Origin of the sequence: Stenotrophomonas sp. BR163 (assembly GCF_047520985.2) — a bacterium.
Taxonomy (GTDB): domain Bacteria; phylum Pseudomonadota; class Gammaproteobacteria; order Xanthomonadales; family Xanthomonadaceae; genus Stenotrophomonas; species Stenotrophomonas sepilia.
In genome coordinates this window covers 303,806-346,343 of the sequence record NZ_JAXBRE020000003.1, presented here as the reverse complement: position 1 = coordinate 346,343, position 42,538 = coordinate 303,806, and the positions used below count along the sequence as shown (strand labels likewise).

43 protein-coding genes, 2 tRNA genes and 1 pseudogene (1 of these 46 only partly in view) are annotated in these 42,538 nt (G+C 66.5%); 29 read left to right on the top strand and 17 right to left on the bottom strand.

The features are described 5' to 3' along the window. On the bottom strand, positions 1-272 hold a 272-nt coding region (locus ACM0PY_RS04100), incomplete at its 3' end, for a GNAT family N-acetyltransferase (protein ID WP_495493242.1). A 127-nt stretch (positions 273-399) separates the two neighbouring features. Here ACM0PY_RS04100 and ACM0PY_RS04095 point away from each other — a divergent pair. Beyond that, positions 400-810 (top strand): DUF3592 domain-containing protein, encoded by a 411-nt coding sequence (locus ACM0PY_RS04095; RefSeq protein ID WP_269777698.1) that lies wholly within the window; start codon positions 400-402, stop codon positions 808-810. 139 nt (positions 811-949) lie between these two features. On the opposite strand, the gene ACM0PY_RS04090 is transcribed toward ACM0PY_RS04095, so the two are convergent. Next, positions 950-1,042, bottom strand: a tRNA-Ser gene (locus ACM0PY_RS04090). Positions 1,043-1,185: 143 nt separating this feature from the next. Here ACM0PY_RS04090 and dnaX point away from each other — a divergent pair. The 4 genes from dnaX to ACM0PY_RS04070 all read left to right on the top strand — a co-directional run bounded on the left by dnaX (position 1,186) and on the right by ACM0PY_RS04070 (position 4,670). Further along, positions 1,186-3,234, top strand: coding sequence for a DNA polymerase III subunit gamma/tau (gene dnaX / locus ACM0PY_RS04085; RefSeq protein ID WP_065197188.1), 2,049 nt, complete (start codon positions 1,186-1,188; stop codon positions 3,232-3,234). Positions 3,235-3,240: 6 nt separating this feature from the next. After that, positions 3,241-3,561: a YbaB/EbfC family nucleoid-associated protein gene (locus ACM0PY_RS04080; protein ID WP_019659509.1), complete on the top strand. Its 321-nt coding sequence runs from the start codon at positions 3,241-3,243 to the stop codon at positions 3,559-3,561. Between the two features lie 82 nt (positions 3,562-3,643). Beyond that, on the top strand, positions 3,644-4,243 hold the full coding sequence (gene recR / locus ACM0PY_RS04075; RefSeq protein ID WP_005415496.1) for a recombination mediator RecR: 600 nt from the start codon (positions 3,644-3,646) through the stop codon (positions 4,241-4,243). Positions 4,244-4,310: 67 nt separating this feature from the next. Then, entirely contained in the window at positions 4,311-4,670 is a 360-nt protein-coding gene (locus tag ACM0PY_RS04070; RefSeq protein WP_005415497.1) for a histidine triad nucleotide-binding protein, read from the top strand. 76 nt (positions 4,671-4,746) lie between these two features. On the opposite strand, the gene ACM0PY_RS04065 is transcribed toward ACM0PY_RS04070, so the two are convergent. From ACM0PY_RS04065 to ACM0PY_RS04050, 4 genes are read right to left on the bottom strand one after another with little or no spacing between them, the layout of a single operon-like run. Then, entirely contained in the window at positions 4,747-5,274 is a 528-nt protein-coding gene (locus ACM0PY_RS04065; RefSeq protein ID WP_088497816.1) for a Slp family lipoprotein, read from the bottom strand. Beyond that, on the bottom strand, positions 5,271-7,220 hold the full coding sequence (locus ACM0PY_RS04060; protein ID WP_180886056.1) for a transglutaminase TgpA family protein: 1,950 nt from the start codon (positions 7,218-7,220) through the stop codon (positions 5,271-5,273). The genes ACM0PY_RS04065 and ACM0PY_RS04060 overlap by 4 nt, the downstream gene beginning before the upstream one ends. Continuing rightward, positions 7,213-8,136 (bottom strand): DUF58 domain-containing protein, encoded by a 924-nt coding sequence (locus tag ACM0PY_RS04055; RefSeq protein WP_180886072.1) that lies wholly within the window; start codon positions 8,134-8,136, stop codon positions 7,213-7,215. Before ACM0PY_RS04055 ends, ACM0PY_RS04060 begins: the two co-directional genes overlap by 8 nt. 23 nt (positions 8,137-8,159) lie before the next feature. Further along, a complete protein-coding gene (locus tag ACM0PY_RS04050) occupies positions 8,160-9,113 on the bottom strand; it encodes an AAA family ATPase (protein WP_049417066.1) in 954 nt (317 codons plus the stop codon). Positions 9,114-9,155: 42 nt separating this feature from the next. Here ACM0PY_RS04050 and ACM0PY_RS04045 point away from each other — a divergent pair, with 42 nt between their 5' ends. Further along, on the top strand, positions 9,156-10,991 hold the full coding sequence (locus ACM0PY_RS04045; protein WP_180886058.1) for a glycosyltransferase family 39 protein: 1,836 nt from the start codon (positions 9,156-9,158) through the stop codon (positions 10,989-10,991). A 102-nt stretch (positions 10,992-11,093) separates the two neighbouring features. Here ACM0PY_RS04045 and ACM0PY_RS04040 read toward each other — a convergent pair whose 3' ends face one another. Continuing rightward, positions 11,094-11,663 (bottom strand): Maf family protein, encoded by a 570-nt coding sequence (locus ACM0PY_RS04040; RefSeq protein ID WP_005415503.1) that lies wholly within the window; start codon positions 11,661-11,663, stop codon positions 11,094-11,096. A gap of 113 nt (positions 11,664-11,776) precedes the next feature. Here ACM0PY_RS04040 and ACM0PY_RS04035 point away from each other — a divergent pair, with 113 nt between their 5' ends. From ACM0PY_RS04035 to ACM0PY_RS03970, 14 genes are all read left to right on the top strand, one after another. Next, positions 11,777-12,286 carry a YceD family protein gene (locus tag ACM0PY_RS04035; protein ID WP_049404889.1) on the top strand — a complete coding sequence of 170 codons (510 nt, stop codon included), beginning with the start codon at positions 11,777-11,779 and terminating at the stop codon, positions 12,284-12,286. A gap of 107 nt (positions 12,287-12,393) precedes the next feature. Beyond that, on the top strand, positions 12,394-12,588 hold the full coding sequence (rpmF, locus tag ACM0PY_RS04030; protein WP_005408308.1) for a 50S ribosomal protein L32: 195 nt from the start codon (positions 12,394-12,396) through the stop codon (positions 12,586-12,588). A 91-nt stretch (positions 12,589-12,679) separates the two neighbouring features. Next, a complete protein-coding gene (locus tag ACM0PY_RS04025) occupies positions 12,680-13,657 on the top strand; it encodes a beta-ketoacyl-ACP synthase III (protein WP_005415505.1) in 978 nt (325 codons plus the stop codon). A 76-nt stretch (positions 13,658-13,733) separates the two neighbouring features. Next, positions 13,734-14,516, top strand: coding sequence for a BUD32 family EKC/KEOPS complex subunit (locus ACM0PY_RS04020; protein ID WP_072168233.1), 783 nt, complete (start codon positions 13,734-13,736; stop codon positions 14,514-14,516). A gap of 160 nt (positions 14,517-14,676) precedes the next feature. Next, positions 14,677-15,621, top strand: coding sequence for an ACP S-malonyltransferase (fabD, locus tag ACM0PY_RS04015; protein ID WP_180886062.1), 945 nt, complete (start codon positions 14,677-14,679; stop codon positions 15,619-15,621). A gap of 82 nt (positions 15,622-15,703) precedes the next feature. Then, positions 15,704-16,447 carry a 3-oxoacyl-ACP reductase FabG gene (gene fabG / locus ACM0PY_RS04010; protein ID WP_180886064.1) on the top strand — a complete coding sequence of 248 codons (744 nt, stop codon included), beginning with the start codon at positions 15,704-15,706 and terminating at the stop codon, positions 16,445-16,447. Between the two features lie 152 nt (positions 16,448-16,599). Continuing rightward, positions 16,600-16,839 carry an acyl carrier protein gene (gene acpP / locus ACM0PY_RS04005; protein WP_061480516.1) on the top strand — a complete coding sequence of 80 codons (240 nt, stop codon included), beginning with the start codon at positions 16,600-16,602 and terminating at the stop codon, positions 16,837-16,839. 140 nt (positions 16,840-16,979) lie between these two features. Then, positions 16,980-18,242 (top strand): beta-ketoacyl-ACP synthase II, encoded by a 1,263-nt coding sequence (gene fabF / locus ACM0PY_RS04000; RefSeq protein ID WP_180886066.1) that lies wholly within the window; start codon positions 16,980-16,982, stop codon positions 18,240-18,242. 101 nt (positions 18,243-18,343) lie between these two features. Next, entirely contained in the window at positions 18,344-19,708 is a 1,365-nt protein-coding gene (locus ACM0PY_RS03995) for an aminodeoxychorismate synthase component I (protein ID WP_072168231.1), read from the top strand. A gap of 232 nt (positions 19,709-19,940) precedes the next feature. Continuing rightward, the gene (gene mltG / locus ACM0PY_RS03990; protein WP_134972304.1) at positions 19,941-21,002 is read left to right on the top strand and encodes an endolytic transglycosylase MltG; all 1,062 of its coding nucleotides are present in this window, start codon (positions 19,941-19,943) and stop codon (positions 21,000-21,002) included. Continuing rightward, positions 20,999-21,664 (top strand): dTMP kinase, encoded by a 666-nt coding sequence (gene tmk, locus ACM0PY_RS03985; RefSeq protein WP_134972303.1) that lies wholly within the window; start codon positions 20,999-21,001, stop codon positions 21,662-21,664. The genes mltG and tmk overlap by 4 nt, the downstream gene beginning before the upstream one ends. After that, on the top strand, positions 21,661-22,617 hold the full coding sequence (locus ACM0PY_RS03980; RefSeq protein ID WP_072168228.1) for a DNA polymerase III subunit delta': 957 nt from the start codon (positions 21,661-21,663) through the stop codon (positions 22,615-22,617). The genes tmk and ACM0PY_RS03980 overlap by 4 nt, the downstream gene beginning before the upstream one ends. Continuing rightward, positions 22,614-22,967, top strand: a complete 354-nt coding sequence (locus ACM0PY_RS03975; protein WP_005412452.1) for a PilZ domain-containing protein — start codon at positions 22,614-22,616, stop codon at positions 22,965-22,967. Before ACM0PY_RS03980 ends, ACM0PY_RS03975 begins: the two co-directional genes overlap by 4 nt. 172 nt (positions 22,968-23,139) lie before the next feature. Further along, positions 23,140-23,214, top strand: a tRNA-Val gene (locus tag ACM0PY_RS03970). 151 nt (positions 23,215-23,365) lie between these two features. On the opposite strand, the gene ACM0PY_RS03965 is transcribed toward ACM0PY_RS03970, so the two are convergent. The 3 genes from ACM0PY_RS03965 to ACM0PY_RS03955 all read right to left on the bottom strand — a co-directional run bounded on the left by ACM0PY_RS03965 (position 23,366) and on the right by ACM0PY_RS03955 (position 26,239). Next, positions 23,366-24,967 carry an AAA family ATPase gene (locus ACM0PY_RS03965; protein ID WP_180895467.1) on the bottom strand — a complete coding sequence of 534 codons (1,602 nt, stop codon included), beginning with the start codon at positions 24,965-24,967 and terminating at the stop codon, positions 23,366-23,368. A 248-nt stretch (positions 24,968-25,215) separates the two neighbouring features. Beyond that, complete coding sequence (locus tag ACM0PY_RS03960) at positions 25,216-25,779, bottom strand: PDDEXK family nuclease (RefSeq protein ID WP_197653888.1); 564 nt, start codon at positions 25,777-25,779, stop codon at positions 25,216-25,218. A gap of 52 nt (positions 25,780-25,831) precedes the next feature. Continuing rightward, positions 25,832-26,239 (bottom strand): hypothetical protein, encoded by a 408-nt coding sequence (locus tag ACM0PY_RS03955; protein ID WP_071306263.1) that lies wholly within the window; start codon positions 26,237-26,239, stop codon positions 25,832-25,834. A gap of 564 nt (positions 26,240-26,803) precedes the next feature. On the opposite strand from ACM0PY_RS03955, the gene ACM0PY_RS03950 reads away from it, so the two are divergent. Further along, complete coding sequence (locus tag ACM0PY_RS03950; protein WP_005415517.1) at positions 26,804-27,184, top strand: tautomerase family protein; 381 nt, start codon at positions 26,804-26,806, stop codon at positions 27,182-27,184. A 46-nt stretch (positions 27,185-27,230) separates the two neighbouring features. Here the strand turns inward: ACM0PY_RS03950 and ACM0PY_RS03945 are convergent, their stop codons facing one another. Next, positions 27,231-27,806: a hypothetical protein gene (locus ACM0PY_RS03945; protein ID WP_180885584.1), complete on the bottom strand. Its 576-nt coding sequence runs from the start codon at positions 27,804-27,806 to the stop codon at positions 27,231-27,233. A 241-nt stretch (positions 27,807-28,047) separates the two neighbouring features. On the opposite strand from ACM0PY_RS03945, the gene ACM0PY_RS03940 reads away from it, so the two are divergent. The 3 genes from ACM0PY_RS03940 (at position 28,048) to ACM0PY_RS03930 (ending at position 32,228) form a co-directional block, all read left to right on the top strand. Beyond that, the gene (locus tag ACM0PY_RS03940; protein WP_180885582.1) at positions 28,048-28,443 is read left to right on the top strand and encodes a DUF2946 family protein; all 396 of its coding nucleotides are present in this window, start codon (positions 28,048-28,050) and stop codon (positions 28,441-28,443) included. A gap of 129 nt (positions 28,444-28,572) precedes the next feature. Next, entirely contained in the window at positions 28,573-30,711 is a 2,139-nt protein-coding gene (locus ACM0PY_RS03935; RefSeq protein WP_235646803.1) for a TonB-dependent receptor, read from the top strand. An 11-nt stretch (positions 30,712-30,722) separates the two neighbouring features. Further along, the gene (locus ACM0PY_RS03930; RefSeq protein WP_414609382.1) at positions 30,723-32,228 is read left to right on the top strand and encodes a PepSY domain-containing protein; all 1,506 of its coding nucleotides are present in this window, start codon (positions 30,723-30,725) and stop codon (positions 32,226-32,228) included. A gap of 9 nt (positions 32,229-32,237) precedes the next feature. On the opposite strand, the gene ACM0PY_RS03925 is transcribed toward ACM0PY_RS03930, so the two are convergent. Continuing rightward, on the bottom strand, positions 32,238-33,371 hold the full coding sequence (locus ACM0PY_RS03925) for an MFS transporter (protein ID WP_180885576.1): 1,134 nt from the start codon (positions 33,369-33,371) through the stop codon (positions 32,238-32,240). Between the two features lie 11 nt (positions 33,372-33,382). Continuing rightward, positions 33,383-34,159 (bottom strand): DeoR/GlpR family DNA-binding transcription regulator, encoded by a 777-nt coding sequence (locus tag ACM0PY_RS03920; RefSeq protein WP_235646805.1) that lies wholly within the window; start codon positions 34,157-34,159, stop codon positions 33,383-33,385. A 158-nt stretch (positions 34,160-34,317) separates the two neighbouring features. Between ACM0PY_RS03920 and smqnr the strand changes: the two genes are divergently transcribed. Further along, positions 34,318-34,965: a SmQnr family pentapeptide repeat protein gene (gene smqnr, locus ACM0PY_RS03915; protein WP_180885572.1), complete on the top strand. Its 648-nt coding sequence runs from the start codon at positions 34,318-34,320 to the stop codon at positions 34,963-34,965. 3 nt (positions 34,966-34,968) lie between these two features. Here the strand turns inward: smqnr and ACM0PY_RS03910 are convergent, their stop codons facing one another. Together ACM0PY_RS03910 and ACM0PY_RS03905 are read right to left on the bottom strand one after the other, a co-directional pair. After that, entirely contained in the window at positions 34,969-35,643 is a 675-nt protein-coding gene (locus ACM0PY_RS03910; protein ID WP_134970589.1) for a class I SAM-dependent methyltransferase, read from the bottom strand. Between the two features lie 87 nt (positions 35,644-35,730). Continuing rightward, the gene (locus tag ACM0PY_RS03905; RefSeq protein ID WP_134970591.1) at positions 35,731-36,429 is read right to left on the bottom strand and encodes a glutathione S-transferase family protein; all 699 of its coding nucleotides are present in this window, start codon (positions 36,427-36,429) and stop codon (positions 35,731-35,733) included. A gap of 115 nt (positions 36,430-36,544) precedes the next feature. Between ACM0PY_RS03905 and ACM0PY_RS03900 the strand changes: the two genes are divergently transcribed. Continuing rightward, entirely contained in the window at positions 36,545-37,474 is a 930-nt protein-coding gene (locus tag ACM0PY_RS03900) for a LysR substrate-binding domain-containing protein (protein ID WP_180885570.1), read from the top strand. 28 nt (positions 37,475-37,502) lie between these two features. Here ACM0PY_RS03900 and ACM0PY_RS03895 read toward each other — a convergent pair. Then, a pseudogene (locus ACM0PY_RS03895) lies at positions 37,503-38,424 on the bottom strand (LysR family transcriptional regulator). Between the two features lie 107 nt (positions 38,425-38,531). Between ACM0PY_RS03895 and ACM0PY_RS03890 the strand changes: the two are divergent. Then, positions 38,532-40,049 carry an MFS transporter gene (locus tag ACM0PY_RS03890; RefSeq protein ID WP_180885567.1) on the top strand — a complete coding sequence of 506 codons (1,518 nt, stop codon included), beginning with the start codon at positions 38,532-38,534 and terminating at the stop codon, positions 40,047-40,049. Between the two features lie 278 nt (positions 40,050-40,327). On the opposite strand, the gene ACM0PY_RS03885 is transcribed toward ACM0PY_RS03890, so the two are convergent. Then, complete coding sequence (locus ACM0PY_RS03885; protein WP_180885565.1) at positions 40,328-40,732, bottom strand: GFA family protein; 405 nt, start codon at positions 40,730-40,732, stop codon at positions 40,328-40,330. Between the two features lie 171 nt (positions 40,733-40,903). On the opposite strand from ACM0PY_RS03885, the gene ACM0PY_RS03880 reads away from it, so the two are divergent. Both ACM0PY_RS03880 and ACM0PY_RS03875 read left to right on the top strand, forming a co-directional pair. After that, a complete protein-coding gene (locus ACM0PY_RS03880) occupies positions 40,904-41,878 on the top strand; it encodes an Lnb N-terminal periplasmic domain-containing protein (protein ID WP_180885594.1) in 975 nt (324 codons plus the stop codon). Beyond that, positions 41,878-42,538, top strand: partial view of an esterase/lipase family protein gene (locus ACM0PY_RS03875; protein ID WP_180885563.1) — the beginning only. The gene runs 1,361 nt beyond the window's last position; the window shows 661 of its 2,022 coding nt (coding positions 1-661); its start codon is at positions 41,878-41,880; the stop codon falls past the right edge of the window. Before ACM0PY_RS03880 ends, ACM0PY_RS03875 begins: the two co-directional genes overlap by 1 nt.

Here is a 42,538-nt window from a genome sequence, read left to right as displayed (position 1 = left end):
GCCTGTGGGCGGCCCCCCCCGTGGCGGTGCCGCGCGCGCTGCACCATGCCCCAGCAGAAGCCGGCGCTGCCGTCGCCACGGCGCGAGAGGCCACCACAGGCGACGACGTTTCCATCGCGCTCGATCACCTGGAATGCACAGCCCGTGGCCTGCTCGCGCAGGAAGCGTTCGAAGTCGCTGCGCTCTTCGGGCGCGAAGTAAGTGGGTACGTTGCTGTCGAAGATCGACAGGCAGGCGCGTGCGTCGGCGGGTTGGTAGACACGAAGGCTCATGCAGCCACCATAGCGTGCGGATGGGGCTGGGTGGCCTCTGGGTTATGCTGTCGGGCAACGGGAGTGACCGCGCGGCAGGATCCGCCGGCCCCATTCGTCTTCCCGCCTGCAACGGAGCTGCCCAGCGATGCCCGACCCTTCTTTTTTCCGGACTGCCCAGCTGATGCGCGGTCTGCTGTTTGGCGTGGTGGGTCTGTTGATCCTTGCCGTGGCCGCCTTCGAGGTGACACATCGTCTTGAGTTCCTGGAGGTCGCGCAGGCCGTTGATGGCCAGGTTGAGCGCCTGAACGCCGGCGGATCGCATCCGCAGGTCGCGTTCACCACCGCGACCGGCCAACGCGTCTCGTACCCGCAGGGCGGCATGATCTTCGGCTATGAGCCTGGGCAGCCGGTACGCGTGCTTTACGACCCGGCGCAACCGCGGCTGGAGCCGGTCCTGGATACGTTCGGTGCGCTGTGGGGAATGACGGTCGTGTGGGTGCTGCTGGGGCTGGCGTTCGTCGGCGCCTGCGTGCGGAGACTGCTCCGGCGCAGATGACCTGCGGCGGATCGCGCGCCGTCGGCGGGCCGGCCGTTGGACCGGCCACGACGGCAAGGCCTGTTCAGTCCGGTAGCACCTGCGGTGATTCCCGCCAGCCAACAAAAAAGCCGCCCACTGGGCGGCTTCTTCATTTATCTGGCGGAGAGAGGGGGATTCGAACCCCCGAAGCGCGGTTTAGACGCTTACACACTTTCCAGGCGTGCTCCTTCAACCACTCGGACACCTCTCCGGATCCTGCCATCGGCAAACGCCTCAGCAGGGGCGCAGATTCTAGCGGGCGGCGCGGCCGGACACAAGCACCCCGGCCAGGCAACACATACGGGGGCGATGTTGGCGAAGGGGCTGGACAGGCATGGCACAATGGAACTTCCGATGGAAAACGGTGGCCTGATGTCCTATCTCGTCCTTGCCCGCAAGTGGCGTCCGAAGCGTTTTGCCGAGCTGGTGGGCCAGGAACACGTGGTCCGTGCGCTCAGCAATGCGCTGGACAGCGGCCGTGTCCACCACGCGTTCCTGTTCACCGGTACCCGTGGCGTGGGCAAGACCACCATCGCGCGCATCTTCGCCAAGTCGCTCAACTGCGAGCAGGGCACCAGTGCCGACCCGTGCGGCCAGTGCGCCGCCTGCCTGGACATCGACGCCGGTCGCTACATCGACCTGCTGGAAATCGACGCCGCGTCCAACACCGGCGTGGACGACGTGCGCGAGGTGATCGAGAACGCGCAGTACATGCCTTCGCGCGGCAAGTACAAGGTCTACCTGATCGACGAAGTGCACATGCTGTCCAAGGCGGCGTTCAACGCACTGCTGAAGACGCTGGAAGAGCCGCCGGAGCACGTGAAGTTCCTGCTGGCCACCACCGACCCGCAGAAGCTGCCGGTCACCGTGCTCAGCCGCTGCCTGCAGTTCAATCTCAAGCGCCTGGACGAAGACCAGATCCAGGGCCAGATGACCCGCATCCTGGCGGCGGAAGAGATCGAGGCCGACGGCAGCGCCATCGTGCAGTTGGCCAAGGCCGCTGACGGCAGCCTGCGTGACGGCCTGTCACTGCTGGACCAGGCGATCGCCTATGCCGGCGGCGCGCTGCGCGAGGATGTGGTGCGCACCATGCTGGGCACTGTGGATCGCACCCAGGTGGCGGCGATGCTCGATGCGCTGGCCGAGGGCGATGGCCCGCGCCTGCTGCAGGTGGTGGCCGCGTTGGCCGAATTCTCGCCGGACTGGAGTGGCGTGCTGGAAGCGCTGGCCGAAGGCCTGCATCGCATCCAGGTGCAGCAGCTGGTGCCGGGTGCCGCCGTCGCGGAAGGCCTGGATGTCGCATCATTCGCCGAGCGCCTGCGCCCGGAAGTGGTGCAGCTCTGGTACCAGATGGCCTTGAATGGCCGTCGCGACCTGCCACTGGCACCGAGCCCGCGCGCCGGCTTTGAAATGGCGGTGCTGCGCATGCTGGCGTTCCGCCCGGCCGCAGCGGTACCGCCGGTGCCGAAGGCCGTCGACGGTGCGGTGGGAGGCACGCCGGGTGGCAACGCTGCCGGTGGTGGCGCCCATGCCGGAAGCCATGAAGCGACGCCGGCTGCTGCCGTCGCTTCGGCCAGCCCGGCCGTGGCGGCGCAGGTGGCCGCTCCGGCGGCTGCACCGCGCGAACCTGAACCCGAACCCGAGCCGGCCCCGCAACCGGAGCCGGATCCGACGCCTGAACCCGAGCCGGTTCCGGTGGAAGAACCCGTGTCACCGCCGCCGGTGAAGGCCGAGGCGCTGGCGCCTGCCATCGCTGCAGAGGCAAGCGATGACCTGCCGCCGTGGGCCACCGACGAAGCCGAGGCGCGGGATGGGGCTCTGGCGGCCGAGATGGCCGGCCCGGATGCCGCCATGGTCGCGCCCTGGCATGAACCGCCGGCTCCCGCCGCGGATCCAGGCGAGCCTGCGCCGCCGGAGCGTTCGTTCCGCGCCGAAGGTATTGCCATTGCGCCGGCCGAACCGGCTCCGGCGCGTGAGGCCGCACCGCAGGAAGGTGTCAGCGAGCTGGCCACTGCCGAAGACTGGCTGGACCTGGTCGCCAACAGCGGTCTCAGCGGCCCCTCGCGGCAGCTGGCTGCCAACGCCGCCTTCATCAGCTGCCAGCACGGGACCTTGAAACTGGGCCTTTCGCCCGGATTTGAGTACCTGCGCTCGGAGCGCGCGCTGGCTGCCCTGGGCGAGATGCTGGAGAAGGCCCTTGGCCAGGCGCCGAAGATCGTGGTCGAGACCGTGGAAACCGAACACGTTCCGGCCGAGACCCTGCATCAGCGTGCCGACCGCCAGCGTGGCGAGCGGCAGCAGGTGGCAGAGGCCGTTTTCATGGACGACCCGGAAGTGCAGGTGCTGATCCAACAGCACGGTGCCCGGGTTGTTTCCGATTCCATCCGTTCTTTTGACGAGTAAGACACTATGCGCGGCAATATCGCCCAACTGATGCAGCAGGCCCAGAAGATGCAGGAAAACCTGCAGAAGGCCCAGGAAGAAATCGCCAGGATCGAAGTGACCGGCAGTGCCGGCGGCGGCATGGTCAGCGTGACCCTGACCGGCGCCAAGGAATGCCGCAAGGTGCGCATCGACCCGTCGCTGACCAGCGACCCGGAGATGCTGGAAGACCTGATCGCCGCCGCCTTCAACGATGCCTCGAACAAGATCGATGCCGAGTCGAAGTCGAAGATGGGTTCGGCCACCGCCGGCATGCAGCTGCCGCCGGGCATGAAGCTGCCGTTCTGATTGCCAGCGTGGCATCCGTGCAAGCGGATGCCACAGAATCTGTAGCCGTCGAGCTCGCTCGGCGCCATCAAAGCATGCCGCCGTGTCCGCACCCTTGCTTGAACAACTGATCGACGCACTGCGGGTGCTGCCTGGCGTAGGCCAGAAGACGGCGCAGCGCATGGCCTACCACCTGCTCGAGCGCGAGCGCGAAGGGGGCCAGCGCCTGGCCGAAACGCTGGCCTTGGCGGTGGAGCGTATCGGCCACTGCGCGCAGTGCCGCGACTTCAGCGAGACCGAGCTGTGCCCGACCTGCGCCAATAGCAGTCGCGAGCGCAGCCAGCTGTGCGTGGTCGAATCGCCGGCCGATCGTCTCGCGATCGAGAACGCGACGGGTTTTCGCGGTGTCTACTTCGTGCTGCAGGGCCGGCTGTCGCCGCTCGATGGCGTTGGCCCGCGCGAGCTGGGCCTGGAGCAGCTGGAGCAGCGGCTGGCCGAAGGTGAGGTACAGGAGCTGATCATCGCCACCAGTGCCACCGTCGAAGGCGAAGCCACCGCGCATTACCTTGCGCAGCTGGCGCGCGCGCGCAAGGTGCAGCCCAGCCGGCTGGCACAGGGCCTGCCGCTTGGCGGCGAGCTTGAATACGTTGACCGCGGCACGCTGTCGCACGCGTTCGGGACGCGCAGCGAATTCCGCGATTGAGCACCACCCGGGCATCGCCCGGCGCGGCCGGCCTACAATGCGGAAGACACTCCCGCCGAGGCCGACCATGAGCAACGAAACCCTCTTCAGCAAGATCATCCGTCGCGAGATCCCGGCCACCATCGTCTATGAGGATGACGAGGTGCTGGGCTTCAAGGACATCGCACCGCAGGCGCCGGTGCACGTACTGTTCATTCCGAAGAACGAGATCATCCCGACCCTGGACGACCTGCAGCCGTCGCAGGCGCACCTGGTCGGCAAGCTGGCCCTGGCCGCTGCCGAATACGCGCGCCGCGAGGGTTTCGCGCAGGACGGCTACCGCATCGTGATGAACTGCCGCGAGCACGCTGGTCAGACCGTGTTCCACATCCACATGCACCTGCTGGCCGGCGCGCCGCTGGGGCATTTCGGTACGCCGGGGCGTTGAAGCCCTGTCCACGCATGCGTGGATGAAAAAGGCCGCCCAAAGGCGGCCTTTTCCGATCATGCGGGCTGGGTGGCGATCACCACCAGCCCCAACGGCCGTAGCCACCCCAGTACGGCCCCCACGGACCGGGGCCCCACGGGCCATAGGGGTAGGGCACCACATCGACCTGGCGCTGTTCCGGCCACAGGTAGATCACATCGGCCGACAGCTTCGGCAGGCGGTAGTCGTAGTCCCCGATGCGGGTGTTCTGGTAGCCGTCGATCTTGCCGATGAAGGTCACGTCACGACCGGCTTCAAACACGGCCGGGTCGTAGAAACCGGCGCGGCAGGCAATGAAGCGGCCGTCGCTGGCGTCGGACGAGGTGGTGTTCGGGCGGCCACTGGCGTTGAGCGGGCGCGAGATCATCTGGAAGCAGGTCTCGCCCTGGCCGGGCTTGGTCTCGATGATGCGGCCGCCCCATCGGACCGGCGTGCCGACCTGCTGGGTGGCGACCGAGTCGCGCGGGGAAATAAGGCTGAACTGTCCCTGCAGCGGCTTGGGGGCCGTGGCACAGGCCGACAGGGCCAGCGTGGCCACAGCGGTGAGGAGGAACTTGGTGTTCATGGGGAGGCTCCGGAAGTCGGGCGATGCCTGCGCAGGTCCCGCAATAATGAAGCGAGGTCGGTGCAAGTTCCAGCGTAGCGCGCGTCGGCGAAACGCTGGCTGAGCGCGAGCAGGGTCGGGTCGGGTCGCTGCCGGTGAACCCGCTGTGCCCAGTCCTGTGCGGTTTCGTGCGGTTCGCGGGCCAGGCCAAGGCGCGCATACTGCCGCCCGAGCCGGTGCCAGGCGCGCAGCAGCGGGTCGCGCTCGCGCTCGCCGCGGGCCAGCAGCCAGGCCATCCACGCCAGTGCCAGCAGGGCGGCGACCACGAATCCGGTCACCAGCTGCGCCGGCCCGAGGTCATCCAGCCCGAACGGCTTGAGCAGTTGCTGCTGGCGGCGTGCATCGAAGGACAGCACCAGGTCGTTCCAGCCGCGGCGCAGCCAGTCACCCATCTGCCCCAGCTGCAGCCAGCGCTGTTGCAGCGGGGTATCGGTGCCGGCCTGCAGGCGGTCGTCCAGGGTGTCCAGGATGCGTTCGGGTGCCACGGCGGCAGTCGGGTCGACCCGCACCCAGCCGCGTTGCGGCAGCCAGACTTCGGCCCAGGCGTGGGCATCCATGCGACGCACCACCCAGTAGTCGCCGATGCGGTTGCGGGTACCGCCTGCGAAGCCGGTCACTACCCGGGCCGGAATGCCGGCGTTGCGCATCAGCACTACGAAGGCCGAGCTGAAGTGCTGGCAGAAGCCTGCCTTGTAGTTGAACAGGAAATCGTCGACCGGATCGCGCCCCGCCACCGGTGTATCCAGCGTGTAGGAGAAGTCGCGTGTGATCCATTGCAGCGCACGGCGGACGATGGCCTCGTCATCGCTGCCGGCCTCCTGCCGCCATTGCCGCGCGAGCTGGGCGGTGCGCGGATTGAAGCCCGGCGGAAGCTGCAGCGCCGCGCGGCGCAGGTAGGGCGACAGATCGGTGTCGAACCGTTGCGGCGGCGCCGAATGCAACCGCCAGCGGCTGAGCGCGGACAGCGTGCGGTCGCTGCGCAGGCTCATGTCGGCATCGAAGCTGCTGCCCTCCGGTGCGCGGCTGGGCAGGTCCAGTGCCACCAGCAGGCGACGGTCGGTGGGCTCGTAGTCGATCTGGTAGTCCCAACCCTGTGCGGCGGTTTCGACTACCGGTGCGGGGCGCCCGGCCGTCGCGCGATCGCGGCTCCAGCGGTGGCCGTCGAACGACGTCAGCACCGGGCCGCGCCAATAGCGCTGCGCAGGCTCGGGCACCGTGCCGAAAAACTGCACGCGCAACGCCGGGGTGTCGTCGGCCATCAGGTCCAGCCACTGGTCCGGCGCCATGCTGTCAGCCAGGCCCGGTGTGCCCACCGCTCGCTCGGGTACGCCCCACAGCGGCGTGGACAAGCGCGGGAACAGCCAGAAGCAGGCCAGCGCGAGTGGCAGGCCGATCCCCAGCAGGCGGCCGACGCCACGCAGTTGTCCGCGCAGCGGCAGGCGAGGGCTGTGGCCCTCGTCCAGGGCCAGGCGTTGCAGGGCCAGCAGTGCGGCAACTGCGGCCAGCGCTGCCAGCCCGGTGGTCAACGGCCCCTGGTCGAGCAGGAAGGCGGCGAACGGCGAGAACAACGCGAAGCCCAGCAGGCTGCGCGCATCGCGCAGGTTGCGCAGTTCGCTGGACTTGATCGCCAGCATCGCCGCCAGCAATGCGCAGCCGGTATCGCGGCCCGGGCGCACCATGCCCATCTGCCAGACGATGGTGGCAAGCATGGCCAGCACCAGCACCAGGCGAACCGGCATCGGCAGCACCCGCCGCCACGAAAGCGCAGCGGTCAGCACCGCAGTGATCGCGATCACGCTGGCCAGCACCGGTGGCAGCTGCAGCAGCAGTGGCAGCAGCGCCAGCGCTGCGCTGGCCAGGGTCCAGCTGCGGGCGTTGCGGTCGAGCAGGACGGCAGGCTCAGTCATGGGGCATCAATGCCAGTGCGCGCAGGCACAGGTGGTGGTGGCTGGCGCCCTGGCCGGGCCCCAACGGCGGATGGGCCGGAAGCAGCAGCGTATAGCGACGGCCTTCGCGCTCGGCCATGTCGACCCAGCGTGCCAGGCGTGCGATGCGCGCTTCATGGCCCAGCGGTGCCAGCGTGCGCCAGTCCAGCACCACTTCGATGCCGATCGGCTTCTCGTACTCGCGTACCAGCAGGCTGTCGCGGCGCGCCGAGTGTTTCCAGGCAATGCTGCGCGGGGCATCGCCGGCACGATAGGGGCGCAGCTGATGCAGCTCTTCGCCCGTGGCGTGGGCGCGGGTGTGCAGGGGATCGCTTCCACTTTCCGGGAGGGGCGGTGCCTGGGCCTCGGCCAGCGGGTAGACCAGCAGCGGTTGCTCCGGCCACACCCACGACCATGCCCGCACCAGCCCCAGCGGCTGCGTGCTCGACAGGCGGATGCGGGGCAGTTCCAGCCAGCCGCGGCGCTCGCTGGGAACATCCAGCTCCACTTCGCCGCGACCGTGTGCAGGCAGTGCAACCCAGGCCTCGCTTGCGCCCAGCTGCAGGTGCAGCCCGTGGCGCGCGCGCGGGTCGCGCAACGAAAGGTCCACGCGCAGGCGCAGGGGATGCCCGGCCGGTACCGGTTCGGCGGAGATTGCATCGATCTGTATGCCGGACAGTTGCAGGTGCGCGGCGATGGCGCTGGCGATCGCTGCCGCGGCCAGCAGCAGCGCCAGCAGCAGGGCCGGGTTGTTGTTGTAGTTCAATGCGCCCAGCAGCATCGCCGACAGCAGGGTGGCGACGAACAGGCCGAAGCGTGTCGGTAGCACGTAGATGCGATGGCGGTCCAGTCGCTGCGGCAGGGCTTCGGGCCTGCGGGGGCGTGCCAGCAGCTGCATGCGTGCCCAGCGTGTGGCCACCTTCAGTCCACCGCGACGGTCTGCAGGATCGCCCGCGCCAGCGCCGGCCCGGAGCTGGATTCGGCTTCGGCCACCAGGCGATGGCCGGCCACCGCCACGAACAGGGTCTGCACGTCTTCGGGCACCACATGCCCGCGGCCAAGCAGCAGCGCATGTGCCCTGGCGGCACGCAGCAGGGCCAGTCCCGCGCGCGGTGACAGGCCTACGCGCACGCCGGCATGGTGTCGGCTGCGGGTCAGCAGCGCCTGCACATAGTCGATCAGCGCGTCGCTGGCATGCACCTGGCCAACCGCTTCACGCAATGCACGCACCTGGGTGTCGTCCAGCTTTGGCACCGCGCGTGCGATCAGGTCGCGGCGATCACTGCCGCGCAGCAGCTCGCGCTCGGCCTGCGCGCTGGGGTAGCCCATCGCCAGCCGCAGCAGGAAACGATCCAGCTGCGAATCCGGCAACGGGAAGGTGCCGGACAGGTCGACCGGGTTCTGCGTGGCGATGACGAAGAACGGGTCGGGCAGTGGATGTGTCTGTCCATCCAGCGTGACCTGTTGCTCGGCCATCGCTTCCAGCAGCGCACTCTGTGTCCGCGGCGGTGCACGGTTGATCTCATCGGCCAGCAGCACGTGGGTGAACACCGGGCCGGGATGGAACTGGAACTGGCGGCTGCCGGCCTCGTACACCGAAACGCCAAGTACGTCCGCCGGCAACAGGTCGGAGGTGAACTGCACGCGCTGGAAGCTGAGACCGAGGCTGCTGGCCAATGCGTGCGCCAACGTGGTCTTGCCCAGCCCGGGCAGATCCTCGATGAGCAGGTGGCCGCCAGAAAGCAGGGCGACAAAGGCCAGCCTGACTTCCGGCACCTTGCCCAGCACCAGTGCGTTCACCTGATCCTGTGCCTCCCGCAGGGCCTGGCGCAGTTGATCGGTTAGCATGCTGGGATTGGGGGACGAGGCTGGCATGATCGTCTCAGGTCTGGAATCCATTCGATTATCCATAGAGCAATGCAAGGCGAACAGCGCGCGCGGGCGATTTTTCTCTGGTTGTGGACGCTGATCACAGCGGCCAAGCTGGTGGTGGCCGCGCGCCTGCCGCTGTTCGTCGACGAAGCGTTCTACTGGCAGGAAGGGCAGCATCTGGCCGCTGCCTATTCCGACCTGCCGGGGCTGACCGCCTGGCTTGCACGCCTGGGCGTGGAGATCGGTGGCCATCACGTACTCGCACTGCGCCTGCCGTTCCTGGCCATCGGTGCGCTGCTGCCGTTGCTGGTGGTGCGCATCGCTACGCGCTGGTTCGGCAACGTGGCCGGTTGGCAGGCGGGCAGCCTGACGCTGCTGATGCCGTTGTCGGCCACGCTGGGCCTGCTGGCCGTGCCGGACGTACCGATGGCGCTGGCGGCGGTGATCTGCCTGCACGCCGGCGCGCGCCTGCTGCACAGCGTGGATGCGTCCTCGGCGATGAAGCTGGCGCTGGGCCTGCTGATCGGTGCGCTCAGCCACTACCGTTTCATTGGTGTCATCGGTGTCGGCTTCATTGCGCTGCTGGCGTTGCCGCAGGGCCGTCGCATGCTGGCCGATCCGCGCGTATGGGTGGCGCTGGCGGTGGGCGTGCTGGCCTGGCTGCCGTTGCTGGCGTGGAATGCCGACAACCACGATGCCGGCCTGAAGTTCCAGGTGGTCGAGCGCCACCCGTGGGCGTTCGAGTGGGAGGGGCTGTGGTTCCTGGTGATCCAGCCGATGCTGGTGACGCCGATCCTGTGCATCGCGATGTGGAAGGTCGCCCTGGCGGGTACCCGCAGTGGCGGTGGGGCGCGGGTGCAGTGGCGCTATTTCGGCCTGGTGGGCGGGGTGTCGACGCTGGGCATCTTCCTGCTGGGCTTCTTCACCGATGTCGAGCGGATCAGTTTCCACTGGCCGCTTCCAGGCTACCTGGCGTTGCTGGTGGCCGTGCCGGTGGTCCTCAACGGTTGGCCGCGCTGGTTGCGCCGTACCGGCTGGTGGCTGGCCGCTGCAGGTACCGTGCTGGCGTTCGGCTACTACCTGATGGCGTCCACGCCCGCACTGCGCGAGCAGATGGCCGGCAGCAAGTACTATCCGCGCAACTTTGCCGGCTGGCAGCCACTGGCCGTGGCGGTGCGTGACGAACTGCGGCAGATGCCACCGGGTACGCGTGTCCTGGCGGGCAACTTCAAGGTCGGTGCCGAACTGGGCTTCCAGCTGGGCAATGGCGATATCGAGGTGCTGCCACATCCGCTCAACGACAAGCATGGGCGCACCGCACAGCTGGCGCAGTGGGACCTGCTGCACGAAGGCCCGCGCAGTGTGCCGATGCTGCTGGTGCTGTCACCCAGTGACCAGCGCTACCGCGACCTGCTGGCGCGCTATCACACCCTCTGCGAGCAGGTGGGGCCGCTGCCTGCGCCGCGGGTGGTCAGCAGCGATCACGGCTTCCAGCGGTTCCTGCTGTTCCGGCTGCCGGCCAAGCGTGCGCAGGGGCCCTGCGTAACGCCCGCGATGGCCTGGCTGGATGCGCCGTCCAACGGTGAGAAGGTCTCCGGAACGCTCGCCATCAAGGGCTGGGCATTCAGGGATGGGGTCGGGCTGGCGCGGGTTGAAGTGCTGGTTGATGGCCGCTCGATCGGTGACGCGCGTTACGGGCGCGTGTTCGACGTTCGCCCCGCCTGGCCGGACAGTACCGATCCGCAGCATCCGGCGGTGGGCTTCGACGCGTCGCTGGACACCACCACGCTGGCGCCGGGCCGGCACTGGCTCGGCCTGCGCCTGCACGGGCGCGATGGCAGCGTGGAGGCGTGGCAGGAGCAACCGTTCGAGGTTCGTTGAGGTCCTCTGGTCCTGTGGAGCGGAGCCGATGCTTGGCTGCTTCCGAATCAGATGGCAGGCAGCCTCGAAAAAAGCAGCCGGGCATGGGCTCGGCTCTACCGTTCACGGCACCGCGAATCCGGCCCTGCGCAGCAGGCCGCACAGCGCGATCAGTGGCAGGCCGACCAGCGCGGTCGGGTCGCGGTTGTCGATCGCCTCGAACAGGCTGATGCCCAGGCCCTCGCACTTGAAGCTGCCGGCGCAGTCCAGTGGCTGCTCGGTGGCGACATAGCGGGCGATCTCCTGCGAGTCCAGCGCGCGGAAGTGCACTTCGGTCAGATCCAGGGCGGCGAGGGATTCTCCATCCCGTCTGAGACTGATTGCCGTGTGAAAGCGTACCGTCTGCCCGGACATCGCCACCAGCTGCGCACAGGCCGCCTCGACCGTGCCAGGCTTGCCCAGCGGCTGGCCGTTCAGGTCGGCCACCTGGTCCGAGCCGATCACCCAGGCACCCGGATGGCGCGCGGCGACATCGGCCGCCTTGGCGGCGGCCAGGCGCGTGGCCAGGGCCATCGGGCCCTCGCCGTTCAACGGTGTTTCATCCACCTCCGGGCGTGCGCAGTCGAAGGGCAGGCCCAGCCGTTGCAGCAGTTCGCGACGGTAGCGGGAGGTGGAGGCCAGGACCAGTGACATGCGAGAATACCGAGGCAGGGCGCGGCAGTCTGGCCCGCCGGCAACGCCAGCAGCAAGTCCTGTATGGCGGGCATTTGACAGCGGGCGGTGCGATCCTTAGTATTCAGCGGCTTATGTCCGCGAACGTGCCCGAAACGCTGGATGCCTGGCGGATGGTTGTAGCGCGAAGGCGCTTCGACGGTCAGGTCTCCCTGGCTGAATTGACCCGCCTGCAGGGGTTGGTCGCAGATACCGACGGCGAGTGTGTCTACTCGCTTGAATTCGGTCGCGACGACGTCTTGCGGGTATCCTATGTGGAACTGACCATCGACACCGCGTTGCCGCTGACCTGTCAGCGCAGCATGCAGCGATTCCTGTTGCCGGTGAAGGTGACCCAGAGGCTTGGCCTGATCCGCGACGAGGACGAGGAATCGTCCCTGCCGGAGGAATACGAGGCGTTGCTGGTGCCGGAAGACGGCCAGCTGCGTCCGCTGGACCTGGTCGAGGACGAGCTGGTGCTGGCGGTGCCTGTGGTGCCGCTGTCGCCCGACGGTGAAGCAGTCGACAAGGACTGGGCACCGAGCGAAGAAGAAACAAAGAAGGCCAACCCGTTTGCGGCGTTGGCGGCATTGAAGAAACAATAGCAGCCGGTTGTCGTCGGCGGCTGCGGCGAAAGCGAAAAGTGTGCTGGGCGCTGGCGTCCTGTGCGACGAAACGACGAAGCAAAACGAACCGAGTTTGGAGCAATCCCATGGCTGTCCAGAAATCCCGTGTTACCCCGTCCCGCCGCGGCCAGCGCCGTTCGCATGACGCCCTGAGCGCCAAGCAGCTGTCGACCGACCCGACCACCGGCGAAGTGCACCTGCGTCACCACATCACTGCTGACGGTTTCTACCGCGGCAAGAAGGTCATCCAGACCAAGACCTCGGCCGTCGAAGAAGATTGATGTGCCGGGAAGGCCGCTGCCCCCGGGCAGCGGCCTTTGCCTTCTTTCCCGGGCGTGCCGGTGATCGGCGGCCCGCGCAACAGGAAACATGATGAGCAAGCGGATCTATTCGAGGATCGCGGGCACCGGCAGCTATTTGCCGGAGAAAGTCCTGACCAACGCCGACCTGGAAAAAATGGTCGAAACCTCGGATGAGTGGATCCAGTCGCGCACCGGAATTCGTGAACGGCACATCGCGGCCGAAGGCGAAACCACCAGCGATCTTGGCTACAACGCCGCCCTGCGCGCGCTTGAAGCCGCAGGCATCGATGCCTCGCAGCTCGACATGATCGTGGTCGGCACGACCACGCCTGACCTTATTTTCCCGTCCACCGCGTGCCTGATCCAGGCCAAGCTCGGTGTGGCCGGGTGCCCCGCCTTCGACGTCAACGCAGCCTGTTCCGGCTTCGTGTTCGCGCTGGGCGTGGCCGACAAATTCATCCGCTCCGGCGACTGCAAGCACGTGCTGGTGATCGGCACCGAAACGTTGACCCGCATGGTCGACTGGAACGATCGCACCACCTGCGTGCTGTTCGGTGATGGCGCCGGCGCCGTCGTGCTCAAGGCCGACGAAGAAACCGGCATCCTCAGCACCCACCTGCATGCCGATGGCAGCAAGAAGGAACTGCTGTGGAACCCGGTCGGCGTTTCGACCGGCTTCAAGGATGGCGCCAATGGTGGCGGCACCATCAACATGAAGGGCAACGACGTGTTCAAGTACGCCGTCAAGGCGCTGGACTCGGTCGTGGACGAGACCCTGGCCGCCAACGGCCTGGACAAGTCCGACCTGGATTGGCTGATCCCGCACCAGGCCAACCTGCGCATCATCGAAGCCACCGCCAAGCGCCTGGACATGTCGATGGACCAGGTCGTGGTGACCGTCGACAAGCACGGCAACACCTCGTCCGGTTCGGTGCCGCTGGCGCTGGACGCCGCCGTGCGTTCGGGCAGGGTCGAGCGCGGCCAGCTGCTGCTGCTGGAAGCCTTTGGTGGCGGCTTCACCTGGGGTTCGGCCCTGCTGCGCTATTGATAGTGCAAGTTACGACAATGTGAAGTCTTGTCGTTACGGCCCTTCGGGGCCGTAACGCGTTTAAGGAGGACCTGTCATGGTTGAGCCCATCGTCATCGAAGGGCAACGTGCCTGGCTGAAGCAGTACGGCAAGGGAAGCCGGGCGCTGGCCCTGGGCCTGCTCAATTTTGTTGCCCGTCGTTTTCATCTCGATGCCCTTCGTCCTCCTCCGCACCGTGGCGGCGACGCCGCGCGCGAAACCGAGGCCCGCCGCCTTGCAGAGCTGCAGGCCCAAGGCGTGAACGTGCCGAACGTGCTGGGCACCGGCCATGCCGCGCTGGTAATCGGCGACAACGGCAGCTCGTTCAATACCTGCCTGCGCGAAGCCGACGAAGCAGGTCGTGATCGGCTGGTGATGGCGGCGATGCAGGCCATTGCCCAAGCGCATGCGCGCGGCGCCTATTTTGGCCAGCCGCTGCCGCGCAATCTCACCTGGGATGGGCAGCAGGTCGGCTTCATCGATTTCGAGGAAGATCCGCTGGAAGTGATGGACCTGTCCGAAGCGCAGGCCCGCGATTGGCTGATGTTCGGCTATGGCGTGGCCAAGTACTACGCTGATCGCCCCGAACATCTGCAGGCGATGATGGCCGAGGCGATGGGCGAGGCCCAGGCGCCGGTGCGCGAGCACGTGCATGCGGTCAGTGGCCGCCTGCGCAGCCTGGCCAGGGTCTGCATGAAGCTGGGCCGCTCAGCGCGCGCGCTGGCCCATTCGATCTTCATCACCCACGGTGCCAGCACTGCTGGCGTGCTGATGCTGGTGGGCCTGTGCGTGGATTTCCTCGCCGACGGCGATCTGGACGTGCTGCAGCTGTTCTGCTGATGGCTGATCGGGGTCAGATCCCTTTTCCTGCGGAAAAGGGATCTGACCCCATTGCGCTTGCCCGGCCGCCCTCCATACGCCTGCATACGCGCACGTACAGACGACACAGCGGATTCCCCCTTATCATGGCCCGCTTCGATTGCAACAAGCGGATGACCGCGTGACCGTATCCACCCTCGCTTTTGTCTTCCCCGGCCAGGGCTCGCAGTCTGTGGGCATGGTGGCCGAGCTGGCCGAACTGCACCCGCAGGTGCGTGAAGCCTTCACCGAGGCATCCGATGGTGCCGGCGTCGACCTGTGGGCGCTGTCCCAGGGCGGCCCGGAGGAAATGCTCAACCGTACCGAATACACGCAGCCGGCCCTGCTGGCCGCGAGTATCGGCGTGTGGCGTGCCTGGAACGCCGTGGGCGGTCCGCGCCCGTCGGTGCTGTCCGGCCACAGCCTGGGCGAGTACACCGCCCTGGTTGCCGCCGGCGCGCTGAGCCTGCATGACGGTGCGCACCTGGTGCGCCTGCGTGGCCAGCTGATGCAGGAAGCGGCGCCGGCCGGTGTCGGCGCCATGGCCGCCGTGCTCGGTGCCGAAGACCAGCTGGTGCTGGATGTCTGCGCCGAAGCCGCAGGCAGCCAGGTAGTGGTGCCGGCCAACTTCAATTCGCCGGGCCAGATCGTGATCGGTGGCGACGCCGATGCGGTCAACCGTGCGCTGGCATTGCTGGCCGAGAAGGGCGTGCGCAAGGCGGTCAAGCTGGCCGTCAGCGTGCCCTCGCACACCCCGTTGATGCGCGAAGCCGCCAACCGCCTGGCCGAAGTGATGGCCGGCCTGTCCTGGCAGGCGCCGCAGCTGCCGGTGGTGCAGAACGTCGATGCCCAGGTGCACGACGGTGTGGACGCCATCCGCACTGCGCTGGTCCAGCAGCTGTACCAGCCGGTGCAGTGGACCCGTTGCGTGCAGGCGTTGGCCGCCCGCGGCATCACCCAGATCGCCGAGTGCGGCCCAGGCAAGGTGCTGACCGGCCTGGTCAAGCGCATCGACAAGGCCATCGACGGCCGTCCTCTGGCCACGCCGGGCGACTTTGAAGCCGCCCGCGAGGCATGGTCGGCCTGACCTTCCCTGTTTCCTGCCGACCGTACCGGTGGCCGCTGCAAGCGGCACGGTGCGGCGGTCGCTCCCGTCTGAGGAAAACATCATGAGCAAGCCCCTGCAGGGTGAAATCGCACTGGTCACCGGTGCCAGCCGTGGCATTGGCGCCGCCATCGCCGATCAGCTGGCCGCCCAGGGCGCCACCGTCATCGGCACTGCCACCACCGAATCCGGCGCCGCCGCGATCGGTGAGCGCCTGGCCGCCCACGGCGGTCACGGCCGCGCGCTGAACGTCACCGACGCCGCCGCGCTGGACAGCGTGCTCGATGGCATCGCCAAGGAATTCGGCCCGATCTCGATCCTGGTCAACAATGCCGGCATCACCCGCGACAACCTGCTGATGCGCATGAAGGACGAGGACTGGGCGTCGATCATCGACACCAACCTGACCAGCGTGTTCCGTACCAGCAAGGCGGTGATGCGCGGCATGATGAAGGCGCGCAAGGGCCGCATCATCAACATCGCATCGGTGGTGGGCGTGACCGGCAATGCCGGGCAGGCCAACTACGCGGCCGCCAAGGCCGGCATCATCGGCTTCAGCAAGTCGCTGGCCAAGGAAATCGGCTCGCGCGGCGTCACCGTCAATGTTGTCGCACCCGGCTTCATCGACACCGACATGACCAAGGCGTTGCCGGAAGAAGCGCGTACCGCGCTGATCAACGACATCGCCCTCGAACGCCTGGGTTCGCCGGAGGACATCGCCCATGCGGTGGCGTTCCTGGCCAGCCCGGCTGCCGGTTACATCACCGGCGAAACCCTCCATGTGAACGGCGGCATGTACATGCCGTAAGCAAGGGGCGCAGGGATTGCGCCGCAAGTGGTTGATCTGCGGAGGTTTTTGCTGCAATGCAAGGCCGCGCCGGTTTCCACTACACTATCCCACGGCCATCGCCCTTGATGGCGACCACTTTTGAACCACAACTCCATCTGGAGCGAGATCCCATGAGCACCATCGAAGAACGCGTCAAGAAAATCGTCGTCGAACAGCTTGGCGTCAAGGAAGATGAAGTCACCAACAGCGCATCGTTCGTCGATGACCTGGGCGCTGACTCGCTGGACACCGTCGAGCTGGTGATGGCCCTGGAAGAAGAATTCGAGTGCGAGATCCCGGACGAAGAAGCCGAGAAGATCAGCACCGTGCAGGCCGCCATCGACTACATCACGGCCCACGTCAAGGCCTGATGTCAGACGGCAGTGCGCGCGGGTCTCCGCTCGCCGCGCACCGCACCCCATGGGGCCGCAGTTGCGGCCCCGTGTGTTTGAGCATCACACCGAAGCAAACCGTGTTACCCGATTGAACCTTCGGGTCAGGAGAATCAGCAATGAAGCGTCGCGTCGTCGTAACCGGCCTGGGTATCGTCTCGCCGTTGGGCAATGATCTGGCCAGCAGCTGGGAAGGCATCACCCACGGTCGTTCGGGCATCGGTCCGCTGACCAACATTTCTGATGCCTACCTGGACCGGTTCACCACCAAGATTGCAGGTGAGGTCAAGGGCTTTGACATCACCGCCGACAACGAACTGTTCGGCAAGTACCGGGTCAGCGGCAAGGATGCCAAGAAGATGGACCCGTTCATCCATTACGGCCTCGGTGCCTCGTTCATGGCCCTGCACGACTCGGGCCTGGAGATCACCGACGCCAATGCCGAGCGCATCGGCGCCATTGTCGGCGCCGGCATTGGCGGCCTGCTCGGTATCGAAGAGCAGACCATCGAGTTCCATGAGGGCAAGAAGATCTCGCCCTTCTACGTGCCCAAGACCATCATCAACATGCTGCCGGGCCAGCTGAGCATCATCGCCGGCCTGAAGGGGCCGTCGTTCTCGGCGGTGTCGGCGTGCGCGACCTCGAACCATTCGATCGGCACCGCGATGCGTATGATCCAGTACGGCGACGCCGACGTGATGGTGGTGGGTGGTGCCGAACGTGGCTCGTCGCCGACCGCCGTGGGTGGCTTCTGCGCGATGAAGGCGATGAGCACCCGCAACGACGCCCCGGAACAGGCCTCGCGCCCGTGGGACAAGGACCGTGACGGCTTCGTGCTGGGCGACGGCGCCGGCATCCTGATCCTGGAAGAGTACGAGCACGCCAAGGCCCGTGGCGCGAAGATCTACTGCGAACTGGCCGGCTTCGGCGCCAGCTCCGACGCGTACCACATGACCGCGCCGAGCGAGAACGGCGAAGGTGCCGCGCGCTGCATGGTCATGGCGATGAAGGACGCCGGCGTGACCCCCGAACAGGTGGGTTACCTCAACGCGCACGGCACCTCCACGCCGCTGGGTGACCTGGGCGAGACCATGGCGATGAAGACCGCTTTCGGCGACCACGCCTACAAGATGATGGTCAGCTCCACCAAGTCGATGACCGGCCACCTGCTGGGCGCGGCCGGCGGCGTGGAAGCGATCTTCTCGGTGATGGCGCTGCAGGACAACGTCATTCCGCCGACCATCAACCTGCAGCAGCCGGGCGAAGGCTGCGACCTGGACTACGTGCCCAACGAAGCACGCCAGGCCAAGGTCGACGTGGTGATGTCCAATGGCTTCGGCTTCGGCGGCACCAACGGCACGCTGATCTTCAAGCGCGTCTGACCGGGTTGTAGCGTCGGGCCATGCTCGACTGAACGTGCATTACGCACGAGGAGGCCGCCGCAAGGCGGCTTCCGTGCATCTGAATCCCTGAACTGGCCATCATGACCCACGCACCGCTGATCCACCCGCTGCCGCACCCGATCGATCTGCTGGCCCTGCAGCAGCACGACCCGGCACGCTTCCCGCTGCTGATGGAATCCACCGCCTCGGGCACCGCCCAGGGCCGCTGGAGCCTGCTGCTGGCCGCGCAGGGCGATTGCCTGCGGCTGGATGCCGACGGCCAGGTGCGCGACCTGCAGGGTGCCGTGCAGCCCGGCACGTTCCTGCAGGCGCTGGATCGCGCCTGGCAGCACGAACGCCTGCCGCACGACGGCAGCCACAGCCTGCCGTTCCGCGGCGGCTGGGCGTTGATGCTGGACTACGAAGTGGCCAGCCAGATCGAACCGGTGCTGCCGGCACGCGCGCGCGAGGACGGCCGCTCGACCGCGCTGGCGCTGCGCTGCCCGGCCGCCGTGCTGCATGACCATCACAACGATGCCAGTTTCATCATCGCCGAAGCCGGTGAGCAGGCCCTGCTGGAGGCGCTGGTGACCTTGGCGTCGCAGGCGCTGCCGGAGGCCGGGCAGGGCTGGCAGCCGCCGCAGTCGGTGGGCGAGGATGCGCCGCAGCGCTTCACCGACGGCGTGCGCCGGGTGATCGACTACCTGCGTGCCGGCGATGTGTTCCAGGTGAACCTGTCGCGGCGCTGGAGCGCGCAGTTCGCTGCGCCGGTCAGCCCGCAGGCGCTGTACGCGCAGCTGCGCCGTGCCAACCCGGCACCGTTCGCTGGCTTGTTCAGCGCGCACGGCCGCCACGTGGTCAGCTCCTCGCCGGAGCGGCTGGTGTCGGTGCATGCCGGCCACGCGCAGACGCGTCCGATTGCCGGCACGCGTCCGCGCTTCGAGGGCGACGATGATGCCGCGCGCATCCAGGAGCTGGTCGGCCACCCGAAGGAGCGTGCCGAGCACGTGATGCTGATCGACCTGGAGCGCAACGACCTGGGCCGTATCTGCCTGCCCGGCACCGTGGTGGTCGATGAGCTGATGACCGTGGAGAGCTACGCGCATGTGCACCACATCGTCAGCAACGTCAGCGGCCACCTGCGTCCGGAGGTCACGCCCGGCGAGGTGATCGCCGCCACGTTCCCGGGCGGCACCATCACCGGCTGCCCCAAGGTGCGCTGCATGCAGATCATCAGCGAGCTGGAGCAGGTGCCGCGCGGTGCCTACACCGGTGCGTTCGGCTGGCTGAACCGCGATGGCGACCTGGACCTGAACATCCTGATCCGTACCGCCGAAGTGGATGGCCACGAGGTGAGCTTCCGCACCGGCGCCGGCATCGTGGTCGATTCGGACCCGGACAAGGAACTGGACGAGACCCGCGCCAAGGCCCGCGGCCTGTTGCGCGCGCTCGGCCAGCAGGGGTAGTGCCGGGCGCTGGCCGGCAACGCCATTCCCCCACGGTGGGTGCCGACCGTTGGTCGGCACGAAGTCCTCCATGGCCATTCATCCACGCATGGCGTGGATCTACTGATCGCCGCGCCAGGCATGGATTGTGGTGGGTGCCGACCGTTGGTCGGCACGCAGGCGCCACCCCGGTCATGACCCCAATCCACCGGCACGGTATCCTGCACGACGGAATCGAGTTCAGAGGTAGTCCATGGCGGGAGCCAAGCGCGGGTGTCTGTTCGTGGTAACGCTGGTGGTGGTGCTGGCCGCCGTCGTGGCTGGCGCGGGCGCGTGGTTCTTCTACCAGCAGACCCGCTTCGCCGATGCCCCGATCACCCCGATCGCCGAGAGCGTGGTCATCGCCAGCGGCGATGGCATGAACAGCGTGCTGCGCAAGCTGCGCGAAGCCGGCGTGGACGAAGGCCAGGACACCCAGTGGCAGCTGCTGGCGCGCCAGCTCGATGCGGCCGGCAAGCTGAAGGTGGGCGAGTACGCGCTCAGTGGCGAGCTGACCCCGCGCGAACTGCTGCTGCGCATGCGCGCCGGCAAGGTGCTGCAGCACCGCGTCACGATTGTAGAGGGCTGGAACATCCGCCAGCTGCGTGCCGCACTGAAGCGTGCCGAACCGCTGCTGCACACCACCGACACGCTTGATGACGCCGCGCTGATGCAGCGCCTCGGCTTCGGTGGCCAGCATCCGGAAGGCCGCTTCCTGCCGGAGACCTACGTCTACCAGCGCGGCGACAGCGATCTGGACGTGCTCAAGCGCGCCCACGCCGCAATGGAAAAGGCGCTGGACGAGGCCTGGGAAAGCCGCGCGCCGGACCTGCCGATCAACACGCCCTACGAACTGCTGACGCTGGCCTCGATCATCGAAAAGGAAACCGCGCTGGCCAGCGAGCGCCCGCAGATTGCTGGGGTGTTCATGCGCCGCCTGAAGATCGGCATGCGCCTGCAGACCGACCCGACCGTGATCTACGGCCTCGGTGCTGCGTATGACGGCAACATCCGCCGTCGCGACCTGACTACCGACACGCCCTACAACACCTACACCCGTGCCGGCCTGACCCCGACCCCGATCGCGATGCCCAGCCGCGATGCGCTGATGGCGGCCGCGCAACCCGCGGCGGGCGACGCGCTGTACTTCGTCGCCGTGGGCGATGGCAGCGGCGCGCACGTGTTCTCGCCCAGCCTGGACCAGCACAACGCCGCCGTGGCGCGCTACCTGCAACAGCTGCGCCAGCAACGTACCCAGGAGACCCCGGCGCAATGAGTCCCGCGCTGCTTCGCCACCCGCGTTTCGTCAGCCTGGAAGGCGGCGAGGGCGCGGGCAAGACCACCGCCATCAATGCCATCCGTGACTGCCTGCGCAGCCACGGCCACGAGGTGGTGCTGACCCGTGAACCGGGCGGCACGCCACTGGCCGAGCGCATCCGCGGCCTGGTGCTGAAACCCGATGCCGAGATCGCCGCCGAACCGCTCAGCGCCGAAGCCGAGCTGCTGCTGGTGTTCGCCGCGCGCGCGCAGCATGTGCGCCAGGTGATCCAGCCGGCGCTGCAGCGCGGTGCCTACGTGCTGAGCGATCGCTTCACCGATTCCAGCTATGCCTACCAGGGCGGTGGCCGTGGCCTTGACCCGCAGTGGATTGCCGACCTGGAGCGCCGCGCGGTCGGCCTGTTGCCGGGGCTGACCCTGCTGCTGGACGTGGATGTGGCCATAGGCCGCGCGCGCGCCAACGGCCGTGACCTGTGGCCGGACCGCATCGAGAGCGAGCAGGACGATTTCTTCCAGCGCGTGCGCGAAGTGTTCCGCAGTCGTGCGCAGCAGGACCCGCAGCGCTTTGCGTTGATCGACGCCGGCCAGGTGCAGGAACGCGTGGCGGCCGACGTGGTCGCGCGTGTCGAGCGCTGGCTGCAGGGCGGGGAGGGCGCATGAGTACCTTTTCACCGTGGCAGCAGCGCGCGTTCGAGCAGACGGTGGCCGCGCTCGACGCCGGTCGCCTCGGTCATGGCCTGCTGATCTGCGGTCCGGCCGGGCTGGGCAAGCATGAGGTGGCGCTGGCGCTGGCCGACCACGTGCTGGCCCAGGGCGATGCAGCCCACGCAACGCGCACGCGCCAGCTGATCGCAGCGGGTACACACCCGGACCTGCAGCTGGTCAGCTTCATTCCGAACAAGAGCGGCGACAAGCTGCGCACCGAGATCGTGATCGAGCAGGTGCGCGAGATCACCGACAAGCTGGCGCTGACCCCACAGTACGGCGTGGCGCAGGTGGTGATCGTCGACCCGGCCGATGCGATCAACCGCTCGGCGGCCAACGCACTGCTGAAGACGCTGGAAGAGCCGCAGCCCGGCCGCTACCTGTGGCTGATCAGCAGCGACCCGGCACGCTTGCCGCAGACCATCCGCAGCCGCTGCCAGCGCCTGGAATTCAAGTTGCCGCCGCCGCACGAAGCACTGGCCTGGCTGCAGCAGCAGGGCCATAGCGAGGCATCGGCGCGCGAAGCGCTGGACGCCGCCCGCGGCCATCCCGGCCAGGCCGACAACTGGCTGCGCGAAGACGGCCTGAGCCTGCGCCGCGAAGTCGGTCGAGATCTGGAACAGCTGGTCACCGGCAAGACCGGCGCGGTGGAGCTGGCGCAGAAGTGGTGCGGTGACGACAACGCGGCGCTGCGCCTGCGCTTTGCCGCCGACCTGGCGCTGGCCCAGGCCAGCACCGATGCCTTGACCACGCCGGAGCGATTGCACAAGCTTGCAGCCTGGTTCGATGCGGCCAACCGCACCCGCGACCTGCTGCGCACCACGGTGCGTGCAGACCTTGCGGTGGTCGAGTTGCTGCTGGCTTGGAACAAGGTGAACGAGCGGCCTGCCGCAAGGGGAAATCGATGAGTGCCAGCAACGCCCGCCAGGGCATCCTGTCCCTGGCCGTGAAGGACAAAGCCGCGCTGTACAGCGCGTACATGCCGTTCGTGAAGAATGGCGGCATCTTCGTGCCCACGCCCAAGCGCTACTTCCTGGGCGACGAGGTGTTCCTGCTGCTGACCCTGCCCGATTCCAGCGAGCGCCTGCCGGTGGCGGGCAAGGTGATCTGGGTGACCCCGGCTGGCGCGCAGGGCAACCGCACCGCCGGCATCGGCGTGCAGCTGGCCGACGGTGCCGAAGGCGAGGGCGTGCGCCACAAGATCGAGACCCTGCTGGCCGGCCTGACCGGCTCGGACAAGCCGACCCATACGATGTGATTCCGGTAGCGCCGGGCCATGCTCGGCGGAACCACCGAAACACGCGTACCCCGCTGTTCTGTAGAGCCGAGCCATGCTCGGCTGCACATCCCGAGACACCCGTGAACACGACTGTGAAAAACTGTTGACGGCCTCTGAAAAGCCCCTATAATGAGCGGCTCAGCAACACACCGGGCGGTTAGCTCAGCGGTAGAGCATTGCCTTCACACGGCAAGGGTCACAGGTTCGATCCCTGTACCGCCCACCAAATAGAACCCTGATCTTTCAGGTGTTATGAAGAAGCCGGCCTTGAGCCGGCTTTTTCGTATGTGCAGAAGCGGCGAGCTGAGCTCGTCGCTTCCCGCGCCGCTACCCGAAGTGTGCGGGTATTCAATTGAAGTGCGCTTTCTGCCTTGTCCTCAACGTGCGGCACTCCAGGCTTTCAATAGCGCTTCGTGTAGTTTCGGCATGGCCTCAAATGCTTCTTTTGAAACGCGATCCCCAACTTCTTTGGCGAGGGATCGCTTTTCGCTTCCCTTCATGCCCGCCACTTCTTCAGATGTTCTCTTCCATCCCATTTGGTCGGGATAGCTTTCCTCTAGACTTCCAGTTGGCAGCACCATGATGTGACCTAGGTTCTGAAGATGAGCATGGGCTTGCAGGAAATTATCAAATCCGCGCCGCTTCTCTTCACTAGGGCTGTCGCAGAGAACCACGGACCTGTCTCGATAGAGCGACTCGCTCATGACAGAGTAGGCTTTCGCCACTGCATCAATCGTGCGCTTACTCTGCGACACGTCTCCATTGGCGGCGATGATCTGGATTGTGGGTTGATTAGAGTAAAAGCGCTTTATCACCCGAGTCAGAAGATCGACTTCGCTTGGGCCCTCAACGATAAGGAAGGAGCGAGGCAGCAACAGATCGGCGGGGCTTCCTCCGAGAAGGTCGTAAATGATGTACGGCCTGTCGAGGAGATGGGTGGCTGACAGCTCAGTCCTACCCTCAGTCTTCTCGCACTTGAGGATGGATTCGCTTGGCTCCGAGTCTGCGAGGAATACGGAAGAGTGGGTGCTAATCACCACCTGATCCAAAGTGGAACTCAGCTCGAGAAGAACCTGCTTAAGTCGGCGTTGCGCGGTCGGATGAAGATGTAGTTCTGCCTCATCTATGAAGAAAAGGAAAGATTTTCCTTGGTCATCACGAGCCCTTCTATAATCGGCGTACGCTTGAATTATGGCGAGCATAAGGGCACGTTGCATTCCGTCTCCCTTTTCACTCGCGTACGTCTCAATTCCATCATCAACAACTGTCTCGAATTTCTTCAGTAGGTCGCTGAATTCTGGCGAAAGCACCTCAAACTGGACCATAGAGCATTCGGAAAATTGCTTTTCGAGGTGCTTTCGTACGCTTTGTCCAATAGCTTTGAAGTGATTCCCTACTGCTGAATCCTCTGCGTTAAAAAGCGCCTCAAAGTTCTGCATGAAAGATCTATACGTAGGATCATCCATGAGGATTGCTTCGATGACAGAAGATAGCATTACGCCAACGGCGCTCTTCTGGTTGTATTTTGCGAATTCCTCGTAGAATTGCCGCGTATGAATGTACTCGAATTTTGGCAGGAAATCGTTTAGTGCTGTATCGAATCCCGTTGGGTTCTTTCTATCGGCACCGTCTACTTGGACTGTCCGCTTTCTAGCGTCGGAGCTACGTCGAGTGACCGAGATGACGTCACTATCACCCAGGACGCTTAGAATTTTTGCCTTGTTGCCTTCGTTCAACATGTTGTTGGCGCCCTGCTGGGCGCCTGTGAAGTGGATTGTAACCACCACTTCCAAAGTCGAATCTTTACGGTACTTCATGGAATCAGCGGCGGTTGATCCTGAATAAAACCATGAGATGGCTTCGAAAAAATTAGTCTTCCCTGTGTTGTTTTGTCCAACAATAATGTTGAAGTCACTAAAGGAAACATCACAGGTCTCAATGGATCTGAAATTTTCGATATGTACTCTGCTGATTTTCACTACGCCCCCCCCCCCCCCCGGATGTGATTTGCCAGCCTTACGTGGCGCCCCACTTTCACATGATTATTTAGCGTCGTGTATAGGGGAAATCTGACGCTAGATCGTCTCGCGCGTATTGGCTAGGACGCACAAATGCCAATGCTGAGATGGCCGGGCGTAGTTCGTGGTCGAACGGATGAGTCGCCGCCACCCAACTACGACTCAACTACACTGGATTCATGCGCGACAGAGCGCTCGCCTTGTAGAACTCAGCTGGGATTCGCCAACAGGCTCCGCGCGATCATCGCGGTCCCGTCCAGCAGGTCGTGGCCGCTACCGGCCTGCACTACTACCGCCAGAAGTTGGCGGCCCACCTCGGCATTGCCGCCGCGCAGTTCCATCTCCCCCTCGAAGCAAAGATCGCCCAGCCATTCGTGCGCCTGCGGCAGACCGCGCTTGCGGGCGCGGCGGAATTCCGCGAGCAGCTTCGCCTGGCCCGCTTCATGTTCGCCATCGGCAAGCAGGCCGATGGCACCGCCATGCGCCGCGCGCCAGATGGCCGGCAGTGGCCGGCCTTTTTCATCCAGCACGTCCAGTGCGAACTGTGCGCAGTACATCTCGTAGCGCTTGCCCGCTGTGCTGCGGGGCACGATGCCGGCTTCGGCCAGCAGGCGTTCGGCTTCATCCAGTGTGCTGAACTTCAAGCGCAGCAGTGCAGGGCGGCTCAGCTGTTGTGCCAGCGCGTGCTGGTTGGCGGCGAACCAGACGTTCCAGCCTACGCTTGCGCGGCCTTCCAGTGCGGCCTTGAAGTACTCCAGGTGTTCGGCGTCCATTGCGGTCTCCTGCGCTCCCTGCGCGATTGTAGCGGGAGCACATCCGGGCCGATCAGGCATCGCCGCTGGAGAGGCAATGATGTGCCTCGCGCACCAGCTGGCGTGCGGCCACGATCAGTCCGTCGATATGGAAGGCGCCCAACTGCTCGTTAGGACCGCCTTCGTTGCGCGCATGGTCGGCGGCCTGCAGCAGATCGAGCAACGCGCCGAGCCCAGATAGCGAGCGGCGCAACGAAGCGTGATTGCTGGCGCCGAGGGTGAGGCTGATGCACGGCTGTCCGTCATCACCGTCGGCCTGGTTGATCGCATTGAGACGGGCGAAGAACGTGGCCGACTGCGCCGGAAGGTTCTGTTCGTTCAGGGCGCACTCGATCTCGCGTGCGACGTCCCCGGGCACGTCGGCTGCGACGTCGCCGATAAGCGCGTGCAGGCGGGGATGGATGGCGATGCGGTTGGTCATGGCGAAACCCTCACTGGCGTAGGGCCACCTTCCGGAGTGAAGGTGGCGGACGGTGCGGGTTGGCGTACCGGGGCAAACACAACGGAGTGAGAAATCACCCGGCGGATCGAGTGATCCCCACACACCGCCCGCCATTGAGGGCAGTTGGTGCATTCTTGCGGCTACGCACTGCTGCGCAACCTATCCGTTCGGTTTGCTTTTTCGAGACGCCAATCCCGGCCAAGGCGTCTTGCCTCGGCATGGCGATCTTCAAGCCGGGCAATCACATCGGTCTGTAAGGGAAATTCTCAACTGTCCCTAGGCAGGCCAGACGTTTCCCGTTGTGTGTCGTCCGACACCTGCAAGTAGTGCGGCCCATCACTGATGGCGCGCATCGCCGCCCCTGCCGACCGTGCACGAGACGACTCCAGAGCGGCGCCGCCACGGCAATCGCGTCACCCCGCGCGGCGGACGCGGGACCATGCCACGCGTGGAGCCAGAGGGTTCCATCCCTGTGCTGTCCCACCGCCCCGGGCAGGCGTAGTCTCAGCCTGTCGTCGTACCCATCCACTCTGGAGTGCCACCATGCCGCTCGCCCGCATCGATCTTCGCAAAGGCAAATCCGCCGACTACCTGCAACGCGTCGGCGAAACCATCTACCAGGCCATGCGCGCGGTGGGCGTGCCGGAAAATGATCGCTTCCAGATCTTCCAGGAACACGCGCCCGGCACGCTGATCTACGACCCCGGCTACTTGGGCGTGGATCGCACCGACGACTTCATCTGCATCCAGATCACCTGGAACGAAGGGCGCACGCTCGAGCAGAAAAAGGCGTTGTACGCCGGCATCGCCGATGGACTGCATGCGGCGGTGGGCATCCGCCGCGAGGATGTGTTCATCAATCTGGTGGAAGTGAAGAAGGAGAACTGGTCGTTCGGGAACGGTCAGGCGCAGTACGTGAGTTGATGCAGGTGCGCTGCGCTGTTTCTTTAGGGAGTGCCAAGGCGCTGCGCTACTTGGCGAGCGTACGCGATTCGTGAATCAGCATCCTGGCGCTTGCGCCACGAAGTGGTGCGATGTCTTCAACCGTGCTGACCTGGACCCGATACCGGCCATGCGCCTGCAACGGTAGCAACGCGACATGCAATCGGTATGCGCCATCGCTGCCCCGTTGGATCTGGGCGTAGTTCAGACCCTCACCGCGGTGCCAGTCTGGCAGTGGCTGGCCAGATTGCGACTGTGCGATCTGATACGCGTCGGGGCTTGCCAGCGGCTGCCAAGTGCCGCCGGACCATTGCTGAAGTCCAACGCGTAAAGGAATGTGCAGGTCGCGCGGAGAAGCAGCATCTGGCGATGGGGAGACGTGCTGCAGATCCAGTTCCACCGCATAAGTGCGGTAGCTGGCAAAATTGCGCGCCGTGGTTTCGAACTCGAACTGCACCTGCTGGCCGGGCGCGTCCACGGCGATGGGCTGTGAGAGTTCCAGCGGCTCTGGCGGTGGGGGCGGCCCCTTGTCGGCGCAGGCAGCAAGCAGCGCGGTCAGGCCGAGCAGGCTGATGCGCTGCCGGTGTGTGATGCGGGTGGTCATGCAGATTCCTCTGGCTCCTTGCCGTGGCCAATTGAACCCTAACGTTGGCGAGGCAGAGCCCGCAAGCGCAGGGACCGCGGTGTGGTGCATTCACATGTCGCCGCGCGAGGCGAGCTCCTGCGTCACCGTGTCGCAGGGGGCAAACCCTGAACGGGGTCCAAGGTTGGGCACAGGCCCGTAGAATGGCCGGGTGCGTCATTCTGTCCTCCACCGCCGGTTCCAGGCCCTGGCTTGGCTTGCCATGCTGCTGGTGCTGCTCGCCCCGCTGGTGAGCCGCTGGCTGGCGCAGGGTCACGTGGCTGCCGCTGCGCCGGTGGCCGCCATGGACCACGCAATACACGCAGAGCATGCGCAGCACGCGATGGAAGGACACCACGACCATCACGCGATGGCGATGCCGCACGGCGAGACCGCAAAGAAGCCGCCCGCCGATCCGCATGCCGATCATGAGATGGGCGTGGATTGTGATTACTGCCTGATTGCAGCGCGGTTGATCACCCTGTTGGTGGCGGCAGTGCTGCTGTTGGCGCCGATGGCACCGGTGTGCCGCGCGCTGCGCGGTGCGGTGCGGGCGTTGCCACAACGGATCAGCGGCACATTGGGCGCGCGTGGGCCGCCGGCACTGATGGCTGCCTGAGCCGCACGCGCGCTGCATTGAACGTTCTTCCATGAGGTTGCCGGCCACGGCCGGTGCCCGCACGCGCGTGTCTGTCCCTTTCTGATTGCTGCCCTGCCATTGCGGGGTGGCCTTGCATGCCGTGAAAAAATGAAAACGAACCCCAACCCCGCGTGCCTGCGCCGGGCGACGCTGCCTGTCCTGTGCGCGCTGCTCCTGCATGCTGCGCCCCTGCTTGCCGCCGACGCGGCACCCCCGACCACGCTGGAGACCGTGCGGGTGGTTGACACCCGCAGCGGCGAGCTGTCCTCCATTGCCAGCGCAGGCTCTGCATTGGGCCTGAGCGTGCTGCAGACACCGGCCAGCCTGACGGTGATTTCGCGCGAACAGCTGGATCAGCGCGGCGACAGCAACCTCAACGATGCGATCAGCCGGGCAGGTGCGATCAGTGCGATGCCGCACCCGGGCAACGGTCTGAGTGCGCTGTCCAGCCGCGGCTTCACCGATGGCGCCTCGGTGATGCGGCTGTACGACGGGCTGCGCCAGTACGGCGGCGTGGGCATCACCTTCCCGTTCGATACCTGGTCGATCGAGCGCATCGAAGTACTGCGCGGGCCGGCCTCGGTCATCCACGGCGACGGTGCGATCGGCGGGGTGATCAACATCGTGCCGAAGAAGCCCTCGCGCGGTGCCATCGAAAACGAGATCAGTGTGACCGTGGGCAGCGAGGACACCGCGCGGCTGGGCTTCGGCAGTGGTGGCGCGCTGACGCCCGAGCTGGCCTACCGGCTGGATGTGAGCGGCAACTACAGCGGTGGCTGGGTCGATCGGGGACGCAACGGCGATGCCACCTTCTCCGGCGCGCTGCTGTGGCAGCCGCGCACCGACCTGCAGCTGACCTTGACCCACGCGCAGGGCCATCAGAAGCCGATGCGCTACTTCGGCACGCCGCTGGTGGAGGGACGCCAGTTGGACGTGCTGCGCCATCGCAACTACAACGTGGACGACAGCGAGATCCGCTACCGCGACCGCTGGACGCAGCTCGATGCGCAGTGGACGCCGAACGCGAACGTTGACTGGCGCACGCGCGTCTACCAGATCGACAGCCAGCGCGACTGGCGCAACGCCGAGGCCTATGTCTACAACCCGCGAACCGGGTTGGTCGACCGCTCGGGCAACACCCAGATCACCCACAACCAGGACCAGACGGGGCTGACCTCGACGCTGCGCGTGCAGGGCAGCGTGGGTGACCTGCAGAACAGTTTTGCCGTGGGCCTGGACGCCAACCGCGCGCACTTCAAGCACACCAACAACACCTATGCCGGCAGCTCGGGCCCGGTCGACCCGTTCCATCCGGTGCCGGGGCAGTTCGCCAGCGACGCGCCGAACCTGCCGCGCTACCGCAACCGCGCCGAACAGTACGCGCTGTTCGCGGAAGACCGGTTGGCGCTGAGCGAGCGCTGGTCGGTGCTGGGTGGGCTGCGCCACGACCGCGCCCGCATCGATCGTACCGATCTGATCAGTGGCCAGAACGCGTTCTCGAAAACCTACAGCAGCACCGGCTGGCGCGCCGGCACGGTATTTGTGCTGCAGCCGACGCTGAGCCTGTATGCGCAGTACTCGCAGGCGGCGGACCCGGTCAGTGGACTGCTGATGATCAGCCCCGCCAATGGAGCGTTCGATCTGGCCAAGGGGCGGCAGATCGAGGTGGGCCTGAAGCAGGCGTTCGACGGTGGCGAGTGGACGCTGGCGGCGTACCGCATCCGCAAGACCGGGCTGCTGAGCCGCGATCCGCTGGTGCCGGATCGCCGGGTACAGGTGGGCGCGCAGACGTCGCGCGGTATTGAAGCGTCGTTGACCTGGAATGTCGCGCCGCACTGGACGCTGGATGCCAACGCGACGGTGCTGAAGGCCGAATTCGAGGACTTCCTGGAAACCACGGGTTCGCCGGCGGTGCTGGTATCGCGTGATGGCAACGTGCCGCCGAACGTAGCCGAGCGCCTGGCCAGTGTGTGGCTGGGCTGGCAGTTCGCACCGGACTGGAGTGCGGCGAGTGGCGTGCGTTACGTCGGCAAGCGCTACGCCGACAACGCCAACACGTTGGAGCTGCCCGGATACAGCACCACCGACCTGGCACTGACCTGGCAGGCGGCACCGCGCACGCGGCTGTCCGCGCGGTTGTTCAACGTGTTCGACAAGGCGTACTACGCCACCGCGTACTACACCAGTACGCAGTGGTTGCTGGGTGCAGACCGGCGCGTCGAATTCACTGTTGACCATCGCTTCTGAGGACGCTGGCGATGACGTTGCGATCCACCGCCAAGCGCTGGACCTACCTGGTGCATCGTTGGCTGGGCATCGGCGGATGCCTGCTGATGCTGCTGTGGTTCGTCAGCGGCATGGTGATGCTGTTCATTGGTTACCCGAAGCTGACGCCCGGCGAGCGGCTGGCGGCGTTGCCGGTGCTGGGTGAGGCCCGCGACCTGCAGGGGCTGTCGTTACTGCCTGCCGCCGTGCAGGCCGAGCCGGAGGCTGTGGCATTGACCACGCTACGCGGCGAGCCGGCGTATGTGGTGCGAAGTGGCAGCAACGTGGGCGCCTGGTCTGCCGTGACCGGCCAGGCGCTGCTGCCGGTGTCGGCACAGCGTGCCGAAGCGTCCGCTGCACAGTTCGCCGGAGGCCCGGCCTTCGTGGGTGCGATGCGCATGGACGAGGACCGCTGGACGCATTCGCGTGCACTGGACGCGCATCGGCCGCTGTATCGCGTCGAGGTGGGCGGTGAGCAACCGGGCGACCTGTATGTGTCCTCGCGTACCGGTGAAGTCGTGCTGGACGCGCCGCATATGCAGCAGCGCTGGAACTATGTGGGCGCCTGGCTGCACTGGTTGTATTTCCTGCGCATGCAGTCGGTGGACCCGGTGTGGACGTGGGTGGTGATCGTGCTGTCCGCACTGTGCACGCTGGCGGCGGTCAGCGGCATCGTGGTGGGTGTGTGGCGCTGGCGTTTCCGTGGGCACTATCGTTCCGGTGCGAAGACACCGTACGTCGAGCCGTGGATGCGCTGGCACCATCTGATCGGTCTGGTGGCAGCGGCCTTCGTGTTCACCTGGATCTTCAGTGGCCTGATGTCGATGAATCCATTGGGTGTCTTCAGCAGCACGCATGCTGCGATCGACGGTGGGCGCTATCGTGGCGGCGCTGTGGCGGTGGATGGCGCGTTGGGCGATCCGGCGAAGCTTCTGGCGGTGGCCGATGCTGTGTGCTTCCGGCCAGTTGAGATCCAGTGGCGGCGCATCGGTGGTGAGCTGTTCGCGGTGCTGCTGGATGGGAAGGGCGAGACCCGCATCGTGTCCGGCAGCGACGAGCATCTGCAGGTTGCGCACTTGCTGCCGGCCGCGTGGCTGCAGCAGAAGGCGCGTGCGCTGTCCGCTGCGCCGATGCAGGGCTTCGTGGTGCAGCAGACAGCGGATGCCTACTTCTATCCGCGTGCACCGGAAGCCATGAACGGCGCAGCAGTGCGCCGCTTCCCGGTGGCAGTGGTGGACTTTGGCGATGCGGAGGCGACGCGCGTCTATCTCGATCTGGCGACCGGCGATCCGTTGCTGACGATGGGGCATCGCGAGCGGGTGGGGCGCTGGTTGTTCTACTTCCTGCACAGCTGGGACCTGCCGGCGATGCTGCGCCAGGAAGGTACCCGGCTGGCGGTGCTGCTGCTGCTGAGCGCTGCTGGCACCGCGCTGTGTGCCACGGCGACGGTGATCGGCTACCGGCGCGTGCGGATGAAGCTGCGCCGCAGGCGGCGTTGATGCCCTGGGCTACACCCGCAGCCAGCGCGTGGACACCGCCACCAGCAACAAGGCCGTGGCCACGCCGACGAACGCGGCGATCAGGCCGAAATGGTCTGCGGCGAAGCCGATCAGTGCCGGTCCGGCAAGGATGCCGGCAAAGCCGAGCGTGGACACGGCAGTGATCGCCAGCGCGCCGGGCATGCGGGTCTGGTGACCGGCCAGCGAGAACAGCGCGGGCGCGATGTTGGCGCAACCGAGGCCGACCAACACGTAGCCGACCAGCGACGCCTGCCACGGCGTGACCAGGGTCAGCACCAGCACGCCCGCAGCGGCAAGCAGAGCACCGAAGACGATCGCGCGCTGGCGGCCCAGGCGCGCCACCAGTGCGTCGCCGAACAGGCGCGCCACGGTCATGGTCAGGGTGAAGGTCACGTAGCCGACGCCGGCCAGGCTGGCATCGACGCGCCGCACATCGCTGAGGAACACCGCGCTCCAGTCGAGCATCGCGCCTTCACCGAGGAAGGCGACGAACGCCAGCACGCCGATGAACAACACGATGCCGTGCGGCAGGGCCAGCATCGGTGTGTCGTGCGGCATGCGTTCGCTGTGCCAGTGCGCTGCCGACAACAGCATCACCAGCAGCATGGCGCCAACGCCGATCAGCACCGATGCCAAGGGCGGCAGCTGTGCGGACAGCAGCACGGTCATGGTGGCCGCGCCGAGGAAACCACCGATGCTGAAGAAGGCATGGAAGCCGGACATCATCACGCGCCGTGCTTCGCGCTCGACGATGACGGCCTGCACGTTCATCGTGCAGTCCATTGCGCCCACGGCGGCACCGAACACGAACAGGACCAGCCCGAGTGTCCAAGCCGAACCGGCCAGCGCCAGGCCGGGCACGGTCAGGCAGATCAGCAGGCTGCTGGCCACCATCACCCGCCGGCAACCCAGGCGCGCGGCCAGCACGCCGGACAACGGCATTGCCAGCAGCGAACCGGCACCGAGGCAGAGCAGTACCAGCCCCAGCGTGGCGTCGTTGATCCCGGTGCGTGCCTTGGCGAACGGCACCAGCGTGGCCCACAGCGCGGTGGCGAAGCCGGGAATGAAGAACGCAGCGCGGGTCGCGTGCTGTTCGGCACGCGCGCGGTTGGCAAGGGACATGAGCGGTACGGTCAGGGCGGAGTGGGGTGTACCGCGATGCCTGCGGCGCGGAAGCGTGCCGCCAATGCGGGCGGTGCGGTGGTGGTCAGCACCAGGTCGTCGATCTCGTCCAGGCTGGCAATCTGCCAGTTGCCGCGGGCACCGAGCTTTTCAGTAGTGGCGGCGACGATGACGCGGCTGCTGCACGCGACCATCGCGCGCTTCAGCGTGGCCTCTTCTGCATCCATTGCCCATACACCAGTATCGCAGTCCACCGCGCAGGGGCCGGGCAGGTACACGTCGGCGCGCAGGCGCTGCACCTGGGCCAGTGCTTCTGCGCCGACCGCACCGTCACCGCTGACCAGGCGGCCGCCGATCAGCTGCACCGAGGTGCCATCAAGCATGCTGGCGGCCGTGGCGATCTGTGGCGCATTGGTGATCACCGTCAAGCCGAGGGCGGGCGGCAGCTGCTGGGCGATCGCCAGGTTGGTTGAACCGGCATCGAGCAGTACAACCTGATTGGGTTGCAGCAACGCGCACACGCGTGCGGCCAGCTCGGCCTTGTCGCCGCGGTCGCGGATCAGGCGCTCGCGCAGCGGGCGTTCCTTGGGCGGTGGCAGCACGGCGCCGCCGTAGACACGCTGGCACAGGCCCTGTGCGGCCAGCTCGCGCAGGTCGCGGCGGATCGAATCTTCGGAGACGGCATAGCGGCGCGCCAGTTCGGCGGCGACCACGCGGCCCTGCTGGCGCAGTTCTTCGAGGATCTGCCGGGTGCGTTGGGCGGGGAGGGGGCTGGGGTCTGAGCTCATGCCATAAGTCTGCACATTCATGCATAAATGTGCAACAACGTGCAATTGGCATCGGGGACACAGCGCGGCTGGACTGCCGGTGAATCCTCCCGCGCCCACGTCTATGGATCGCCCTCGCGGCCCGGCATCATGGCGGGGCACCTGGAATGGAATCCACGATGTCCCCCACCGTTCACCGCAAGCTGCGCATCGGCGCGGACCAGTACACCGGCCAGAAAGTGGTCGACCAGCAGTTCCACGAATGCGATTTTTCCAGCGTGGACCTGACCGCCACCGAGTTCATCAACTGCAGCTTCTATGACGCCGAAAGCCGCAGTGGCTGCCGCTTCAACGGCGCCACGCTGAAGGAAGCCAGCTTCCGCAGCTGCGACATCAGCATGTGCCACTTCAATTTCGTCAAGGCATTGGGCCTGGAAATCAGCGAGTGCCGCGCGCAGGGCGCGGATTTCAGCAACGCCAGCTTCATGAACCAGATCACCACGCGCAGTTGGTTCTGCAGCGCCTTCATCAAGAAGTCGAACCTGCGCTATGCCAATTTCTCGCGGGTCACGCTGGAGAAATGCGAACTGTGGGAGAACCGCTGGGACGGTGCGAACGTGAGTGGCGCAAGCTTCGCGGGCTCGGACCTGTCCGGTGGCCAGTTCGAGGGAATCGACTGGAACAGCGCCAACTTCACCGACTGCGACCTGACCAATTCCGATCTGGGCGAGCTGGACCTGCGCAGCACCAACCTGCGTGGCGCCACGCTGGATGTGCAGCAGGTGGCGCTGTTGATGCAGCGCATCGGCATCACCGTGGTGCCGTAGGCATCACCCGGCGTACGCCACCCAGCCCCTGAAGCTGAAGCCTGCATAGAACAGCTCCACGCCGTCGAAGCCGGCTTCCTCCAGCAGCGCCACTTCCTGTTCGGGCGCCAGCAGTGGCAGTCGCTCGGCAATGGCGTCGATCGCGCGCAGTGCATCGGCGTGGGCAACACCCGAGGCTTCGGCGAACGCGGCGTAGCGCTGCAACCAGCGCAGCTTGCCGTCCGGATCCTGCGGCACGCTGTGGTGGGCCACCACCAGCGGCGCGCCGGGCTGCAGGCGCCTGTGCAGCTCGCGCAGCGTGTGCAGGCGCTGCGCGGCATCGAGGAAGTGCAGGGTCAGCAGGCAGCTGGCACCATCGAAGCGCACGTCCGGGGCATCGTCGATGTAGCCTTCCAGCAGCTCAACGCGTGCGTTCAACGGGCCCAGTGTCTGCTCGGCCAGCGCGAGCATCGGCGCGGCCGGATCCACGCCCAGCAGCTGCCAGCCCGGTTGCGCCTCGGCAAAGGCCTTCAGCTCCAGCCCGCCCCCGGCACCGAGTACCAGCACGCGGCCCTGCGCGGGAACGCGTTCGGCCAGCAGCAGGCGGCTCATCTGCTGCAGGGCGAGGAAACCGGGCACCTGGCGCAGCGGTGCTTCGGCATAGCGGGCCACCGCCTGCGGATCGGAGAACGTGGACATGCGCGGATTCCTGCAGCAGGGGACATACCACTGTAGCGCGGCGCGCAAGAGGCATTGCGCGCCGCTGCCGCACAGGCAGGGCAGGACTCAGGCCGCCGCGGCCTCAAGCACGTCTTCCAGCCGCACCTCGCCGAGGAAGCCACCGCTGCTGGTAGCCGGCCGCTGTGCTTCGACGGCGTGGGCGAACTGCACGCCGGCGTCGTCCTGCAGGCGCTCGAACAGTTGCTGCACCCTGGGGAACTCGCGGCGGTCGACCACCTGGTGGTAATCGTTCCAGCGGGCGATGCCGGCGAAGTAGGCGTCGGCGAAGCTGCGCTGCTCGCCCAGCAGCCACGGGCCTGTGCTGAGCATCTGCTCCAGCGCCTGGTGGGCCTGGCGCACCTTGGTGGTTCCATAGGCACGCAGCGCCTTGCCGTCATCGCCCTCGGCGTGTTCCAGCGCGTGCCAGAGCGGGGCGTAGGCACCGAAGAAGCTGGTGTTGAGATAGGCCAGCCGGTGGTTGAGGCGGTCGAAGCCGGAGGTGCCCTGTGCGAAGCCCAGCCCCTGCGCAACGCCCTTGGCGGCCAGGTGGTTGAGGATGGCCAGGCTCTCGCTGAGCAGTTCGCCCTGCGCGGTGCGCAGAGTGGGGGTTTCGCCCAGTGGATTGAGGCGGCGATAGTCTTCGCCCTGCACCTGGCCGGGCATGTCGATACGGCACAGGTGATACGGCTGGCGCAACCATTCCAGCGCGACGATGGAGCCGAACGAGCAGCCCGAGGGCACGCCGTAGAAGAGGATCGGGGTCATGGCAGGTTTCCGGTTCAAGCCGCGATGCGGCGGGTGAGGAAAGCGTGCCTGCGTGGACATTGCCCCGGAAGCGGTTCGAATGGCATCCTGAAGTCCACACCTGTGGACGTTGCGCATGCTCAACCTCAACGATCTGGCTCTGTTCGTGGCCGCAGTGGAGCAGGGCGGTTTTGCAGCAGGCGGACGCCATCTGGGCCTGCCGCGCTCGACGTTGAGCAAGCGCGTGGCGCTGCTGGAAGAACACCTCGAGGTACGGCTGCTGCAACGCAGTTCGCGGCGCTTCGCGCTGACCGAAGTCGGCCAGGCATTCTTTGATCGCGCACGCGCGGCGTTGTCCGAGGTGGAGTCCGCCGAGGCCATCGTCCGTGACCGCCAGGCCGAACCGAGTGGCACCGTGCGCATCAGCGCTTCGATTCCGGTGGTGCAGGGCGAGCTCGCCGTGTGCCTGCCCCCGTTGGCCCGCCGCTATCCGCGGCTGCGCATCGAAGTTGAAGTGAGTGATCGTTTCGTCGACCTGGCGCAGGAAGGCATCGACATTGCCTTGCGCAGCCACTTCGGTCCGCTGCCGGATTCCGGTCTGGTGCAGCGCTCGCTGAGTAGAGAACGCATCGTGCTGGTGGCGTCGCCTGGCTATCTGGCAGCCGCGCCAGCAGTGGATACGCCCGAGCAGCTGCGCGCGCATGCTGGCCTGCTGACGACGCGCCACGCAACGCGCTGGACACTGCACGGCACCGACGCCCGCACCGTGCAGGTGGAACCGCAGGTGGCGCTGGTCGGCAATGAGTCGCAGCTTCTGGTCGCGGCGGCCGAAGCGGGCCTCGGCATCACGGTGTTGCCGCACAGCCTGTGTGCCGCAGCGATTGTGGCCGGCCGCCTGCAGCAGGTCCTGCCGGCGTGGCATGCCGGCGAAGTGACCACCAGCGTGCTGCTGCCGCATCGTCGTGGACAGTTGCCGGGCGTGCGCGCGGTGGTGGATGCGCTGGTCGCGCATTACCAGCTCAACGCAGCGCCAGCGCCCAGGGAAAAAGGCGACGGAGGGGATTAAGTCGTTTCGGGCACAGTAGGGCCGATTACTACTTAATCCCCTCCGTCCCCTTTTTATGAGGCGTCCTGGAACAGGTTCGCGACGGCATAGTCGATGAACACCCGCAGGCGTGCACTGGGATGGCGCCCACCGGGCCATAGCAGCGAGAACTGCCCCCGGTGCGTAGGTAGTGTGGGCAACACCTGTTGCAGGCGGCCGTCGGCCAGCGCGTCGGCGGCGAGGAAGTCGGGCATCTAGGCCAGGCCCATGCAACCGATCGCAGCGGCCAGCACGGCTTCCATGTTGTTGCAGGTCATCGCCGTGGAAAGGCGCGCCCCGGCGTCGCCTTCGATGCCCGGCAGCTGCCACGGATGCAGTTTTCCGGTGGTGGGGTAACGGAAGCGCAGCGCGGTGTGCAGGCGCAGGTCGCCTACATCGCCGGGAATGCCGTGCGCCTTCAGATACCCCGGTGCCGCACAGAGGATGAAACGAAAGCCGCCCAGTCGCCGTGCGGTCAGGCTGGAATCGGCCAGCTCGCCACTGCGTATCACCGCGTCCAGCCCTTCGCTGACCACGTCGACGATGCGGTCATTGAACTCCAGTTCCAGCTGCACCTGGGGGTAGCGTTGCTGGAATCCGGGCAGCACCGGTAGAAGGAAACGGTAGCCGATGGTGGGCAGGCCAATGCGCAGCAGCCCACTGGGAGCGTGCTGTCGTTGCGCCAGGTCCGCCTGCGCTTCGGAAAGTTCATCCAGTGCGCGGCGGCAGCGCTGCAGCAGCAGTTCGCCTTCGTCGGTGAGGTGCACACGGCGGGTGGTGCGCTGGAACAAACGGGTGCCCAGGTTCTGTTCAAGGCGGGTGATGCGCTTGCCTACCGCCGAGGCAGACAGGCCGAGTACGCGGGCGGCGCCGACGATGCTGCCCGCCTCTGCGGTGCGGACGAAGGCGAGCAGGGCAGAGATGGAGTCCATGACGACCATGATTGCGGAACATATGGCCGCAATCAACGTCCATAGAGCCTGTTTTTCAGGAATAACGGCCCGCCCATCATCAATGCCCCTGATGGAAGGAGGCCCGCATGGCCCCGGATTCGACGTTCCCTGTACCTGCCCAGACGCCGCAACGCTGGACGCTGCTTGCGGTTTGCCTGGCCGCGCTGGCGCTGCCGTTGTCCTTCACCGCCGGCGCCGTCGCGGTGCCGGTGCTGTCCCGCTCCGCAGTGGCATCGCCCACTGCGCTGGCCTGGGTGACCAACGCCTTCATGCTCACCTTCGGCAGCCTGCTGCTCGCTGCCGGTGGCTTGGCTGATCGCCATGGCCGACGGCGGATGTTCCTGCTGGGCACGGCCGGCTTCACCGTCGCGACGGCCGCTGTATGCCTGTCGCCTACGCTGCTGTGGCTGGATCTGGCGCGCGCTCTGCAGGGCGTTGCCGCCGCAGCAGCGCTGTCCTCGGGCACCGCTGCGCTGGCGCAGGGCTGGCAGGGACCGAGGCGTGCCCGTGTCTTCGCCCTGCTGGGCACGACGTTCGGTGCGGGCCTGGCGCTGGGGCCGCTGCTCGCGGGCCTGCTGCTGCAGGCGCTGGGCTGGCGCAGCGTGTTCGCTGCGGGCGGTGTGCTGACGTTGGCGGCGTTCGCACTGGCCGCGCGCGCGTTGCCCGAAAGCCGGGGCGAGCGCGGACGGCTGGACATCGCCGGCATGCTGGGCTTCAGCCTGATGCTGGCGGCATTGACCCTGGCCCTGCTGTGGCTGGGAGAGTACGGCCTGTACGCCGGTCGCGTGCAGCTGGCGCTGTTGGCGACGCTGCTGTTGGGCGGCGCGTTCGTCTGTACCGAACGGCTGCATCCTTCCCCGTTGCTGGACCTCTCACTGTTCTGGCAACCGGCGTTTCTCGGCGTCCAGCTGCTGCCGGTGGCGACCTGCCTGGGCTACGTGGTGCTGCTGGTCGTGTTGCCTCTGCAACTGCTGGGCGTGCATGGCCAGAGCACGACGCTGGTGGGACTGCAGATGCTGGCGCTGTCCGCGCCGATGCTGATGCTGCCGATGCTGGCCGCGCGTTGGGCGGAACGCGTTGGAAGCGCACGGCTGTGCACGCTGGGGCTGCTGGTGTGCGCCTCTGGCCTGTACCTGCTGTCGCGCCATGCGACGCATCCGTCGCCCTCGCAGTGGGTGCCGTTGCTGATGTGGGTCGGTGCAGGCACGGCCTTGCCGTGGGGGCTGATGGATGGGCTGTCGGTGAGCGTGGTGCCTGTACAGCGTGCGGGCATGGCCGCCGGCATCTTCGGAACCGTGCGGGTAGCAGGCGAAGGTATCGCCCTGGCCGCAGTGACGGCGCTGCTGGCGATGGTGGTCGACCAGCAGCTGCATGGGGCATCGCCCGCGTCGTTGGCGCGTGCCGGTGCCTATCTGGCGAGCGGGTCCCGCGACCAGGCGGCGGCACTGCTGCCGGCGATGAGCGCTGAGCAGCTGCAGCAGGTCAGCGCCAAGGCGCTGGCAACACTGCTGCGTGTACTGGCGCTGCTGACGGCTGTGTGTGCTGTGTTGTTGCACCTGTTGCTGCGGAAACGCAAAGGCATGTTGGCCGAGCATACGGCGTAGCAGGCTCATCGCCCCCTCCGCCGTCATCCCGTTGTCGTCTTCCGCTCACACCGCCCATGCCCACCCAGGTCTAATGTTGATCGTCCCCGTCCCCCACGGAGACCCGCCATGTGGCTGCTCGACCATCTCTGGCCCGGCCGTAGACCGCTTCCTCCCCCGGTCGCGGACGCGCCGCAGGTGCCGCCACGCCGGCCCTGGCTGAAACGCCCTGTGCGGGCCGGGCGCAGCGGCATGGCTCCCTGGCAGAAGGTCGCCACGCCGCTGCGGCGCGCGCGCCACTAGGCGCCGCGGTCGGCCGGGTGGTTGACCCCGTCGTTGACCGGGATCACCCCCAGCGCGAACGGGTCGATGCCCTCCAGGCACGCCACGTTGTAACCGTACTGTTCCGGGTTGGAGCGGCGCCGGTGATGGGTGTAGATGCCGCACACGTCGCAGAAGTAGTGCTCGGCCACATGGGTGTTGAACTGGTACAGCTGCAGGTGGTTCTGCCCGCGCACGACCTGCAGGCCCGCGCGGGCAACGCTGGCTGCAATGGCACCCCGGCGCCGGCACATCGAGCAGTCGCAGCGGCGTGGATCGACAATGCCGTCCGGCAGGTCCAGCAGCAGTTCGACCGTGCCGCAATGGCAGGTGGCGCGGTGCTGGGGTTGGACCGGAACGCCGGCCACGGAAGTGATGCCCATCGTTGCTCCTGTGAAGTGAACTTGGCCGCATGGACCGCCGCAGACGGTGCGCCGGCGTGCCTGAACAGGCCGTAGATGCCACGGTGAACCCGCTTGTGGCTAACTATGCGGCTTCGGGACCGCGACAGGATGCCAGTGAAAGCCGCAGGACGTTGGATGACAGGAAGTGCCATGGCGCTGGCAGCGCTGTGGGTGGCCGGGCTGCTGGCCTATCAGATGCCGGGGCCGGGCTGGCTGGCGAACGGCATTGCGGTGCTGTGGCTGCTGTTTGCGCTGTGGGCGTCGTGGCGGGTCGCGCGTGGTCGCAGCAACCGCCGCCTCGGCATGGCGTATGGCGCTGCGCTGGTGCTGGCCGGCCTGTGGTGGCTGCTGCTGACCCCACGCCAGGACCGCGTGTGGGCCGATGACGTGGCCCAGCGCCTGCATGTGGTCTCCTTCGATGGCCGCCACGTGGTGCTCGACAACGTGCGTGACTTCAGATGGCGCACCGAAACCGACTACGACGCCCGTTGGGTGCGCCGCGCGTACGACCTGGACCAGCTGCGTTCGGCCGACCTGGTGCTGTCGTACTGGATGGGCCCGGCCATCGCCCACACCCTGATCTCGTTCGGTTTCGACGATGGTCGCCACGTGGTGTTCTCGCTGGAGATCCGCAAGGAACGCGGCGAATCCTTCTCGGCGCTGGGTGGCTTCTTCCGCAAGTTCGAGATGACCCTGGTGGCCGCGGAGGAGACCGACATCATCCGCACCCGCACCAATGCGCGCGGTGAGGACGTCTACCTGTACCGCCTGCATGGCATGGACCGCGCGCAGTTGAAGGAGCTGTTTGCCGCGTACATCGCACAGGCGCGCGAACTGGATGCGAAGCCGGGCTTCTACAACACGCTCACCAGCAACTGCACCACCATCGTCTTCGACCTGGCCCGCCACATCGCGCCGCGCCTGCCGCTGGACTACCGCCTGCTGCTGTCCGGGTATCTGGCCGAGTATGCGCAGGAGGTCGGCGCACTCACCCCAGGCGTGCCTTATGCCGAGCTGCATGACAAGGGCCGCATCACCCAGCGTGCATTGGACCTGGGCAGCGGCGACCACTTCTCCACCGTGATCCGCCAGGGCGTACCTGGCACCGAGCAGGACCCGCAGTAATGACTCGACTCCTCCTGATCCGCTGGCAGCGTGCGCTGCCGGTGTTGTTCGCCGCCTTCCTGCTGCTGGGCAGCAGTGGTTGCGCGATGGTCACCGTCAAGCAGGTCAAATCCAGCGATTCGCTGGTCAACAAGCGTGCCGACGTGCTCAATACCGGCAGGCTCAGCCCCGCTGCGCGCGAGACGCTAAGCGCGGCAGGCCTGGACGAATCGCAGTGCGAGAAGGACTTCCTGGTCTGCCGCAGCACGCTGCTGATGACCGACGATCTCAATGTCGAGCAGCGGCTGTCTGCGCTGTCCGAACTGTGGGTGAAGGCCGCGCTGGCGCTGACGCCGAAGAAGACCGCAGCCGGCGATCCGCCGATGAGCGACGCAGCGCTGGACGCTTGGCTGGAAGCCGCGCGCTACGCCTATGCCTACCTGTTCTACAGCGGCCGCTCACCATCGGATCGCGCCTTCGAAGACCGGCAGACGCAGGTGCGTGACTACTACAACTACGCGGCCGAGAAGGCGGCGGTGGTGCTGTTCGTCCGCGCGCGCGCCGCTGCGTTGGCTGGCGAGGACTACACGAAGCCGATCTCGGTTGGCAGCTGGTCGCTGGCTTCCAACTACCAGCAGCTGAACCTGAAGAGCATTCCCGCGCAGCTGGTGCCGGCCGGCA

Bases quoted from the DNA above. Each gene is read 5' to 3' on its own strand.
- ACM0PY_RS04095 (WP_269777698.1), top strand. From the start codon at position 400: ATGCCCGACCCTTCTTTTTTCCGGACTGCCCAGCTGATGCGCGGTCTG.
- dnaX (WP_065197188.1), top strand. From the start codon at position 1,186: ATGGAAAACGGTGGCCTGATGTCCTATCTCGTCCTTGCCCGCAAGTGG.
- ACM0PY_RS04080 (WP_019659509.1), top strand. From the start codon at position 3,241: ATGCGCGGCAATATCGCCCAACTGATGCAGCAGGCCCAGAAGATGCAG.
- ACM0PY_RS04070 (WP_005415497.1), top strand. From the start codon at position 4,311: ATGAGCAACGAAACCCTCTTCAGCAAGATCATCCGTCGCGAGATCCCG.
- ACM0PY_RS04065 (WP_088497816.1), bottom strand. From the start codon at position 5,274: ATGAACACCAAGTTCCTCCTCACCGCTGTGGCCACGCTGGCCCTGTCG.
- ACM0PY_RS04060 (WP_180886056.1), bottom strand. From the start codon at position 7,220: ATGACTGAGCCTGCCGTCCTGCTCGACCGCAACGCCCGCAGCTGGACC.
- ACM0PY_RS04055 (WP_180886072.1), bottom strand. From the start codon at position 8,136: ATGCAGCTGCTGGCACGCCCCCGCAGGCCCGAAGCCCTGCCGCAGCGA.
- ACM0PY_RS04050 (WP_049417066.1), bottom strand. From the start codon at position 9,113: ATGCCAGCCTCGTCCCCCAATCCCAGCATGCTAACCGATCAACTGCGC.
- ACM0PY_RS04045 (WP_180886058.1), top strand. From the start codon at position 9,156: ATGCAAGGCGAACAGCGCGCGCGGGCGATTTTTCTCTGGTTGTGGACG.
- ACM0PY_RS04040 (WP_005415503.1), bottom strand. From the start codon at position 11,663: ATGTCACTGGTCCTGGCCTCCACCTCCCGCTACCGTCGCGAACTGCTG.
- ACM0PY_RS04035 (WP_049404889.1), top strand. From the start codon at position 11,777: ATGTCCGCGAACGTGCCCGAAACGCTGGATGCCTGGCGGATGGTTGTA.
- rpmF (WP_005408308.1), top strand. From the start codon at position 12,394: ATGGCTGTCCAGAAATCCCGTGTTACCCCGTCCCGCCGCGGCCAGCGC.
- ACM0PY_RS04025 (WP_005415505.1), top strand. From the start codon at position 12,680: ATGAGCAAGCGGATCTATTCGAGGATCGCGGGCACCGGCAGCTATTTG.
- ACM0PY_RS04020 (WP_072168233.1), top strand. From the start codon at position 13,734: ATGGTTGAGCCCATCGTCATCGAAGGGCAACGTGCCTGGCTGAAGCAG.
- fabG (WP_180886064.1), top strand. From the start codon at position 15,704: ATGAGCAAGCCCCTGCAGGGTGAAATCGCACTGGTCACCGGTGCCAGC.
- acpP (WP_061480516.1), top strand. From the start codon at position 16,600: ATGAGCACCATCGAAGAACGCGTCAAGAAAATCGTCGTCGAACAGCTT.
- fabF (WP_180886066.1), top strand. From the start codon at position 16,980: ATGAAGCGTCGCGTCGTCGTAACCGGCCTGGGTATCGTCTCGCCGTTG.
- ACM0PY_RS03995 (WP_072168231.1), top strand. From the start codon at position 18,344: ATGACCCACGCACCGCTGATCCACCCGCTGCCGCACCCGATCGATCTG.
- mltG (WP_134972304.1), top strand. From the start codon at position 19,941: ATGGCGGGAGCCAAGCGCGGGTGTCTGTTCGTGGTAACGCTGGTGGTG.
- tmk (WP_134972303.1), top strand. From the start codon at position 20,999: ATGAGTCCCGCGCTGCTTCGCCACCCGCGTTTCGTCAGCCTGGAAGGC.
- ACM0PY_RS03980 (WP_072168228.1), top strand. From the start codon at position 21,661: ATGAGTACCTTTTCACCGTGGCAGCAGCGCGCGTTCGAGCAGACGGTG.
- ACM0PY_RS03975 (WP_005412452.1), top strand. From the start codon at position 22,614: ATGAGTGCCAGCAACGCCCGCCAGGGCATCCTGTCCCTGGCCGTGAAG.
- ACM0PY_RS03960 (WP_197653888.1), bottom strand. From the start codon at position 25,779: ATGGACGCCGAACACCTGGAGTACTTCAAGGCCGCACTGGAAGGCCGC.
- ACM0PY_RS03955 (WP_071306263.1), bottom strand. From the start codon at position 26,239: ATGACCAACCGCATCGCCATCCATCCCCGCCTGCACGCGCTTATCGGC.
- ACM0PY_RS03950 (WP_005415517.1), top strand. From the start codon at position 26,804: ATGCCGCTCGCCCGCATCGATCTTCGCAAAGGCAAATCCGCCGACTAC.
- ACM0PY_RS03945 (WP_180885584.1), bottom strand. From the start codon at position 27,806: ATGACCACCCGCATCACACACCGGCAGCGCATCAGCCTGCTCGGCCTG.
- ACM0PY_RS03940 (WP_180885582.1), top strand. From the start codon at position 28,048: ATGCTGCTGGTGCTGCTCGCCCCGCTGGTGAGCCGCTGGCTGGCGCAG.
- ACM0PY_RS03935 (WP_235646803.1), top strand. From the start codon at position 28,573: ATGAAAACGAACCCCAACCCCGCGTGCCTGCGCCGGGCGACGCTGCCT.
- ACM0PY_RS03930 (WP_414609382.1), top strand. From the start codon at position 30,723: ATGACGTTGCGATCCACCGCCAAGCGCTGGACCTACCTGGTGCATCGT.
- ACM0PY_RS03925 (WP_180885576.1), bottom strand. From the start codon at position 33,371: ATGTCCCTTGCCAACCGCGCGCGTGCCGAACAGCACGCGACCCGCGCT.
- ACM0PY_RS03920 (WP_235646805.1), bottom strand. From the start codon at position 34,159: ATGAGCTCAGACCCCAGCCCCCTCCCCGCCCAACGCACCCGGCAGATC.
- smqnr (WP_180885572.1), top strand. From the start codon at position 34,318: ATGTCCCCCACCGTTCACCGCAAGCTGCGCATCGGCGCGGACCAGTAC.
- ACM0PY_RS03910 (WP_134970589.1), bottom strand. From the start codon at position 35,643: ATGTCCACGTTCTCCGATCCGCAGGCGGTGGCCCGCTATGCCGAAGCA.
- ACM0PY_RS03905 (WP_134970591.1), bottom strand. From the start codon at position 36,429: ATGACCCCGATCCTCTTCTACGGCGTGCCCTCGGGCTGCTCGTTCGGC.
- ACM0PY_RS03900 (WP_180885570.1), top strand. From the start codon at position 36,545: ATGCTCAACCTCAACGATCTGGCTCTGTTCGTGGCCGCAGTGGAGCAG.
- ACM0PY_RS03890 (WP_180885567.1), top strand. From the start codon at position 38,532: ATGGCCCCGGATTCGACGTTCCCTGTACCTGCCCAGACGCCGCAACGC.
- ACM0PY_RS03885 (WP_180885565.1), bottom strand. From the start codon at position 40,732: ATGGGCATCACTTCCGTGGCCGGCGTTCCGGTCCAACCCCAGCACCGC.
- ACM0PY_RS03880 (WP_180885594.1), top strand. From the start codon at position 40,904: ATGGCGCTGGCAGCGCTGTGGGTGGCCGGGCTGCTGGCCTATCAGATG.